The following is a 57,671-nucleotide window of genomic DNA, read 5'->3' as shown; positions in this document are numbered from 1 at the left end:
AGACTTTGTCTTTTTCTTAAATGTATTATTAATTATTGTCTTTTTCTCAGCACTACTTTCTATTTTCAGTTATTTAGGTGTTTTACCATTCATCGTTCGAATTGTCGGCGGTGCAATTTCCAAAATTACTGGTTTACCACGCGTTGAATCATTCCATGCGGTAAACTCTGTATTCTTTGGTTCAAGTGAAGCATTAATCGTTATTAAAAATGACCTACAGCATTTTAATAAAAACCGTATGTTCATCATTTGCTGTTCGGCAATGAGCTCCGTTTCAGCTTCTGTTACAGCATCATACGTAATGATGTTAGATGCGAAATACGTACTAGCAGCGTTGCCACTGAATTTATTCTCTAGCTTAATTGTTTGTTCTTTATTAACACCAGTTGATACAAAGAAAGAAGAAGAAACAGTTCAGAAATTCGATAGAAGTCTATTTGGAGACAGCTTTATCGGTGCAATGATTAACGGTGCATTAGATGGTTTAAAAGTAGCCGGTATCGTTGCTGCTTTAATGATCGCCTTTATCGGTGTGATGGAAGTTGTAAACTATGTAATTAGCGCAGCTTCAGGCGCAATGGGCCATGCGATTACACTGCAACAAATCTTCGGTTACATTCTTGCACCATTTGCATTCCTAATGGGTATTCCAGCTCACGATATTATCCCAGCTGGCGGAATCATGGGAACAAAAATTGTTTTAAATGAATTTGTGGCTATTCTTGATTTAAAAGAAGTTGCAAAAACATTATCTCCACGTACAGTTGGAATCGTTACCGTATTCTTAATTAGCTTCGCAAGTATTAGCCAAATCGGTGCGATTGTTGGTACAATTCGTGCCCTTTCCGAAAAACAAGGAAGTGTCGTATCTAAGTTTGGTTGGAAAATGCTATTTGCATCAACACTTGCTTCTATTTTATCCGCTACGATTGCTGGATTATTTATTTAACAATGAATTACCCTATCCTTCCTTTCATTTTGGAATGTTGGGGTGATTTTTTTATGAGCGAAGGTCACCAATCTGCAAATGAAATGTAATCATATGCAATATTGCATACATTTTTCAATACGATTTTTCTTTTTTATATTAAGAAATATATATATACTAGTATTGGCCAGAAGATGTATTCTGTCTGTTTACAGTGAAAGAAATATCCAACAACAAAAACCCAAAAGTAAAAAAAGCGTTTTTAAAGATACCTCCGAAATTAGCTATTTTTCGGAGGTATCTTTTTTCATAAGGCAATCTATAACTACAATTGTTTTTATTTACAAAATTTTATATAAGACAAATTCCATGCAATTGAACTGCATTTTTGTCGAATTCTCCCAAAAGAGATATTCCCCTCTATATTTCATAGTGATATGATAGACAAGGGTATGATTCAAATAGAAATATTTGAATCAATAATCTCTTATAACAAGACAAATAGAGAAATTATTACATATAAGAGACAAAACTAAAAACACAATAGAAGGATGATATTATGAAGAAATATGCATGTATCGCTTTGCTTTCTTCTGCTATTCTCGTAGGTTGTGACACTAGCACTACTAGTGAAAAACAGACAAAAGAAGCAACTTACAAGAGCCAAAAGGAGACGAAAGAAGTACAAGCCAAAGCAGTAGAAATACCTGTAACTCAAGGACTCATTTCATGGGATCCATTTGAATACAATGCAAAGAATACGACACTTTATACAAAGAACTTAAGAGATTCATTTAAGGAAGTGCGTTACAATATTTGGCGTACAGCTGATGGACCTACAAGTAAACAAACCTTTGTATCACAAGAAAAAGCGCGTGATTTTGCTCTCCCATTTCATTTACAATCATTTCATTTAAAACGTGGAGAATTTCAAATTGAAACAGTGGGATTAAAAAATGACAACACTGAAGTTCCTCTAGTGAAATCTACGATTACATTCCAGCAGTATGCACCTTTCCTTATGTACCATGCTATTGAAAAATATCCTGGACCAGGTGATGGCGATTTAGGTTTATATGTACCACCAGAACAATTTGAAAAACATATGCAATATTTAAAAGATAACGGTTATACAATGTTAACGTTTGAACGTTGGGGCGAGGTAAATCGTGTCAATAAACCTGTCTTTGTGACAATGGATGATGGCCGAAAAAATAATATGAACGCTCTTCATATTTTGCAAAAATTAAAAGATGATAAATTCCAACCAGCAGCAACCGAATTCCTCGTTTCAAGTACTATTGATACACCAAATCGTCTTACGACAGATGATATAAAACAAATGCTTGATTCGGGTATTTTTTCCATTCAATCTCATACTGCTACTCATACAATGATGGCTTATACAAGTAATTATGATGAAGAATTACGTGTATCTAAAGAAAAAATTGAAAATCTTACAGGCAAAAAAGTGATCGCCCTTGCCTATCCAGTAGGTTCTTATAATGACCCAGCTGTGGAAGAAACAAAGAAACATTATGAATTTGCGGTAACTACCGATCATGGAACTCATATTACAAAAGGCACACCAAATGAACAATACTTAATTAAGCGACATTTTGTTGGCCCTAATACAACAATGGCGCAGTTTACATCACTTGTGAAAGAAAAATATTAATCGTTTTTTAGGCTGCTTTCATGAAAAAGTAGCCTTTCTTTTATTTATTTTTCCAACTTTAAAATTAGCTTAAATTTTAGCCTTGAACATTTAGCTCCACTTTTATAAATGTTATAATTTGTAAAAAGATTAATGGAGGTACAAATGAAATTACATGCTCTTTTTGATTTCCTACATTTATTATTTTTCAGCATAAAAAGTCATTATGTTTTCGGCATCCCTAGTTATGTATTTTTAATTCCTTTCATTTTTGTTGTTGGCTACATGATCATAACGCTGAACAAGCCTGCAAAAAGAAAAAGACTTCGAAGTAGAGAAACATCTTAACTATTTGTTTCTTTGAACTACCATCACTTTACTATAACGATATAAAGTGAAACTTTAATCAGCCCGACCTCTTCATTTCTCTCTGAATCTTAAGGTGAGGGTCTTACTGCCCGTTCATGCGGGGAAAAAGTGAATACACAATAGAAGGTGATCGTTATGAAAAAATATGCAGCTATTGCTTTATGTACATCTGCCATTCTAGCAGGGTGTAATTCTAACAATACAAATAATGAACCTAAAAAAGAGAAAACGGTTCAAGAACAGCCAAAAAAGCAAGTAGAAAAAGTGCAACCACAAGGTACAATATCTTGGAGTTCTATTACACATGAATCCACAAATACAGCTATCCATATAACGGATTTAAAAGATTCTTTAACCGAGGTACAATATAAAATTTGGCGAACTGCTGATGGAAAAGAAAGCGCAAAATTATTTTCATCCAAAGATAAAAACAAACAGTTTGCAATTCCTTTTGATATTAAAGAATTTGACGGAAAACGTGGTGAATATCAAATTGAAGCATCTGGTTTAAAAGAGGGCGGAAAAAGTATTCTGCTCACAACATCCACCATCACGTTTCAGCAGCATGTTCCTGTCTTAATGTATCACGCGATTGAGGATTATTATGGTCAAGGAATAAAAGGCTTATTTGTCTCACCTGCGAACTTCGAAGCGCAAATGAAATATTTAAAAGAAAACGGCTATACATTATTAACGTTCGAACATTGGAATGATATTAATAAAGTAAATAAACCAATTCTTGTTACGTTTGATGATGGTATGAAAAATAATATGAATGCATTTCATATTCTACAAAAGTTAAAAGACGATACATTTAAGCCGACAGCAACCGAATATATGATTGTTGATAACATCGATGCAGAAGGCTCCTTATCCACCGCGGATATAAAAGAAATGGTTGATTCGGGTATTTTCTCTGTCCAATCTCATACAGCAACACATGCTGATTTACCGAAAATCACAAACTATGAGGGAGAGTTAAAGGGTTCAAAAGAAAAGCTTGAAAAGATCACTGGTAAACCTGTCATTGCAATTGCATACCCGTTTGGTCATGTAAATGATAAAGTTGTAGAAGAAACAAAGAAATATTATCAATTTGCGACAACGACAAAACCAGGACAGTTCATTACAAAAGGTGAGCCAGATGAACTGTTAAAAATGAAACGCGTTCGTATGCACAACACTACTACAGTTGAACAGTTTGCTACTTCTATTAAATAAACTTGGGTTTACTACCCATAAATAATCGAGTAAGAATAAAGATTATTATAACTAGAAAAATGAGTACGATACTTTTCATATCGCACTCATTTTTTTAATAACTCTTAACAATATGGGATAATTTCAATAAGGAAATCGTTTACTACTATTAAATTTTTATAAACTTACCATTGAATTTAGTAAAAGAAAAGCCATTAAATTTTTCGTTATAGGTTGCTTTATGATCTTTCAGAATTCCAATCGCTACTGCTTCCCCGAGCTTTAAGCCTTCTATCGTGTCAGAACGCCAATGAACACCAGCTGTACCACGGCCAAGCCCAATATTGGTAGCAAGCTTATTCAATTCCCCTCCGACTTTCAAAGGTTGTCCTGAATAAGAGAGCAAAGAAAGACCATCAGAACTCGCTACAACTGGTTTTGGAATGACAAACGATTCATTAAAAAAGGCTTTCAATACAGTGACACCAGCTCCCATAAGAGTTGCATGTCCCGCAGGGTATGCAGGATGAGTCGGACAGCCTTCAGGATACGCTAACGGGAGTAAATACGTTCCAAACTTGCTAAATACTTCGGAAATAACTTGCGAATTTAATAGTTCTGGATGAATCGGATAATGAGTATCACCTGTTAGCTGATTATGAACACGCCCTCCAAACTCTTCAGGGCGGATTCTGCGATGAACTAAAAACTTTTGACACCAGGCCGCTTCAAGTGCTGCCTTTGCCGTCTTACCCACTAAATCCAAAATATGAGGGGCACCGAAGGTAACAAAACCATTCTGAGTTTTTGAATGTAAGTAGGGGTTATTGGATGATAATGCTCCTTTTCCAAAGCTAAGTAATATCAAACACGCAGAAAGACAAGCTTGGTAGGAAAAATCTTGATGAACAAATTCAGCTAGGTCACGACCATTACGAATATAACGAGTGACTGTATCAAATATAATTTCCTTCGGAGATAAACCATTTTGGATATCCAGCCATTCTTGGTAAGCAGTCATATAATCTTTATCAGATACAGTAGTACGATATTTTTGAATCATTGTTGTAGCTCCATAGGGAACATCTTGCCATAAAAATTGAGAAATATAAGGTCCTATCAGACCACCAGGTATTCCACCACGAAACAAAGTCTCTGTAGTAACGCTACCATTAACTTTAGGTCCACGGAAATCCGACAAACTTGATAATTCAGAAGCCGCTGCTAAAGTAAGAGAATTACTATTATATTCAGCAAAAGGCACATCACGTGTCAATGCCTGCCAGTACAGTTCAGTCATTTCACTTGCTTCCCAGGCACTACTAAAAGCTGGAGGTACCGCGATACTTAACTGGTGAGAATCCGGTCCTTCTAGCCCATAAGCATAAGCTGCTTGTGGATTGGCAAGCTTCACTACACCACCAAGCGTTAAACATTCAAAAGCATCTGGCTTTCCCTTCTTAAGTGCCTCAATCCATTTTTTATAAGCATAAATATCAACTTCCCCTAAAGAATTATGTGGTAAAGCCTTGGAGAAGCTAGCAATTTTATTATCAAACAATTTTTCATCTCCGTTACAGAATTGAACTGGAAGAGGAAGACCTTTTTGATAATCTGCAGCTTGAAAACGAACTCGGAATGCCTTATCACAACGCTCATATGGGGACATAGGTCCTATCTCACAATTCTTTTCTATATATGGATAACAATCTTTTCTATTTCGATTCGGATTTCGTCCCATTTTATCAACCTTTCACACTACATATTCATAACCATTTTCTTTCAAATCTTATTTAATATATGTTTATGCTTGTTTACCTGATTATTCTACTCAATCAATTGCCCATTTTCTCACAACACATCGTCAAAATACGAAATTAAGATTAATATAATTGAGGCACCGTTTATATTTTTTAAATTTTCTTGTATTATGTATATAAGAAATCTTTTGAATAAAGGAGATTATACCTATGTCATTTGAACAATCATTAGAAAAGTATGCTGCTCTTGCAGTAAATGTCGGTGTTAATATTCAGCCTGGACAAACATTATCTATTAATGCGCCACTTGAGGCAGCTCCATTTGTCCGTCTTGTTACAGAAAAAGCATATAAATCAGGCGCAAAGCATGTATATGTAGATTGGAACGATGAGGTATTAACACGTTTAAAATTTGATTTAGCTCCTGAAGAAGCATTCTCAGAATTCCCTGCTTGGAAGGCACATGCACGTGAAGAATTGGCAAAAGAAGGCGCTGCATTTATGTCTATCTATGCAGAAAATCCAGATTTATTAAAAGGTGTAGATGCAAAACGAATTGCAAGTGCTCATAAGGTTGCTGGAGAAGCAATGAAGGTATACCGTGATTATGTACAAGCAGATAAAGTAAGCTGGTGCGTAATCTCTGTTCCTACGAGAGAATGGGCTGCAAAAGTATTCCCTGATGTAGCACCAGAAGAGCAACAAGAAAAGCTATGGGCTGCAATTTTCCAAGCAACTCGTGCAGATTTAGAAAATCCTGTTGAAGCATGGAAAGAACATGATGAAACATTACATACAAAAGTAGACTACTTAAACGAAAAACATTATAAAGCTCTTCACTATACAGGTCCTGGAACAGATTTAACAATTGAACTTCCAGAAAAACATGTATGGGCTGGCGCTGGTAGCTTAAATGAAAAGAATATACCATTTATGGCTAACATTCCGACAGAAGAAGTCTTTACTATGCCATTAAAAACAGGTGTAAACGGTCAAGTATCGAGCACAAAACCATTAGTATTTGCAGGTAACATCATCGATAACTTTACACTAACATTCGAAAATGGTCGCATTGTTGACTACAAGGCTGATGTTGGCGAAGAAGCACTAAAACATTTAGTAGAAACAGATGAAGGCTCTCACTTCTTAGGAGAAGTCGCATTAGTACCTCATGATTCACCGATTTCTAATACAAACATTTTATTCTATAATACGCTATTTGATGAAAATGCATCTTGCCATTTAGCAATTGGGAATGCTTATGCATTTAACTTAGATGGTGGTAAAACGATGACAAAAGAAGAGCTTGCAGAAAATGGAGCAAACTCTAGTATTACACACGAAGACTTTATGATTGGTTCAGCAGAGCTTGATATTGATGGTATTACAGCTGACGGAACACATGAACCAATTTTCCGTAAAGGTAACTGGGCATTCTAAGAATACAAATTATTTAATGAAAAGAGCCATTTTCCTAGAAAAAGGCTCTTTTCACTTTTTAGTATACTGCCTTAATATAATCAATGTATAAAGTTTTGTTATTATAATATTCAAAATAAAAGGAGGAGTTTTCATGACAACAGCAATTGCGATTTTAACATTCGTTGGTAAAGTGATTCCATTAGTAACAGATCTATTGAAAGCACTCATGTAAACTTATTCTTTTATATTAATTTATCCTCACATAATAAAAAGGTTGTTTTCATTTTAGAAAACAACCTTTTTTTACTTTATTATAGTCCTAAAGAAATGTATTTAATTTCTAAATATTCGTCAATTCCAAAATGACCACCTTCACGGCCAATACCACTTTCTTTATATCCGCCAAACGGAGCTTGTGCAACTGATGGAAGGCCATCATTTAAACCGATAATGCCATATTCTAATGCTTCACTAATTTGAAATGCTTGACTAATATCTTTTGTAAATACATATGCAGCTAAACCATACGGAGTATTATTAGCTCGTTCAATTACTTCTTCAACCGTTTCAAATTTTGCAACAGGCGCAACTGGTCCGAATGTTTCCTCATTCATACATAACATTGTATCGTTTGCTCCTCCAATTACAGTTGGTTCAATAAAGTGACCATTTAATTCTGCAATTGTTTGTCCTCCATAAAGGATTTCGCCGCCTTTTTGGATAGCATCTTCTATATGTTCCTTTACTTTTTCTACTGCATTCGCATCAATAAGCGGCCCTACAGTCGTACCTTCTCCAAATCCATCTCCTACCTTAAGCTGACCTACTGCTTTTTGAAACTTCTCTGCAAATTCTCCATATACCGCTTCTTGTACAAATACGCGATTTGTACATATGCATGTTTGACCAGCATTACGGAATTTCGAACCAATTACCGCTTCTACAGCTTTATCTAAATCCGCATCATTCATCACAATAAACGGAGCATGCCCCCCTAATTCAAGTGACACTTTTTTCATTGTTTTCGCTGCACCACACATTAATTCTTTTCCGATTTCAGTTGATCCCGTAAACGAAACCTTTCTCACACGTCCATCATTCATCCACGTATCAGCGATAGCCTTTGCACTACCTGTTACAATGTTTAAAACGCCTTTTGGAATATCAGCCTCATGTGCAAGTTCAGCTAATTTTAATGCTGTTAACGGCGTTTGACTTGCAGGCTTTACAACTGCTGTGCAACCTGCTGCAAGCGCTGGAGCTACTTTTCTTGTAATCATAGCAGCTGGAAAATTCCACGGTGTAATTGCTGCAATAACACCAACAGGCTGTTTTATTACTAAGATGCGTTTATCTGGATGAGAAGCTGGAATCATCTCACCATATACTCGCTTTCCTTCTTCTGCATACCATTCTACAAAACTATTCGCATAATTCACTTCACCAAGTGCTTCTGCAAATGGCTTCCCTTGCTCTTTCGTCATAATTGCTGCGATTTCTTCTTTATTTTCATCAATTAGTGCAAACCACTTTTTTAATTTTTGCGCACGGTCAGCTGCAGTTAATTTTGACCAAGATTTAAAGGCTTCATGTGCAGCATCTACCGCTTGCTTCGCCTCAATGACCCCGCCTTTTGGAACAGTTGCAAATACTTCCTGCGTCGCAGGATTATTAATTTCAATTTGTTCCTGTAGCCCGATCCATTCCCCATTTATATACATTGCTTTCTGTTCTAAATTTATATAAGTCGCTTTCTTATCCAACGTTTTCTTCCTCCTTTATATTCACTTCATTTTCTTCTATATTTCTATCATACTTTCAAAAAAGCATTCGAACAAAGAAATAGCCTTCACTCGTTTTCTCTCTTTATTTTCACTTGGAATGGGACAGTTTCTATGCATGGACGGATGCTCTCTCCCCCCTAAAAAGAAAGATTCTATATCATTTTTTCAATTTGTATTTATATAAATTCCTCTCCTATAAACCTCTTAATTTTCCTCGTCGCTGCAGACTGGCTTATTTTCAAAAACTCTGCTACTTTATAGCTTGATCCATATGTTTTATACGCTTTAAGGATAATATTCCGTTCTACTTCTTCCAACATTTTATAGAGGCTTTGACCGGACTGTTCAACTGTTGATCCATGCATAGATAATGGTAAGTCTTCAATCGTTACAATGTTATCTGCAGTAATGACAATTCTTTCAATCACATTTTCTATTTCTCTATTATTCCCTTCCCAAGGGTACCCTACAAACATTTGTAAAGTACTAGGGGCCAATTTTACATCACGCCCATACTTCTCGTTAAAGTGATGTAAGTAATGATAGACTAAAGGTAAAATATCTTCCGTTCTTTCACGAAGTGGAGGGATATGAATCGGTATTACATTTAAACGATAGTATAAATCTTTTCGGAAAGTACCTTGTTTCACCATTTCAGCCAAATCTCTATTCGTAGCTGCTACAATACGAACATCTACTTTTTTTAGTTCCCTACCTCCTACTAAGCGGAATGTTTTTTCTTGTAATACTTGTAACAGTTTCGCCTGAATTTCAAGTGGCATTTCACCAATCTCGTCTAAGAAAAGAGTTCCTTTATGAGCTAGCTCTAAAATCCCTTTTTTTCCTTCGCGGTTTGCACCTGTAAATGAACCACCTGAATAGCCAAACAGTTCCGATTCGATTAAATTTGTCGGCAATGCCGCACAATTAATTTCATAAAACATTTCATTTTTACGATGACTCACTTCATGCAAATGACGCACTAATCTACTTTTCCCTACACCAGTCTCGCCTAAAATAAGAACCGTACTATCTACCACAGAGACTTTTTTGATTGTTGTAACTATTTTTTGCATAGCTACACTTTTAAAAATAAGCCCCTCATATTCATACGTTTCTCTTAACTCTTTTTTATATGTCTTTAACTGATTATCCATCTCTTCGACCTTTTTTCGTAATTGGTAGAGTTCAGTGAGATCACGAGAATAACTAATTACCCTTCGCAAATTCCCTTGTTCATCAAACACAGGCCTTGTACGAACGTGTAAATACTCTCCTGATTTTGTTGTCTGAACAAGTTCAATTGGCTTTTTCTTCTCAATTACTTCTAATGTTGCAGATGGATAAAAGATCCCTTCTTTTTGTAGTTCTTTTACATGCTTACCTACTAACTCCTCAGCAGATAATTGATAGTGTCTTTCGCATGTACTATTTACACGGACAACAGTTCCTTCCTCATCCGTAACAAAAATCTCATCAAATGCATATTCAAATACATCTTTTAAATCCATAAATGCTCGTTCCTTTTCTGCAACCATTCCAGCCACTCCTCAAATTCAAGTACATTGCTTCACTTTATTATCTCTTACATTTCATTATAAAATGAAACCTGCATTTAAGGGAATTTTCTGTATATTCAACAAAGCAAACTAGAATGGTCACAAATATGTTATATATATATCCATTTTGATTTTCCGACATATAAGGCGCTACTATAAAGAACAAACGGTAATCTATGGTCGTTTCCTCTCTTTGTTTTAACTTTGCATGAGGCCGGAAGAGAGTCTGACCACTTCTATGCATGGACGGATGCTCTCTCCACCTAAAAAAAGAAAGGTTTTATGCCGTTTTTTCAATTTGCATTCTATTATTTACACACGAGCTATATCCGCTTGCTCATAACAAGCTTGCAGGGAATCTTCAATAATTGTAAGCCCCTCTTCTAGCTGCTCATCTGTAATGACAAGTGGCATTAATACACGAACTACATTCCCATACGTTCCAGCAGATAATAAGAGCAATCCACGTTTATTTGCTTCAGCGCATAAATTTGCTGTTAATGCTTTATCCGCTTCTTTCGTTGTACGATCTTTAACAAGTTCGAACGCACACATTGCTCCTAAGCCACGCACATCACCAATACAATTATATTTTTTCTTCATTGCTTCAAATCGATCCATCACAACTTTTCCTACATGTACAGCTCGATCGTTTAATTTTTCTTTCTCTATAATATCCAAAACAGCTAATGCCGCAGCGCAGCCTAATGGACTTCCAGCGTATGTTCCACCAAGTTCTCCTGGTGCTGATTCATTCATAACTTCTTTTCGGCCAATAACGCCACTAATCGGTACTCCTGCCCCTAATGATTTTGAAACAGTAATTAAATCTGGAACTACATCATAATGATCAATTGCAAAATATTTTCCTGTACGGCTAAATCCTGTTTGAATTTCATCAGCTACAAATAAAATACCATGTTCAGAGCAAAGACGACGTACTTCTTGTACGAACTTTTTACTTGGAATGATAAAACCACCTTCACCTTGGACTGGTTCCATCACAACAGCTGCTATACTTTCTGGTGCAACTTCTGATATTAAAAAATTCTTAAATTCTTCAATAATAAAGTTATCGTATTGTTCGTCTGTTAAACCTTCTGGACGACGGTATTCATATGGAAATGGTGCTTTATATACTTCCGGTGCAAATGGACCAAATCCGAATTTATATGGCTTTACTTTACTTGTCATCGTCATTGTCATCAATGTACGACCATGAAACCCTTTTGAAAACGCAATAATGCCAGGTCTTTTCGTATATTTACGAGCAATTTTCACAGCATTTTCAACTGCTTCAGCACCGCTATTTAAAAATAATACTTGTTTTTCAAATTTTCCAGGAGCTAATGCAGCAAGCTTCTCTGCTAATTCAATATATAGCTCATACATCATTACATTAAATCCAGTATGAATATATTGATCTACTTGTTTATGAAGCGCCTCTTTCACAGCAGGGTGACAATGTCCTACGTTAATCGTTCCAATTGCTCCTGCAAAATCGATAAATTGATTTCCATCTACATCTGTTACAAGCGCACCATCGGCTGACTGTACGAATGTTGAAATCCCATTACTCACGCCCCTTGGTACGATATTTTGACGGCGTTCTAATAAAGAAGCTGCCTTTGGTCCTGGAATTTGTTCATTTACTTTAGCGAATTTTGTATTCATCGTTTCTCCCATCCTTTTCTATGCTATGATTTTCTTTTTCTATACTGCAAGATGTATGCCAATTTACAAATGTAGTGTTGTTCTAACATTCCTAGTATTTCGACATAAAAAATAAGTCTATAAAGACTTATCATGAGTCTCTATAGACTTATTTTATTTATACATTAGACTTCCTTTGTTCCCAAATAAATTCACCAGAGCTAGAAATAAGATCCTCTACAGAACCTAGTACAACATCGGCAAGTGGTGCTAATGTTTGTCGATCCCCCGTCCCAGAAAGAACACCAATTGCATAACAACCGCCACTATTTTTCGCTAAATGTAAATCGGTCGGTGTATCGCCAACTACCGCTACTTCCGATGAATCCAAGCTAAACTTCTCGCAAAATGCTTCTACAATTTGTTTATCTGGTTTTTGTGCCGGAAATGTATCTGCAGTTACAATACAATCAAAGAAAGATTCCAATCGATACTGCTTTAAAAATAATTCTGTCGGTGCAAAATCATCAGCTGTCACCACTCCTAAAATGAAACCTTTATCTTTCAATGTTTGTAAAACCCTTGGTAAATCTGCTGTCATTCTCATATGTGAACGATGTTCGTACATAAGAGTAAATAGTTTTCCACTTATCCAGTGATGCATATCACTCTCTTTAACAGACGGTATATACTTACAACAAATTTTCGCTATATCGAGGCTTGTTCCTGCTGCTAATACACTACTTGGATGAACAAACGCCCCTTTAACACCAATTTCTCCTAAAATAGTTAACTGTAATGATTGAGGTAATTGATGTAGTTCTATAAGTTCAGCTACAAGTTCTTCTGCAACTTTAATCCAAATCGAATGAAAATCCATTAATGTTCCATCTTTATCAAAGAGTATTGCCTTTATCTTCTCCATAACACACCCTACCTTTCTGCCCTTCTCACATTCAGTGTAGCAAGTAAATGTGGATATAAGATGAACGCATTGTAAAAATACATTGAAAATCAAACCAACTCCCAATTTACAAAAAGAATTAATGACACGATTCCATCGACACATTCCTATATATATAAATAAAAAAGGATACCTTTATAAGGTATCCTCTTTATGTTCTGGAACAAATAGTTCAAGACAATGATATATATTTTCAAATTCCATTGGCGCATCTCCGCCATATTCACCATCTAAATTAATCATTAATTTATCCGGCGAATGAACCTTAATACGATTTGCCTGCGTATATAAAACTTTTGGATTATTAATATGCTCACCGCGCTGTGCTTGTGTTGCTGCTTTAATCAAATCAGCAATAGAACCCTTCTTCAGCACTAATAAGTCAAATAAACCATCGTTAATAGATGCATATGGTGCAACCTTTTCAAAACCACCAACTGAACGGGTATTCGTAATTAAAAACATCGTAATCTCTTCTTGCAATAGCTTTCCATCATACTCGATTTCAACGTATGTTGGATGTAATGACGGCAGCATTTCGATACCTTTTAAATAATAGGCAAGCTGTCCTAGTACTGTTTTCAGCTTACTTGGTACTTCGTATGTTAATTCTGTAATACGTCCGCCGCCAGCAATGTTAATAAAATATGTATCGTTCGCTCTACCAAGGTCTAATGGAACAGTCTTACCTTCACAAATAATATCTGCCGCCTCTTCAATAGAACGCGGTACACCGATTGCACGTGCAAAATCATTTGTCGTCCCAACTGGAATGATTCCGAATTTCGGACGATATTCATTCCCTACTAAACCATTCACCACTTCATTTAACGTCCCGTCACCACCAGCTGCAATGACAACATCAAATTTACGATTTGCCGCTTGCCTCGCTGCCACAGTCGCATCTCCAGGACCCGTTGTCGCATGACAAGATGTTTCATATCCAGCTTGTTCTAATTTTTGTAATACTTCTGGTAAGCTCTTTTTAAATAACTCACGGCCAGAAGTAGGGTTATAAATTATTCTTGCTCGCTTCATCATTCATTAGCACAGGAAATTTCTCATTCACCATTCACAGAAAAAGAATATACCGAATCTTTATTCAGCGTTCCTATGCCTACCTCCTCTCATCTCCATATCCTTCTTTTAGCCCATTTAAAAGGACAAATAAGGACCCAGGTTCATACCGCTTTACATCAGCAAAATATAAAGAACAACCTACTAATGAAAGCTTTGCTTTATTGAACTAAGTAATATATATCATTTCACCATTCATAGTACTTTCTGTTTCTTACATACAAAACAGGGGATAACAATTATCTATTATTTCACGAGATGAAAAAACTCTCTATGTCTAGATTTATCATTATTCCCACCTTTTTGCAACTATCATACCATAGTTGCTATACAAACATTTTCTCACTTTTGTCAGTTAATCAAACGTTTGTTTAAATAATTTCTTAATTTAAACAAACGTTTGATTAACTCAGAAAAAACACCCAAATATGGGTGCTTTCTCTGATTAATCTTTACTATTTGATAACCGCTTAACTTCATAAGCTAGGCTATCCAGTTCCACTTTTCTTTATTATCGCTTGTTGATTTCTTCTAACAAGATTTTATTAACAAGTGGTGGGTTTGCTTGTCCTTTTGTCGCCTTCATAATTTGACCCACTAAGAAGCCAATTGCACGGTCTTTACCGTTTTTAAAGTCTTCAATAGATTGTTCGTTATTATCAAGAATTTCTGTTACGACCTTACGAAGTGTACCTTCGTCAGAAATTTGAACAAGACCTTTTGCTTTAACGATTTCTTCTGGGTCTCCACCTTTTTCAATTAATTCGTTAAATACTTTTTTCGCAATTTTAGACGAAATTGTACCTTTTTCAATTAATTGAACCATTTTAGATAGACCAGCTGGCGTTAATGCTACGTCTTTTAATTCTTTTTGTTGTTTATTTAAGTATGCAAGTACTTCACCCATTAACCAGTTTGATGTTAATTTCGCGTCTGCACCGTCTACAATTGTTGCTTCAAAGAAATCAGACATCTCTTTTGTTAATGTTAATACGTGTGCATCATAAGCTGGTAAACCAAGTTCTTCAACATAGCGTACTTTACGAGCATCTGGAAGTTCTGGAATAGAAGCGCGAACGCGTTCTTTCCACTCATCATCGATGTAAAGTTCAACTAAGTCTGGCTCTGGGAAGTAACGGTAATCGTCAGATCCTTCTTTTACACGCATTAAGATTGTTTTCTTTGTTGCTTCATCATAACGACGTGTTTCTTGTTGAATGATGCCACCAGATAATAATTCTTTTTCTTGGCGTACTTGTTCATGCTCAAGACCTTTTTGTACATAAGTGAACGAGTTTAAGTTTTTCAGCTCTGCTTTTGTACCGAACTTCTCTTGTCCTACTGGACGAAGGGAAATGTTCGCATCACAGCGAAGAGACCCCTCTTCCATCTTACAGTCAGATACACCTGTATATTGAATGATAGATTTTAATTTTTCTAAGTATGCATATGCTTCTTCTGGCGTACGCATATCTGGCTCAGATACGATTTCGATTAATGGCATACCTTGACGATTATAATCCACTAATGAACCTTCACTTGTATGCGTTGATTTACCTGCATCTTCTTCTAGGTGAAGACGTGTAATACCGATGCGTTTCTTTTTGCCATCTACTTCAATTTCAATCCAACCATTTTCCCCAATTGGTTTATCATATTGAGAAATTTGGTATGCTTTCGGATTATCTGGATAGAAATAGTTTTTACGATCAAACTTTGTTTCTGTTGCGATTTCACAGTTTAATGCCATTGCAGCTTTCATTGCAAAGTTAACTGCTTCTTTATTTAGAGTTGGAAGCACCCCAGGATATCCTAAGTCAATTACACTTGTTTGTGTATTTGGATCCGCTCCGAATTCTGTTGGACTCGCAGAGAAAATTTTCGAATTCGTTTTTAACTCAACGTGAACCTCTAAACCGATAATTGTTTCTAAATTCATCTATGCTCGCCTCCTACAGACTTGCTTTTTTTGTATGATAATCTGTTGCTTGCTCAAACGCATGTGCAACGCGATAAATTGTTGCTTCATCGAAGTGTTTACCGATAATTTGTAAACCAAGTGGCATGTCGTTCGCACCGAATCCACATGGAACAGAAATCGCCGGAACACCTGCTAAGTTCACTGGAATTGTTAAAATGTCGTTTGCGTACATTGTCATTGGATCATCTACTTTTTCGCCTACTTTGAATGCTGGAGTTGGCGTTGTTGGTCCAATAATAACGTCATAGTTAGCAAATACATTTTCAAAGTCATTTTTAATTAATGTACGTACTTGTTGTGCTTTTTTGTAATATGCATCATAGTAACCAGAGCTAAGCGCAAATGTACCGAGCATGATACGACGTTTCACTTCATCACCGAAGCCTTCGCTACGCGTGTTTTTGTAAAGGTCCATTAAGTTACTCACATTGTCAGAACGAACGCCATAGCGTACGCCATCAAAGCGTGAAAGGTTAGCAGACGCCTCTGAAGAAGAAATTAAGTAATACGTTGCTAAAGCATATTTAGAGTGCGGAAGAGATACTTCTTCCCAAGTTGCCCCCATACCTTCTAATACTTTTAACGCAGCTAATACTGACTCACGAGCTTCTTCGCCAACACCTTCTCCTAAGTATTCTTTTGGTACAGCGATACGTAAACCTTTTACATCACCTGTTAAACCAGCTAAGTAGTTGCCAACTTCAACATTTGCAGAAGTTGTATCCATGCGGTCAACACCCGAAATCGCTTGTAATAGGTATGCATTGTCTTCTACTGTACGTGTAATTGGTCCGATTTGGTCAAGAGAAGATGCAAATGCAACTAAACCAAAGCGAGATACACGTCCGTAAGTTGGTTTTAAACCAACAACACCGCAATATGCAGCTGGTTGACGGATTGAACCACCCGTATCAGAACCTAAAGAGAATAATACTTCTCCTGCCGCTACTGCCGCTGCAGAACCACCACTAGATCCGCCCGGAACATAATCTAAATTCCATGGGTTTTTCGTAGCATAGAAACCAGAGTTTTCATTTGAAGACCCCATTGCAAACTCGTCCATGTTTAATTTACCGATTGTAATTGTGTCAGCAGCTTTCAGCTTTTGCACAACTGTCGCATCATAAATTGGATCAAAGTTTGCTAACATTTTGCTCGCACAAGTTGTACGAAGGCCGTTTGTTACAATGTTGTCTTTCACACCGATTGGCATACCGAATAGTAAACCGTTATCTTCAGCACCAATTTTTGCATCTAATTCCTTCGCTTTCGCGCGTGCATTTTCTTCATCTAATGTAAGAAAAGCTTTTACGTTATCTTCTACATCCGCAATACGTTTGTATGATTCTTCTACTAAATCCGTAACGGAAATTTCTTTGTTGTTTAACTTCTTATGTAACTCTGATACAGAATGATCAAATAATGACATCGAAATTCCCCTCCTCTATTCTAATACTGCTGGAACACGGATTTGATTATCTTTGTGATCCGGTGCATTTTTTAATACTTCTTCAACTGGTAAACCTTTTTCTGGTACATCTTCACGCATAATATTTTTCATATCTAATACATGAGTTGTTGGTTTAACACCTGTTGTATCTAATTCATTTAACTGCTCTGCAAATGTAACAATTGCATCGAGTTGCTTTTGAAATTTTTCTGCTTCTTGATCTGTAATTGCAAGACGTGCTAAATGCGCTACATGCTTTACATTCTCAACGGAAATTCTTGACACGGCTAGGCCACCTCCATAATATATCGTTCAATCTACAATACTATTGATGATACCAAATTTTCAGTACTTCAAGCAAGTCAACACACGGTACTTACAGCATTTTTACATAAAAAAAGAAAGGCTTCTGCCTTTCCTCTCAATTTATTCTTTATCTAGTGGTTCGTTTTTCGGTAAACGCTCGTTATCTTCTTCATTATCACGAATTGTTTTTTGCAGTACAAAACAGGACATTGTTAAAAATAATGTACCTATTAAATAGTATCCTTTTACGCTAAGTGTTTCATCTAATGTATAAATACCAATTAACATACCAGAAAGCGCACAAACAAATGAAGTCCATACTAAAAATGTGAACGCTTGGGTATTTCTTCTCCTCATGGTTCTCCCCCTTGTAGCTGTACCTCCATAATAGATAAGTATATTACTATTATGGATTTTTATGTAAAATATATTTATCTACTTATTACTCTATTACATACATTTTCTAATATAAAATTTATTTTTTATCTAATCTGAAAAAACAAATCATAATTGTTTGACATTTATTTCAAACATACATACAATAGAAATAAATATTACGAACCTCGAAATATACGGGAGTGGAAATAATTGTTGCAATATGAACATTTTTTAGATTTACTGCTAGATAATGCCAAGAAGCTTTTCTACCCAGAAGAATGGGTGAGCCTTGATTTATCACTTTCTAAAACAGAAGTATTCTGTCTGTTATGGATGGAGCGAAATACAGATATTACAATGACGAAAATCACGGAGCTTCTCGATATTCCAATGAGCACAACGACAGGTGTCGTTAACCGGCTTGTGAAAAAAGGATATATTGAGCGCTATCGGAACGAAAATGATCGACGCATTGTACTAATTCGCTTAACAGAAACTGGTGTACAACTCGTTCAAGAAGTAAAACAAAATGCGGCTCATTACTTTAACTTTGTGACAGAAGCATTATCAGAAGAAGAAAAAGCATTTTTACTACAAATCTTCCAAAAGATTATGAATCACATCGCTACGTCACAACAAAAACAAGTCGAAAAGCTTCCTACACCTAAGATGAAGAACATCCCAATTGAATAATGCCCTTTATGGGTTTTTATTCAAATATATATTTCGACACTCGTAATATTCGACAACCGAAACAAAGGGGATATAAATATGAGAATTATTTTGTATACAGGTAAAGGCGGCGTAGGAAAAACTAGCATTTCAGCAGCAACAGCACTTCAAAGTGCAAAACAAGGATTAAAAACATTAGTAATGAGCACTGATCCAGCTCATAGCTTAGGAGATTCCTTTGGCATAAAATTATCTTCTGAGCCACTAGAAATTCGTGAAAATTTATGGGCACAAGAAATCAATACAATTTATGAAATGGAAAAAGGCTGGGGGAAATTACAAAAGTATATTACATTGCTATTCACATCAAAAGCAGCCGATGATATTACAACAGAGGAATTAACGATGTTTCCTGGCATGGAGGACTTAATTAGTTTACTTCGTGTACTCGATTACTATAAACAGAAAACATATGATGTCATCATTATTGATTGCGCACCAACCGGAGAAACTCTCGCCATGCTAAGCTTTCCTGATATGCTCGGCTGGTGGATGGAAAAACTCTTTCCGATTAAAAGAAAAGTTTTAAAAGTTGTCCGACCTGTTGCACAACCACTTCTAGGAGTCCCACTTCCTACTGATGATATTATGGATGAATTAACAAATACACTTGAACACCTTGGAGAAATGCGGGATATTTTATCTAACCGTGAAGTGACAAGTATTCGCGTTGTTGTAAATCCAGAAAAAATGGTTATTAAAGAAGCGCAGCGTAGCTTCACCTATTTGAATTTATATGATTATAACGTGGATGCGATCATGATTAACCGCGTCATCCCTGATACCGTTACCGACCCCTACTTCCAAGCATGGAAAGACGCGCAGAAAAAATATAAAGCATTAATTCAAGATAGCTTCCAACCACTTCCTATTTATGAAGCTCCAATGTTTGAACAAGAAGTAGTTGGATTACCTATGCTAGAGCGTGTAGGAGCTGCTCTATTCAAAGATGATGTAGAACCAACCGCTGTAAAATTCAACGGGCGTACACAATATGTAAAAAAGGATGGAGATGAATATATTTTTGTTCTCTCTATTCCATTCTCAGATAAAAGTGAACTCTCTTTAAATCAAAAAGGTGATGAACTCATCATTCGCGCCGGCTCTGTCAAACGAAACATTACTTTACCAAAAACATTAACGCACTTATCTGTTCAGGGCGCAAAATTTGAAGGGGATGTGCTAATCATTCGATTTGGAGGCGTTGTTCATGCATGAGGATTTGCTAAGAACAGTCATTCAAACAAAATTAAAGCTTGGGATTTGTATCATCAATGAATTACCTACTCCTATCGGACAGCAAGCTAAAAAGATGATTCATATTTTGCAAGAAGAGCTTTCCGCTTGTATACAGGAAGAAAAACAGCCTGCAGAAGTAAACTTAAAAAGCATTACGATTGAATAACTATAAGAGCATAGGGGGCCCTTTCCTTACGGGCTTTCTATTTCTTTACCTGGAGATGATTTATTTGATTAAAACACCTAAAATTAAACATATATCTACCAATATTATTGTTTGGTTTATTCCCTTATTATTTTTCATTCATAACCTTGAAGAATCTATTAAAATACCTCAGTATCTTGCCAATCAATTCTCAATTCATTTCATAAGCAATAAGCAGTTTGTAATAGCGATTTGTATATTAACGACCATTGTTCTACTCTTCATTACCCTATACCAAATTCATATTATATCATCTGTTTACTGGATTATTTTCATACAAGGAGCTATTTTCTTTAACGCTGTTCAACATATTGTTTTATTTTTCGTTTATCGCTCTTACAATCCTGGGGCAATATCAGCATTTATAATTGTACTGTTTTCCCTCTATGCATTCTCACTAGTAAAATTATTAATCAATAAAAAGAAACTGGCTCTCACACTATTTTTTAGTTTACTCTCCTATCCTATTATGATCTGGATCACCTTATTTTCAGCTAGCTTCCTTACTTAATCAAATTAAAAAACCAGGAAAACTCCTGGCCTTTTCACTCTACCTAACAGACGTTGAATTTTTTATTACACAGAATTGGAAGGTACAAAATTAAGGTATCGTCTGTTAGGTATGATATATGTTGAACGAGCTAACAGCGAAGGGGTTCCTACTGGTTAGTTCGTTAAACCCGATATTATTTTACGATTTTTTCAAGTTTTTACACGCTGTAACAATTTGAAACAGAGCCTTGAAATCAAATAAAAAGTGCTCTTCTTCATATCTGTAATAAAAATAAGAAGAAGAGCACTTATATACTCATTCACATCTCCTCATCTTCCAAGCCTTTAAGAGCTTGCTTAGAATTAGCACGGTATTAAAAAACCCGTTGCTGAGGTATCACAGGGCCAGTCCCTCCACCTCTCTGGATAAGAGTGTATCGATTTAATTGTCACTTAATTACGTCTTACTATAAAACTCTGAAAAGCGAGGGTCAATACAAAAACCCTAAAATATACCAATTATCTTTTTATTAAAATTTTTAAATGAAATAAGAAAGTCTTTCTAAAAGGAAAATCTCCTCTGTTAATTGAATAACATTACATGAATACGAAATAAAAACGGAGGACGATCGATTATATGAAAACAGCCCTTTTACTCGTTGATATTCAAAATGATTATTTTCCAAATGGTAAAATGGAACTACGTGGCACCATGGAAGCTAGCGAGTATGCAAGTCAACTACTTCAGCATTTTCGAGAAATGAATCAACCTATTTTTCATATCCAACATGTATCTATTCAAGAAAATGCTACTTTTTTTCTCCCTAACACAGAAGGAGTCCACATTCATGAAAATGTTCGCCCCTTAAAAAATGAAACTGTTATTCTCAAACACTATCCAAACGGTTTTCGGGAAACGGACCTATTAGAGCAATTGCAAAACTTAGAAATTGAACATGTTATTATATGCGGGATGATGACTCATATGTGTATTGATGCTACAGTAAGAGCTGCTTTTGATTTCGGTTTTCGTTGTACTGTTGTACATGATGCATGCGCAACAAAAGATCTCATCTTTAAAAACGCTACGATTCCTGCCGTTTATATCCATAATACAATTTTAGCAAGTTTGAATGACGTATATGCAGATGTCATAAGTACAGAAGAATTCTTCAGTTTTAGAAACTCCATCTGAAACAAAAATCATGTCTCTCACAGACAGAGACATGATTTTTTATGCTGTTATTCAAAGGTTACCGTAACTTGAAATCTCCCGAACTTGTTTTTACTTTCACCTTATTTTCCCCTGTACCTTTTACTCCAATCAACTGATTCTTTGATTTCTCCTCATATAGCAGACCAGCAACATTTATATCCGCTTTACCTGAACTTCTATCAAACTCAACTCTTAAGGATTCAGGAAATGTATCAAATTGCATCTTAACATCACCGCTTGATGTATTACACTCTACTTCTCCCCGCAAACTACGATCATTATATTCAATATCACCCGATGATGTATTAGCTGCTAATTCTTTAGAATGTAAACCTTCTACTCTAATTTTCCCGCTACGTGTGTTCAATTTTGCTACTTCGATTTCACTTTTATCTGTCTTAATCTTTCCACTAGATGTTTTAGCTGTTAATTTTTCATTTACCTTAGAATGTGATAATGATACATCCCCAGAAGAAGTATTTATCTCCGCTACCTTTGTTTCAATTTCTTTTGCAACAAAATCTCCTGATGATGTGGTTACTTTGACAGTGTCATATATTTTCTTTGGAACTTTAACTTGTAAGTTTACATCTGCGGCAGTTCCAATTCCCCATCCAACATAATTCTGATTTTTACTAAATTTAATATTTAATCTATTGTTTTCTTTTTTTACATCAAATTTATATTCATCTACTAGCTCTTTGCTTATTTCTCCATCCAGTAACACTTCGATATCTTTTGAATCAACTGTAATAATTTCAACATCTGTGGCAGAAGTCTTTATTTCAATTTCATCAATTTTTTCAACAGCCACCGTTTCTTTTTTATGAATTTCAGTTTTATTAAAAGCTACACCGAAAACAGTCATTGCCCCAACACCAATGCCCCCAATAACTAACAACGATAATGCGATAAGAACAATCTTTTTCATAAAATAACACTTCCTTCGTCGTATTTCTTTCTATAAAATCGTTAAAAATTAAATTCCATACATCCCTGTTCATATAGCTTTTATTATTCAGTACCATATATTATACAGTACTGTTCAATAGCTACTTATTTTTCTCCCAATCTTTCATGTTTCATTTTATCATTTACCATAATTTGTTACAATGTTTTTTCTGAAAAATACAAAAACACTACTTTCAGTGAGCAAAACCGAAAGTAGTGTCCTCTTGTCTAACCATAGATTTTCTTTCAAATTGAATTATACAGGAAATTCAAAAAATTAATACAGAAAAATATGACGAATGAATCAATTTTTCTGGTGCTTTTGTTTCTTTTCACTCTTTTATATTGTATTTAAGCAAGGTAGCAGTTTTCCAATCAGAATCTTTCTTACATGAAAAAGGCCTTCCCTATTACAGGAAGGCCTTTTCATCTATTTCTTATAAAGTTTCAGAAGTAGTTTTTCCTTGCATGTGAAGTGCGATATAGTCAGGTCCACCAGCTTTAGAGTCTGTACCAGACATGTTAAAACCACCAAATGGTTGGTAACCTACGATTGCACCAGTACATCCACGGTTGAAGTATAAGTTACCAACGTGGAAGTCTTCACGTGCTTTTTCGATATGTTCACGGTTATTAGAAACAACAGCTCCTGTTAAACCGTATTCTGTGTTATTTGCAATTGCAAGCGCATGATCAAAGTCTTTCGCTTTACAGAATGCTACTACTGGTCCGAAGATTTCTTCTTTCATTAAACGAGCGTCTTCTGCAACGTCAGCAACGATTGTTGGTTGGATGAACCAGCCTTTAGAGTCGTCTCCTTCGCCACCTGCTACTACTTTACCTTCTTCTTTACCAATTGCAACATAGCTCATTACTTTATCAAATGCAGCTTGGTCATTAACTGGTCCCATGTTCATGTCTTTTTCAGCTGGGTTACCTACAGTTAATTCTTTCGTTAATTCAACAGCACGGTTTAATACATAATCGTATACATCTTCATGGATTACTGCACGAGAACAAGCAGAACATTTTTGTCCTGAGAATCCAAATGCAGATGCAACGATAGACTTAGCAGCTAATTCAAGATCTGCTTCTTTATCAACAACGATTGTATCTTTACCGCCCATTTCAGCGATAACACGTTTTAACCAAATTTGGCCTGGATTTACTTTTGCTGCGCGTTCGTAAATACGAATACCTACATCGCGTGATCCAGTGAAGCTAATGAAACGTGTACGAGGGTGGTCTACTAAGTAGTCACCAACTTCAGATCCGCTACCAGGGATGAAGTTTACAACGCCTGCCGGTAAGCCTGCTTCTTCTAATACTTCCATAAATTTCGCTGCCACTACAGGTGTTGTACTAGCTGGTTTTAGTAATACTGTGTTACCAGAAACTACTGCAGCTGTTGTCATACCTGCCATAATTGCGAATGGGAAGTTCCAAGGAGAAATGATAACACCTACTCCTAATGGAATGTAAGAGAAACGATTATATTCAATTGGACGGCTTTCTACTGGAATACCGTCTTTTAATTTTAACATTTGACGACCATAATATTCCATAAAGTCGATTGCTTCTGCTGTATCAGCATCTGCCTCATTCCATGGTTTACCTGCTTCTTTTACAAGAATAGCAGAGAACTCATGCTTTCTACGACGAACAATTGCTGCAGCACGGAATAAAATGTCTGCACGCATTTCTGGTTTTGACTTTCTCCAAGTTTGGAATGTTTCATCCGCCACTTGCATTGCTTTTTCAGCTAATTCACGGCTTGCTTTTGAAACACTGCCCACAACTTCTTCTTTATTTGCAGGGTTTACAGAAACGATTTTCTCGTCTGTAGTGATCTTTTCTCCCCCGATAATTAATGGATAGTCTTGTCCAAGATAAGATTCTACTTTCTTTAAACCTTCTTCAAACGCTAACTTGTTAGCCTCTACTGAAAAATCTGTAAATGGCTCATGCTTGTATGCTACTACCATTCTTTTTAGCCTCCCCTTAGAAAAACGTTTACATTTTACAACATTATTCTACACGATAATTTAGATTTATTCAAATATTCCTAGACTTATATTTTAAAAATTAATTAATTTTTAAAATATAATAAAAAAGAAAAGCTTCATACGTTATGTATGAAGCTAAATAATATGAACATATTCCAAAACATTTTTCCCAATTAATAAAATTGTCACCAATAAAAATAAAGTCCGCACATATCCAACACCTTTTTGTACTGCAAACTTTGATCCTAGATAAGCCCCTAAAATCATTGATAACCCCATAATAATACCGTATTCAAAATGAATGACATCTAAAAATAGAAATGTGATTAAAGATACAATGTTACTAACGAAATTCAAAAGTTTTCCAGATGCAGCAGCTTGAATAAAGTCCAAACCAATTAATAAAAATGCAAAAATTAAAAATGAACCTGTCCCGGGACCAAAAAATCCATCATAAAATCCTAAACTTAAAATAACAAAGAAAAACATTAATGCTTTTCCTTTCGTCATCTTTTTATAAGTGGACGCACTCCCCCAATCTTTTTTTACAATAATATAAATTGCAATAAATACCAACATAATAAGTACAAGCGGCCGTAAAATATCGGGTGGAATAAATTTCACAACTAAAGCTCCAGCTATCGCACCCACAATAGTTAATGGGATTAATTTTCCTACTATACGAAAATTAACCTTTCCTGAACGAATAAAATAAATAGCACTTGTAAAAGTCCCCATCGTTGCAGCCAGCTTATTTGTTGCAATTGCCGATGCAGGCGATAAGCCCACAAACATAAGTGCTGGAAGTGAAATGAGCCCTCCTCCTCCAACAACTGAATCAATAAATGCAGCCAAAAAACCAAAAGCAACGAGTAATACAATAATCTGTAAGCTTAACTCACCCATGTCTTTTCTCCTTACCCCTTTTTGTTCACAACATTAGAAATTATAACAAAATTACAGAAGAAAAAAAGCCGTTCCAGAAAGGAACAGCTTTTTTCTTAATCTAAAATTTTCACAAATGGTTCATCCTGCTTCGCCTCACGAATAATAATCGCTTCTGGTCGTTCAACAGATTTAATTGTCACCTGTACTTTCACATAATTCGGGAAGTATTGCATAACTTGTCCAGCAACAAATTGTGTAAATCCAATCACTTCTGCTTTTCCATTAAACTGAACAGGGATTTCAAGTTTCATTTCTTTTAATTGATCATCTTTATAAAATCCTGTACCAACAATAGCTGTGTAGTCACCTTTGAAAAACTCACTCAGTTTTGCTTTAAAGTTTTCTACAATTGCGTAATCTTCACGCACATCCGTTTTAGCTGATTCAGAAGGGAACAAGTAATATTTTTCATTAATTGCTTTCCAATCTCCTACTTTGTCACTGCCTTTATCTATTTGAGCATAAGATACAAATTTTCCTGGTACAAGTGTCGATTTTGATCCTTGGCGATAAATCGCAAATGTAATGGGAACATTTTTTAATTTTGGATCTTTCTTTTGCAATAATGTTAAAATTTCTTGTGCCATAGACTTACCTTGATCTAACATTTCTTTTTCTGAAATTTCTACCTCACGTGGATACCCATGTTCCTCAGTATAATAATGAACCGAATTCATTGCTAAACCAATAACAACTCCACCAAGTTCAACTTCTTTTTCACCTTTTCGTACATAATAATCGTGCTCTAAAATATTAGAAAGATACATTGGTGTTTTTTTGTTTCGAACCTCTAATGATTCTGAACCTTCTTGTAACGCCGGATTTAATCCAATATTAGGGAATTTCACTGCGTCTTTTTTCAGTTTCTCTTCTAACTCTTTTTGCTCCGCATCTGTACGCTTTCTCTTTACAAGCATTTGAACCGTTTCTTTATCTAAAGAGCTACCACCTTTGAATAGATAATCCTTCGTACTAAACGATTCTTTCGCAATACGCATTAGTCCTGTTTCAAATTCATCTATATCCAGACGGCTATTTAATCCTTGTACAACTAAGCCACGTGCAGAACCTGGATCAAATGGCACCGTTGTTTTGTAATAATCCTCAGAAATAGAATATTTCGGAACAATCGCTTGTTCTTTTGATTTACCCGATTTTTCAACAACTTTTTCTTCTTTTTTTATACCTGTACTACATCCACTTAGAAGTAGACCTAGGCTTAATACCGCTAATGCTATTTTTTTCATGGTAAGTTTGCACCTCTTACTTATTCAGCTCTTGTAAGAACCTCTCTTCATTCCAAACCTCAATATTATGTTTCTCTGCTTGTGCTAATTTTGACCCTGCCGCTTCACCAGCAACGACTAAATCAGTACTTTTACTTACACTACCTGTTACTTTTCCACCTAGCTCTTCAATCTTTTTCTTCGCTTCGCTACGCCCCATAACTTCTAGTTTCCCTGTTAGAACGATTGTTTTTCCAGCGAAGTAAGATGCAATATTTTGTAAATCAGCACGTTTTATGCCTTTGTAGGTCATGTTAACACCGTACTCTTTAAATTGTTGTAATAATTCTAACACGTCTTCATTATCAAAGTACGTTACAATTGATTGGGCCATTTTCTCGCCAATTTCATTAATCTCTTTTAACTCTTCTTCTGTTGCTTTCACAAGATGATCCATCGTTTCAAAATGCTCAGCTAACGTGCGAGCCGCTTTTGCACCGACATGACGAATACCAAGTCCAAATAATAGACGCTCCAACGAATTTTCCTTAGAAGTTTCAATTGCTTGTACTAATTTAGATGCTGATTTCTCACCAAAACGCTCTAATTGTAACAATTGCTCTTGCGTTAATGGATACAAATCTGCGAATGTCCGAATATAATCTGCTTCAAAGAGCTGTGTAATAACACGCTCTCCAAGCCCATCAATATTCATTGCATTTCTTGAAACAAAATGAATCAATCCTTCACGAATTTGCGCTGGACATGCTGGATTAATACAACGCAGAGCTACCTCTTCTTCTAAACGAACCAGTTCACTGTCACAAGCCGGACAATGCGTTGGCATATGATACTCTTCTTCTTCACCAGTACGTTTATCGAAAATAACATTAACTACTTCCGGAATAATGTCTCCAGCCTTTTTCACAATAACGTAGTCACCAATTCGAATATCTTTTTCACGAATTAGATCCTCGTTATGTAGAGATGCACGGCGGACAATTGTTCCTGCCACTCGAACTGGCTCTAGTTCTGCCGTCGGTGTCACAACCCCTGTGCGTCCCACGCTCAGTTCAATACCTGTTAATTTCGTTACAACTTCTTCTGCCGGAAACTTATAAGCAATTGCCCAGCGTGGACTCTTTGCTGTTGTTCCTAAACTATCTTGCAAGGCCACATCATCTACTTTAATTACGATTCCATCAATCTCATAATTAAGATTCGGGCGCTTTTCCTGCCATTCTTCTACATAAGCGATTACATCTTCAATTGTTTCACATGTGCGGCGATTTGGATTCGTTTTAAACCCAAGCTGGCCTAAGAAGTTTAATGATTCGCTATGTGATGCAATCGTCTTTTCTTTCACATCAGCAAGGCCGTACACAAACATTGACAAATTACGCTTCGCAGCAATTTTTGGATCAAGCTGGCGAAGTGATCCTGCTGCTGCATTACGTGGATTTGCAAAAACTGCCTCGCCATTTTGTTCTTTCTCTTCGTTTAATTTTACAAATGAACGCTTTGGCATATATGCTTCACCGCGCGCTTCTAATGTTACTTCTTCTTTCAAACGAAGAGGGATCGCTTTAATTGTTTTTAAATTTTGCGTAATATCTTCACCAGTTACGCCATCGCCACGTGTTGCGCCTTGAACGAAGCGTCCTTTTTCATAATGAAGGGAAACAGCAAGACCGTCAATTTTTAATTCACATATATATCTTACATTTGAATCATCAATTCCTTGACGTACTCTGCGATCAAAATCACGTAAATCTCCTTCATTAAAGGCATTTCCTAAACTTAACATCGGCGATTTGTGCGTTACTTTTTCAAATATATCAAGCACTGCTCCCCCAACTCGAACGGTGGGAGAGTCTTCTATTAAAAATTCTGGGTTCTCTGCTTCTAATTTTATAAGCTCCTGCATATCGCGGTCGTATTCCGCATCAGAAACAGAAGGATTGTCTAATACGTGATATTGATAGTTGAATGCATTCAACATATCACGAAGTTCTTCTATACGCTGCTTTGCCTCTTCTTTTGACATATCCTTACTCCTTTCTATTGTTTCGTTACAGGTGCAAATTTTGCTAATAAGCGTTTAATGCCAATTGGACTTGGGAATGCAATATCTAATTCTTTTGCATCTCCTTCACCTTTCACACTTACAACTGTACCAACACCCCATTTTTGATGGGACGCTTTATCACCTACAGCCCAGCCAATTTGCTCTCCTCCTGTCGTTTTCACAGTTGGACGCACAAATGCAGAGCGGGAACGTGTTGTCGTTGTTGCCCCAGCCGATCTTCCTTTTGCACTAAATGTCTCACGCTTTGGCGCTGTTTCATTTAATGGTTCTAGCAACTCCGTAGGAATTTCTGAAATAAATCGAGATGCTGCATTCATATTTGTTCTACCGAATAACGTACGCATTTGGGCATTTGATAAATATAACTCTTCTTCCGCACGAGTAATACCTACATAAGCAAGACGGCGTTCCTCTTGCATTTCATCTTCTTCCATAAGAGAGCGAGTATGCGGGAACACTCCTTCTTCTAGTCCAATAATAAAGACAACTGGGAATTCAAGTCCCTTTGCCGAGTGCATCGTCATTAAAATAACTTCTTCACCCGCAGTTGGATCCTCATCCACGCGATCAATATCTGCTACAAGTGCCAAATCTGTTAAGAAAGCAACAAGACTCTTATCTTCACTTTGCGATTCAAATGTCTGTGTAACAGATAAAAACTCATCTAAGTTTTCAAGTCGTCCTTCTGCTTCTAAAGAACGTTCATTCTTTAGCATATCGCGGTAACCCGTTTTCTCAATCACTTCTTCTACTAGTTCCGTAACAGATAAGTATTCTTGCATGTTTACCCAGTTGTGTAATTGACTTGCAAATTCTTTTACTGCTTTTGTGATTTTTGCACTTACTCCGACATGTTCAATTTCATCCATTACAGCCGTTAATGAAATCCCATTTTGCACGCCGTAGTTAATAATTTTATCGATAGACGTGGCACCGATTCCTCGCTTCGGCATGTTAATAATACGTGCGAAGCTAATCTCATCATCTGGATTTGCAATTAAACGTAAGTATGCCAAAATATCTTTAATCTCTTTACGATCATAGAACTTAATGCCGCCGACAATTTTATATGGAATATTAGACTTTAAGAAAATCTCCTCGACCATACGAGACTGGGCGTTCGTACGATACAGAACCGCAAAATCTGTATATTTTCGATTTCCCATTTGAATTTCATCGCGAATTTTTTTTGCAACAAAATATGCTTCATCCTTTTCCGTTGCAGCACGGTAATACGAAATCTTACTTCCAATTTGATTGTCTGTCCATAATTTTTTCGGTTTACGATTTGAATTATTTTCAATTACAGCATTAGCCGCATTTAAAATATTTTGTGATGAACGGTAGTTTTGCTCTAACAAGATAACCTGTGCATTTTCGTAGTCTTTTTCAAATGACAAAATGTTAGAAATGTCCGCCCCACGCCAACGATAAATGGACTGGTCAGAATCACCAACAACACAAAGGTTTTTAAAGCGAGCAGCTAATTTATTTACAAGAATGTATTGGGCTCTATTCGTATCTTGGTACTCATCCACATGAATATATTGGAACTTACGCTGATAGAATTCCAATACTTCTGGAACACGTTCAAATAAATGGATCGTCATCATAATTAAATCATCAAAATCTAATGAGTTATTTTTCAAAAGACGTTTTTGATATTCTGTATATACATCGCTTGTTAATTTTTCAAATGGATCCGCAATTGAAATTTGCTTTGCATATTTATCAGCAGATAACAATTCATTCTTTGCATTACTAATACCAGATAAAATAGAACGTGGATCGAATTTTTTCGGATCAATATTACGCTCTTTCATAATCTTTTTTACAACCGTAAGTTGATCACTTGCATCTAAAATCGTAAAGTTACGATTAATTCCGATACGATCAATGTCACGTCGTAAAATACGTACGCACATTGAGTGGAACGTAGAAATCCAAATATCTTCCGCTTCCGGGCCAACAAGCTTATCGATACGTTCACGCATTTCACGAGCCGCTTTATTTGTAAAAGTAATTGCTAATACATTCCAAGGTGCTACACCTTTTTCACCAAGTAAGTATGCGATGCGATGTGTTAGCACACGCGTCTTACCACTACCAGCACCTGCCATTAATAGAAGTGGTCCGTTTGTTGTTTGCACTGCCTTTTGTTGCTGAGGATTTAAACCATTTAATAATTTATCAGTTATACTCATATGTGCCTGCACCTACTCTCCTTTTACAGCTTTTACTGTTTGTAAAGCTGCCTTTATATCATCATAAATTACATTTCCTACAACGACTGTATCAGCGTACTGTGCCATTTCTTTTGCTTCTTTCGCACTTGAAATTCCACCGCCGTAATACAACTTTGCTTGTTGTAATTCTGCTTTTACATTTTTAACGAGTTCAATATCTCCGTAAGTACCGCTATATTCTAAGTAGAAAATCGGCAACTTCAGAAGCTTGTCTGCCATACGTGCATATGCAATCACATCATCTTCTGTTAAATCACATTTCGCTTCTGTAAGCTGAGCTACTTTTGCTTCTGGATTTAAAACACAATATCCTTCCATGAAAATTTCATCCCAGTTCATAATATCCCCGAATTCTTTCAATGCCTCATGATGAATTCCCGTTATCCATTCCACTTTTGAGCTGTTTAAAACACTTGGAATGTAATAAAAATCAAACCCTGGTGTAAGAGCTTCAAGATCAGAAACCTCTAACACACAAGGAACTGCATATCTACGAATGCTTACTAGCATGTGTAATACATTATCAATTGTTACCCCGTCACTTCCGCCTACAATCACTGCGTCTGTTCCAGATTCACAAATCATTTCTAAATGTTCATCGCTTAATTCCTTATTCGGATCAAGTTTAAATACATGTTTCCACTGTGAAATATCGTACATGAAAACACCCTTTCTTTTGTCTATTCACCTTTATGTGCTGGTTCAAAAAGGAGGATCTAGAGAGCCGAGCTATTCGAGGCGCTGCAGCCAGGAGGACACGGAGTGTAGCTATATACTACATGAGTACCGGACTGGCAAAGCAACGAAGAAATGCGAAGGTTATCTTGACCGGACTTTTTAAACTTCCTTTTATGCATTCTTACATTATAACAAAAAAAGACACCTATACACACGTCCAATCCAACATCTTTTTCACCGTCAAATGTTGGATTACATATCGCGAAACTTACGTGGAATAATAACAACTGAAATAGTGTTTGCTATTTCTAAGCTGATGAAGAAGGAGTGTTTTCTTTGATGAAGCAAAACATCGGCATAATGAATGCTCTAATCCGAATTACACTCGGTTTAGTTGTACTAAGTTGTAGCACAGCTAAACTCACACGTAAACCATGGTGCACTTGGTCAAAGGTTTTGCTGTGGCTTGGTGCAATGAAAATTGCAGAAGGAATCTTGCGTTTCTGTCCTATTACTGAAGCATGTAAATTTGGAAAATATATAAACATGGGTGCCTTAAAAATACCTAGCATGGATTTTAATAAAAAAGGACATGCTAAACAAGAAGAAGTAAGTCACACTTCCAGTCCTGACAAACCAGGATCAAAAGGAAGTTATGATGCTTCTGACAAAGAGATTGAGTCAGCGATTGAAGAAGCAATCCTGGCGAAACCGCTTTGAATCATTTGTCACGATGCAAGATGCTCTCAAAGAGACTTAGCTGCTGCAGTGAGCGGCTAAGTCTTCTTTATTTTATCACAAAACAGAACTAATGTTCTTTTTGTTTTATTTCCCCTAAGAGATTCCACTAAAAAAAGAGCGGATTTTTTCGCTCTTTACTTTCCTTGTGTTTGAATGAATTCTTTCTCTTGCTCTGGATTTGTTAATTTGTAGGCTTTACCAGTGTTACCGCCTTGTATTTCCCAAAAAAATTATGCTCCTCAACCGCTTGAGTGAAATCACCTTTCTCCCATCTATCTAAGATTTCAACGTATTGTGGCTTGTATTGCAGAAGATCGCTTTTTTCAACCAGTTCTCGCACCTTTTTTAATGTTCTTCGAATTCATTTCAATAAATCCTCGCCTTTCGGAGGCTAATACTTTTTGATGAGTCATTTTATGCATTGAATCAATTACAACACCCTCAAAATTTAATAAAGTGAAACTTTAATCAGTGGAGGTTTTCTTCATCCCCCACTGATTATTAGCCCGTACCAATCGAGCTTTTACGGGCAGCCCGCCCCCCATCTAATCTCTTTGCTTTTACTGGATTCTGAGGTGGAGGTCTTACTGCCCGTTAATGCGTGATAAATAACTGTAGCTATATATTAATTTGAGATGTATCGCACCGCACACCTAAAAAACTAATTTCCCACTCTTCTAAGAAAAGTTTTTTTATTATTTTCAGAAAATAGAGTTTTCCTCCCTTGCATTCGATGATATAAAAGTGATATCATTTTTATATCAGAAGGAGGCGATTATATGAGAGAAAAACAAGTGTTTTATGTAAATGGTTTTCTAGGTATTATTGGTCTTTTAGCTTTAGCCGGTATCGGTGTATTTTGCCTCGTACAAGAAATATTTGTAGTAGCTGTACTTTGTCTAATTTTAGCTGCTATTCTTGCCACCGGTATTGGGATTGTCCAACCAAATCAAGCAAAAGTGATTACGTTTTTTGGGAACTATTTAGGAACAATCCGTCAAAATGGATTATTTTTAACAATTCCATTCGCACTTCGTCAAACTGTTTCTCTTCGCGTTGAAAACTTTAATAGTAAAAAACTAAAGGTAAATGATGTAGATGGGAACCCGATTGAAATTGCAGCTGTTGTCGTTTATAAAGTTGTCGATTCAGCAAAAGCGATTTTTGGGGTTGAACATTATGATGAATTCGTAGAAATTCAAAGTGAAACAGCAATTCGCCACGTTGCAACGAAATATCCGTATGATAATTTTCAAGATGACAATTGCATCACACTACGTGGAAATGCCGAAGAAATCTCTGAGGAACTAAGACGTGAATTAGAAGCGCGCTTAGATATTGCTGGTGTAGAGGTACTAGAAACTCGTTTAACACATTTAGCTTATGCAACAGAGATTGCCCATGCAATGCTTCAACGTCAACAAGCGAAAGCTGTTTTAGCAGCACGAAAAGAGATTGTCGAAGGTGCTGTAAAAATGGCCAAAGATTCGATTCATATGTTAGATGAGGAAGGCGTACTCGATTTAGATGACGAGCGTAAAGCGAACATGGTTAACAACTTATTGGTTGCCATCGTTTCAGATAAAGGTGCACAGCCAGTGATTAACACAGGAAGTCTATATTAAAGGTTGTAGGTAATTATGGCCAAAAAGAAAAGCTTTCCATTACGTATTGATCCTGAATTACACGCAGTCATCGAAAAATGGGCAAATGATGAATTTCGTAGCGTTAACGCTCACATCGAGTATTTACTTCGAGAAATGGCAAAGCAAAAAGGAAAACTAAAAAAGGAGAAAGAGTCTTAAGTTTATATTCAGTGGTTCTCTTCCCTACACAAAAAAAGCAACTAAATTTAGTTGCTTTTTCTAATTATTAAAAATAAAATCACCAATAAACTTTATGATTTCCATATAACACTGATTATGGAATACAGGCTTTATAACAGATACAACAATAATACGAGAAACAGACTTAAAAAAATAAAAACTTTCCACTTATACGATTATTAAAAAACAACCTAAACATTTAGGATTCTTTCCCTTTTTCGAATGTAAAATTCATTATATTTTTTTATATTCCTATCCTAATAAACACTGACCTCATCTCAATTTTACTGATATTCTCAACAACAACAGTATACATTCAGGCCGTTTCTTTATCTCTTTTCTTTATTATAGCTGACTACAATCTCATAATATTCATCAAGGTCAATAGCATAAGCTTTTAATTCTTTTCATACTAGCCTTCCTTAGTTCACATAACGGGCGGTTTCAGTAGCTAGTTTGCCTAATTTAAAAGGAGAATAAGCTCTTTTATTCTCTTTAAGCATAGCATGTAAAAGAATATGAATTTATAAAAAGTAGGTGAAAACATGACATTAGATTCTCAACGTATTATAGGTTTCCCTGGTATGGGTATGGGTGGTTTCCCTGGTATGGGTATGGGTGGTTTCTCTGGTATGGGCATGGGTGGTTTCCCTGGTATGGGCATGGGCGGTTTCCCTGGTATGGGCATGGGCGGTTTCCCTGGTATGGGCATGGGCGGTTTCCCCGGTATGGGCATGGGCGGTTTCCCCGGTATGGGCATGGGTGGTTTCCCCGGTATGGGCATGGGCGGTTTCCCTGGTATGGGCATGGGTGGTTTCCCCGGTATGGGCATGGGCGGTTTCCCTGGTATGGGCATGGGTGGTTTCCCCGGTATGGGCATGGGCGGTTTCCCTGGTATGGGCATGGGTGGTTTCCCCGGTATGGGCATGGGCGGTTTCCCTGGTATGGGCATGGGTGGTTTCTCTGGCATGGGCATGGGCGGTTTCCCTGGCATGGGCATGGGCGGTTTCTCTGGCATGGGTATGCGCGATTTCCCTGAAATGGGTATACCAGTATACTATTGATTTCTAATACTTTATAGCAAAAACAGATGACAATAGGTAAAACCCTCGCTTCAACTCATTAGGATCCTCTTACCTATTGCATCTATTAACTTGTACCAGTTTTTTCATAATGTTTATCAACAAATCAAATATAAAAAGACACTGAATAGTAAGCGTCAAATATTCCCCACCTACAATTTATAAATAACCCATGAGATAATCAAGCACTTCCACTTATTGGTGCTGCGCTTACTTTAGTTATTTCTATTTTTCTATTGTTGATTGGCGAATTAAAATGCAAACAGATTGTAACTCCTTGAAACATTCAACATACAATATAATTTTTCCTATCTTTCTATCTAACTATATATGATGACAATCCAACCATACAAAAATGCACCCGCTAACTGCGGATGCGTAATATGAATAGAAATGAGATTCATATATTCTATTGTCTTAAAAATCAATTTAGAGGCTGTTTCACAAATCATCTCGGCTAAAGTCACACTCTTTTAACGGGACAACCTTCGTCTTTTTAATAAACTTATAACCTAACCAAAGAATAATAAACACCGGTACACTAATATACGATACAAGCATTCCATACCAGTTAATCGCCTCTCCAGAAACCACTTCACTTCCTTGTCCAATAATAACAATGATACATAATACTAACGTAAACAACGGACCAAAGGGATACCATTTCGCCTTAAATGTTAGTTCATTTAAGCTTCTCCCTTGTGCCACGTATGCTTTACGAAATCTATAATGACAGATTGCGATTCCAATCCATGTTAAAAACCCCGTCATATTAAGCAGCCATATATAAACAACGCCATCGCCAATGAATGATGATAAAAAGACAAGTAATCTAAAAATAATATTGGCATACAAAGCATAGGTAGGGACCCCTCTTCTATTTACCTTACGCAAAATTTTAGGCGCTTTTCCTTCTTGTGCAAGAGCCCAAAGCATGCGAGTAGAAGCATACATAGAAGAATTGCAAGCTGAAAGCACAGAGGTTAAAATGACAGCATTCATTAATGATGCCGCAAATGCAAGTCCAGCTTTTTGAAAAACTAAAGTAAATGGGCTAATAGAAATATGATCCACATCCGATTTAAGAAGACTCGGGTCTGTATATGGAATAATAATCCCTATTACGGCTATAGCCAACACATAAAAATTAACACCCTCCAAAAAACACTACGAATTGCCCGAGGAACATTCCGCTCTGGATCCTCACTTTCACCAGAAGCAATACCAACCATTTCTGTACCTTGGAAGGAGAAACCTGCAATCATAAAAACACCAACTATAGCCAAAAATCCTCCTTTGAAAGGAGCCTCACCTATCGTAAGATTATGAAACCCTACTGCCGGGCTAAAGAATATACCAAGTATCATGAAAATACCGATCACTAAAAATAGAATAATTGTAACGACCTTAATACTAGTAAACCAAAACTCTGATTCATTCTATGCAAAATCAAGTGATTCGTTTCAAAATATACAATGTCCCCTCTTTATAATTTCAAACATTCAATCTATTTAACCTGTAATAATAGAATTACAATGTTATAGAACGAAAGACAATCAAAAACAATTCTGATTGCCTTCCCATTTCCTTCAAATCAATTCTAGTAACTGCACCTTCTTCTGATACGCTCTCCATGTAATACACCATTTTTTCGGATTATCGAGAAAATCCTGTTCATCTAATTTGTGAATCGTACTATTTTGCGGAGCGTTTTGAATGACTTTGGGATTTTCATAGGCTTCCTTAGAAATTTGTTCAAGGGCTGCTATATACTCATCTAAGTCAGTCTTAGAATAGCTCTCAGTCGGTTCAAGCGTGAACGGCTGGGGTACGATATATGGATGGTGACTCGTCCAATAGTGTAAGCCGAAATCCGTCATTCTTCTTTGGACATCCTCTGTTGTAATACCTGTTTCATTTTTCAGCTCTTCCCAGCTATAGCGAACTTGCTCAAGGCGCTGTCCTTTTACATATGGAGCACTTGCACCACGAATCTTTTGTACTTTGTGATACATATAATTGTTATTTAATACAGCTGTTTTCGCCACTTCTTTTAATCCTTCTGGACCAAGGGCACGAATCCATGCATAAGACCTGAGAATTGTTTGTGCTACCCCATGAAAAGCGCGCACTTTTCCAATGGAATGTTTCAGATCATTATTTAAATAATATTTTCCTTCATCGCATTCCACAATTGGTCCAGGTAAATATTCTTTTAGCTCTTTGCTCACTCCAAGTGCACCTGTTGCTGGTCCGCCACACATATGCGGAGCAGCAAATGTTTTGTGAAGGTTAAAAAAACACATATCAAATCCTGCTTCTTTCGCCCGAGTAACCCCAAGAAGGCCATTTGCATTTGCTTGATCGTAGTAACAAATCCCACCAGCTTCATGAACAACCCTCGTAAACTCTTTAATCTTCGAATTAAAAATCCCTGTATCTTCAGGATTCGCTACAACAAATCCTGCTGTTCTTTCTGAAACAACAGCTTTTAACTTTTCAAGATCAGGAAATCCATCTTTATCGGGATGAAGCGTAATGATTTTAAAGCCTTTAACAGCTGCTGTAGCCGCTTGTGAAGGATGAGAAAAAATGGTTGTAATAATTTCGTTCCGTTTTTCTCCTTCTCCGCGAGATTCATGATATTTTCTTACAATGGAAGCCATAGCAAATAATGCTTGCGTACCACCACTTGGCTGAAATGAAAAATGATCCATACCAGATATTTCTCTCATACAAAGATCCAATTTATATATAATCTCTAGCATCCCTTGGACCGTACTTTCATCTTGAAGAGGATGCAGTTCCATTATTTTAGGATTTCGTACTAATAATTCATTAATTTTTGGGATATATTTCATCGTACAAGTCCCTTGCCCAATTTCAACGTTAAAATCGGATCCTAACGTCTCTTGTGAAAGTCTCACATAATGCCTTAACACACGCGCCTGACCGATTTCTGGAAGTCTCGCTCTTTCTTTTCTATACATAGAATGAGGAATCTTTGAAACTCCATCTCCAACTTCCTGCACAATCGTTTGATCCGCTGTCGGAACTTCTACTCCTCTTTCTCCTCGCTGATGAAGTTCAAAAATAATTGGTTCATTCCATTTTGCTTGATGAAAGTCACGAACTTTACTATCCCTTTTAATTTTCTTCATGAGTTCATTCTCCTTTCTGTTCATTTATTTTAATTCGTCACAATTTCTTGAAGGGCGGCAATTAACTGATCCAAATCTTCCTTCGTATGGACTTCTGTAACGCAATATAAAGCGCATTGACCAAATATAGGAAACTCTTTCGAAATATCCTTCCCTCCAAATATCTGCTTTTCTAATAATTTCTTATTTATGGTTTCGACTGATAAACCGGTCCCATTAAAATCGACAAGAAACTCTTTAAAAAATGGAGAACTTAATCTTGAACCTCTCACCCCAGGGATTTTGTTCAGTTGTTTTACTGCATATTGACTATTTTGCATAATAGTTTGACCTAATTCATACATGCCATTCGGTCCAAGTAACGATAAATAAACCCCAGCTGTAATTCCCCATAACGCAGTTTGTGTACCAACTGATTCTTTTCCTTTTTCACGAAGGGCAAAAGATGTCCGATCATAAGCCACATCGCCAAAGCCATACTCCCCTTCTTTTACTGTTGGCACAATTCCAAATAGACGTGAAGGATATTCATTAATAAACTTTTCTTCATCCCTTGTAGCAATGAATCCCGCTTGCCCTCCGCTATAGTTCATATGCATACCAAGCGGCTGCAAATCACCACAAACAATATCCGCTTGATAGTGACTTGGCGGCGCCAACACTCCAAGTGAAATTGGATCAACACCAACTACTACTAGTGCATCATTCTGCTTCGCAATTTCCGCAATTTCCATACCTTGTGATTCAATAAACCCTAAATAGGAAGGATTTTCAAAATAAATGGCTGCCACATTAGAAGAAATCTTATTCTTTAAATCTTCTAAATCTAGAAGACCATTCTCAGCATCATAAATAACAAAAACAAATTCAAGATCTGGGGAGCCATAATTTTGAATAATTTTCATTCTTTCAGGTGATATGGTTTGCGCTACTAATACCTCTGTTCTTTTTGTAATACGAGTAGCCATTCGAATCGCTGTAGCTGCTGCTTGCCCCCAATCAAACGTCGGTACATTTACAACATCCATATCAACAAGTTCAGCTACTAGACTTTGATATTCAAATAACGCTTGGAATCTACCATGATCCTCGTAAGGTTCACCGGCATATGCCGTCAGAAATTCCGATCTTTGATTCACTTCATCGCAAACTGCTGGTACAAAATGCTGCCAGCAACCTGCTCCTAGAAAATTTAGATATTCACTTGTACTCGTGTTCTTACACAATATCCCTTCAATGTGGCGACGCAACTCATATTCTGTAAGCGCCTTTGGTATGTTCATTTCCTCTTTCAACTTTAGTTCATCCGGTATACAAGCGTATAATTCCATCACTGATTCAGCGCCTATTTCTTTTAACATCTCTTCCTTTACTTCAGGTACCATATTTGGAATGTAAGGATGTACCTTTTTCGTCATCTTAATACCCCCTTATTAAAATTCTTTCAATTATGCTAAACCTCCACCATCAACAACAAGTTCCGTTCCTGTCACCCAAGATGACAAATCGCTAGCTAAAAATAAAACACCTTTTGCGATATCACGAGGCGTACCAATTCTTGATAGAGGTCGATCTGTTGCTGACTCTTTCAAAAATGTTCCCTCTTCCACATTTAATTGCTTCGCCTCGTCACGTAGTAACTGTGTATCTGTATCACCAGGACATATACAATTCACTCGAATATTTTGCGGACCATGATCAATTGCCATCGCCTTCGTTAAGTTCACAACACCGGCCTTTGCAGCACAATAAGCAGCTGCTTTATCGCCTCCTTTTAGCCCCCATCCGGAACCTGTATTGATAATACTCCCACCTTGCTTTTCAGCCATAATTGGAATGATATATTTAGATAATAGGTATACACCTTTTAATGAAACATTAATAACTGAATCCCACTCCCTTTCCTCTAATTCAACAACTGTTTTTCTTCTAATAATTCCCGCATTGTTAAACAACACATCTACACTTCCATATACCTGCCTAATATGTTCGCTAACATTCTTACAATCTAATTCACTTGTTACATCGCACTTCAAAAACTCTGCTCGCTGTCCCTCATCTCGTAAACTCTGTGCAGCTTGCACACCCTTTTCTTCATCAATATCTAAAAGAATAACGGCAGCCCCTACTTCAGCAAAAATTGTTGCAGTCGCATACCCAATTCCTGATGCCGCCCCAGTTACAACCGCCACTTTATCCTTTAATTGAAAATAATCTCTTTCCATAAAAAAGCCTCCTTTATTTGCATCTACTTTTTATTAAGCAAAAATCATGCCAATGTTATTGCATAGAAAATCCTTATCATAGCAAGCAATCTTAATACGATTGTTTGACATTTTTGACAAACGTTTGACACTTTTTCATTTTTTAGAATTATCATACAATGGTTATATAATAGAAAGGAGGTTCTAAATTGTCTACAATCACAGCAATCACAAAAATTATTCATACCTTTTCCGAACTCTTACAAATAGAAATCGCCTATTTCAACCATGAAGGGCTATTAGTTTCTTCAACGGAAGAATATAAAAAGAAAAAAGGAGAACGTGTCTACCTCCCCTTTTTCCAAAAACTATACGAGCATCCCATTACCTTTGTACATAAGCCAGGACATATGAATATGTGTCATGGTTGTCACTTTCAAAAGAGCTGTCCATCAACTGCAGAAATTATACAAAACATGATTCAAAATGAACGCCACTACGGTTATCTTTCATTCGTTAGTTTTTCAAAAAATAAACAACAGAAGTTAATCGACCAGCAAAAAGAATTTATCTATTGGATGGAAAAATTAAAAGGGATTATTACTGCTATCATTCATGAAACCAATTATTCCACTCCCACAATGGGCACGAAATTAAAACAAACTGAATATATCCTTGGGAACAGCCATACATTGCAAAACATAAGAGAAATCTTAAAAAATATGAAAAGTAGTACTTCCTCTATTGTTATTACTGGAGAAACAGGGACGGGAAAAAGCTTAATGGCAAAACTTATTCATGAACAGAGCATGTTCCAAAGAGGAGATTTCATTGAAATAAATTGTGCTAGTATTCCTGAATCTTTATTCGAAAGTGAACTCTTTGGCTATGAGGAAGGTGCATTTACGGGAGCAAGGAAAAAAGGAAAACCAGGTTACTTTGAAATGGCTGATCGAGGAACACTATTTTTAGATGAAATTGCCGATCTCCCTCTCCATTTACAACCAAAACTATTGAAAGTACTGCAAGATGGTGTTGTACAAAGAATTGGTGGAACACTTCCTAAAAAAGTGAATATCCGGATTATCGCTGCATCTAATCAATCATTAGAAAAATTGATGGAATCTAAACAATTCCGTTCCGATCTTTACTACAGACTAAATGTTATTCCTATCCATTTACCACCATTAAGAGAAAGAAAAGAAGACTTAAAAAAACTAGTTCCCTTCTTAATTGAAAAATTACAAACAAGAACAGGAAAATTCATTCAAACTTATACAGATGATTTTTTAGAAAAGTTAAAGCAATATCACTGGCCTGGGAACATTCGTGAACTAGAGAACATTTTAGAATACAGTATGAATATGGAAAAGAGTAGCCAAGTAACCCAATCATCCTTACCGGGATTCCTACAACATAATATAACTCAACCACAGTCACCTTCAAAAGAATGCAGTACATTAAAAGAGGCCGAAAAAGAGAGTATTATTAAAAAGCTTCATTATTATGGATATGATTATGAAGGAAAAAAACAGGCTGCTGCTGATTTAGGAATTAGTGTTCGAACATTATACAGGAAGATGGAGAAGCTTGGGATTTCAGGATCAACTAGATAATATACTACTTTAATTATTAGGACTTGCTTTCTGCATACAAAATAAAGCAAACCACTTTTTATGTTTTGATCGAAAGTAAATACTAAACAAAAAAAGAAGCTAACATAAAACATGTTAGCTTCTAGCAATCTACCTTTGCAATTGCGCGGTATCCTATATCATTTCGATAAAATAACCCATCACTCTTAATTTTCGCGATTTCTTTATATACTTTATCTTTCGCTTCTTGTAAGTCTTTTGCTTTACAAGCAACAAATAGTACACGACCACCGTTTGTTACGAAATCTCCACGCTTCATAGCTGTACCTGCATGAAAAACAATTGCATCTTCTAATGTATCTAATCCGCGAATAATAGCGCCTTTTTCATATACTTCCGGATATCCTTTTGAAGCAAGTACTACACCAATAACCGCTTCTTCGGACCATTTAAGCACTAATTTTTCTCCATCTAAAACGCTATTACATACATCAACTAAATCATTGTCTAAACGAGGCAGTACAACCTCTGTTTCCGGATCTCCAAAACGAGCATTAAACTCAATTACTTTTGGGCCTTCGTTTGTTAAAATAAGACCTGCATATAAAATACCTGTAAATGAACGACCTTCTTTGATCATCGCCTGAGCGGTTGGATGTAAAACCGTTTCAATCGCTACTTCAACCGCTGATTCTGGAATTTGTGGTACTGGAGAATATGCACCCATTCCTCCTGTATTCGGTCCTTTATCACCATCAAAAGCGCGTTTATGATCTTGTGCAATTACCATTGGATAAACAGTTGTTCCATTTACGAATGCCATTAAAGAGAATTCCTGTCCATCTAAAAACTCTTCAATAACAACCTTTTTACTTGCTTCACCAAATTTCACATCTTGCAGCATTTCTTTTACAGCTTGTAATGCCTCTTCTAACGTCATTGCCACTGTTACACCTTTACCAGCTGCTAAACCGTCCGCTTTAATAACAATTGGTGCACCAATTTTTTGAATATACGCTACTGCTTCCTCATAGTTCGTGAACGTTTCATATGCTGCTGTTGGAATATCGTACTTTTTCATCAATTCTTTTGTAAAAGCTTTACTGCCCTCAATCACAGCCGCTGCTTTATTCGGACCAAAAACACGAAGTCCTTCTGCCTCAAAACGATCGACAATCCCATTCATAAGCGGAATTTCGGGACCGACGAATGTTAAACCTATATTGTTCTCTTTCCCAAACAGAACAAGTGCATCAAAATCATTTTCATCAATAGCAACTGGCGTTGCCACGTCTCTCATACCTTCATTTCCTGGTGCTACATATACCTTTTCCACTTGCTCAGACTGTGCAAACTTCCAAGCTAAAGCATGCTCACGTCCACCGCGGCCAATTACTAAAACATTCATATGTCATCCTCCAATATTCAAATAAGTACAAACCAGGAGCAATGCCCCTAGTTTGTTTCTATTCGTTCATGTTCAAAAAGAAGGTTATCTTGGCCGGACTTTTTGAACTTCTTCTAACAATATAAGTTTAAAAAGGAGGATCAAGAGAACCGAGCAGTTCGAGGCGCAGCTGCCAGGAGGACACAGAGTGTAGCTTATACTACATGAGTACCGGACTGGCAATACAACCAAGAAATGCGGCAGCTATCTTAACCGGACTTTTTAAACTTCCCCTATTAATCCAGGTTTAAAAAGGAGGATCAAGAGAACCGAGCAGTTCGAGGCGCAGCTGCCAGGAGGACACGGAGTGTAGCTTATACTACATGAGTACCGGACTGGCAATGCAACGAAGAAATGCGAAGGTTATCTTGACCGGACTTTTTAAACTTCCCCTATTAATGTTTGAAATGACGTACGCCAGTGAACACCATAGTAATGCCAAACTCATCAGCTTTTTTAATAGAATCTTCATCACGAATCGATCCGCCTGGTTGAATGATTGCTGTAATCCCTGCTTTGGCAGCCTCTTCTACTGTATCTGGCATTGGGAAAAATGCATCAGATGCAAGCGCACTACCTTGTGCTTTATCAGCAGCTTGTGTAATAGCAATTTTCGCTGAGCCAACGCGGTTCATTTGTCCAGCTCCAACTCCAATTGTCATATTATCTTTTGTTAAAACAATTGCATTTGATTTTACGTGTTTGACAACTTTCCAAGCTAGTTTTAAATCGACCCATTCTTGCTCTGTTGGTTCACGTTTTGTTGGAACTGTAATTGCATCTTCATCTAGCGCTAGCGTATCTTCTTCTTGAACAAGAAGGCCACCTTGTACAGAAGTTAATTTTTTACTTGCATTTACTGCTTTTTCAATATTTACAGTTAAAAGACGTAAGTTTTTCTTACTTTGCAACACTTCTAATGCTTCCTCTGAGAAGGAAGGTGCAATAATAATTTCTAAGAAAATTTCATGTAATTTTTCTGCTGTAGCTTTATCAATTTCACGATTCGCTGCAATAATGCCGCCAAAGATTGATACTGGATCTGCTTCGTAAGCACGTGTATATGCTTCATGAATATCAGTACCAACACCAACTCCGCATGGATTCATATGTTTTACTGCTACCACTGCTGGTTCTGTAAATTCTTTCACGATGCTAAGCGCTGCATCTGCGTCATTGATATTGTTGTAAGATAGCTCTTTTCCATGTAACTGCTCTGCATATGCAACAGAAGAAGTTGCTGCAAATGGTGCTTTATAGAATGTTGCTTTTTGATGTGGGTTTTCTCCGTAACGTAAATCTTGGTTTTTCTCGAATGTTACCGTTAATGTTTCTGGACTTTCTTCTCCCATTTGTTCAGTTAAATAGTTTGAAATTAATGCATCATATGCCGCTGTATGGCGGAATACTTTTGCTGCTAATTTACGTTTTGTTTCGTCTATAACTTCACCGTTTTCTTTTAACTCAGCTAGTACAACATCATAATCTGTTGGATCAACGATTACTGATACAAATTTATGATTTTTCGCAGCTGAACGAATCATTGTTGGACCACCGATATCAATATTTTCAATTGCATCAGCAAATGTCACATCAGGTTTAGCAACTGTTTCTTTAAATGGGTATAAGTTTACAACAACAAAGTCGATTGGCTGAATGCCTAATTCATTCATCTGCGCCACATGCGTTTCATTATCACGTACTGCAAGTAAACCACCATGGATGTTTGGATGTAATGTTTTCACACGTCCATCCATAATTTCTGGGAAACCTGTTACTTCAGAAATCCCGATGACTTGTAAGCCGTTTTCTTCTAATAATCTTTTCGTTCCGCCTGTTGAAATAACTTCAATCCCTTGTTCAAGTAATCCTTTAACAAATTCTACAACGCCTGTTTTATTCGAAACACTTACTAATGCACGCTTTTTCATTTATCCTTCACCCCTAGTTGAATGTTATTTAACAGTTGGCTCTTCTATAAATTGAACGATTTCGTTCACCATATCTACGTACAATCTATGTTCAACTTGCTGAATTTTCTTTTGTAAACTCTCTCTCGTATCCGTTTCAGAAACTGTTACTGCTTCTTGTGCGATAATTGGCCCTGTATCCATCCCTGCATCTACATAATGAATTGTCACACCAGTTACTTTCACACCCGCTTCTAATGCTTGACCAACAGCATCTTTCCCTGGAAAACTCGGTAATAATGATGGATGAATGTTAATGATTTTCCCACCATAGGCTTCTAATAATGTTGACCCGATAAGACGCATATATCCTGCCAAAATAACACAATCAATCTCGTATTCTCGCAGTTTTTTTAATATCTCATTTTCAAATGCTTCTTTTGATTCATATTCTTTCGCTGAAAAAGCAAAGCATGGAACATGATGATAATGCGCTCGTCCGATAACACGTGCCTCAGGTTGATCACATACTAGCAAACTAATTTCAGCATGTAATCTTTTTTCTTCCACTGCATTAATTAGTGCTTGGAAGTTAGAGCCGCTTCCAGAGGCAAAGACTGCCAATCTACTCATAGTTCTGCGCCTCCATTAAAAGTAACACCTGATCCTTTTACAGTACGTCCAATAATATGTGCTTTTTCTCCTTGTTCTGCAAGAAGTTGAACAACAGCTTTTGCATCTTCTTCTTTTACTGCAACTACCATACCAATACCCATGTTAAAAATATTGAACATTTCTTTTTCTTCTAATTTTCCAACCTCTTGAAGCAAGCTAAAAATCGGTTGAATTTGCCAAGAACCTAGTTCAATTTCTGCACCGATTCCTTCCGGCAACATACGTGGAATATTTTCAATAAAGCCGCCACCTGTAATATGTGCCATGCCATACACTTCATACTTTTTCAATAGTTCTAAAATAGGTTTGACATAAATTTTCGTTGGTTTTAATAGTTCTTCACCAAGAGGTAGTTCTAAGCGACCCTGTATACGGTCTAAAGATAGCTGTCCGTCTTCCAATAACACTTTTCGTACTAAAGAATACCCGTTACTATGAATACCACTAGATGCTAAACCAATTAATACATGACCAGCTTCAATAGACTGACCTGTTACAATTTTCTTTTTATCAACAATTCCAACAGTAAAACCAGCTAAGTCATACTCTTCAGTGGAATACATACCTGGCATCTCAGCTGTCTCTCCACCAATTAATGCACAACCCGCTTGGCGACAACCTTCTGATATACCTTTGACGATGTTTTCAATTTTACTAGGTTCTGCTTTACCGCAAGCAATGTAATCAAGGAAGAAAAGCGGTTCTGCCCCTTGGACAACAATATCATTTACACACATCGCTACTGCATCAATACCAATTGTGTCATGTTTATCCATCATAAAAGCGAGCATTAATTTTGTACCCACGCCGTCTGTTCCAGATACTAATACAGGTTCTTCTAATGCAAATTTTGATAGATCAAACATACCTCCAAAACCGCCAAGACCGCCTAGTACTTCTTTTCTCATTGTTGTTTGTACGTGTTTTTTCATGCGAGATACCGCTTCATATCCAGCTTCAATATCTACTCCTGCTTGCTTATATGCATTCGCCATCGTTTTTTACACCTCGTCTTTTAATTTCTCCCACCCAAGCGGGCACTCTCTTTATAGAGTATGTTTTAGGAAAAAGCTAGCTTCTACTTAAAATGAAGTAGAAGCTTCTCGCCTTTTTATTTCATACTTTCTAAAAGCTCTTGCTCATAATCATAAAGAGCTGTTGGATAATCTCCATTAAAGTAAGCCATACATAAGCCGCCGTATTTCCCTTCATATGGACGTCCAATTGCATCTACTAAGCCATCTTCACTTAAAAATGTTAAAGAATCTGCACCGATGATTTGACGTATTTCTTCTACAGAGTTATTTGCTGCAATTAATTCTTTTCTCGTTTGAATATCAATTCCATAGAAACATGGATACTTAAGTGGCGGAGAAGCAATTCTCACATGTACTTCTGTCGCTCCTGCCTCACGAAGCATGCGCACAATACGTTTACTTGTTGTTCCTCGTACAATGGAATCGTCAATCATTACAACACGCTTTCCTTCAACCACGCCTCGTACTGCTGAAAGCTTCATTTTTACCCCTTGCTCACGCAATTCTTGAGAAGGTTGGATAAAGGTACGACCAACGTAACGATTTTTAATTAATCCTAATTCGTATGGAATTCCTGTTGCTTCTGCATAACCGATCGCTGCCGAAATACTAGAGTCTGGAACACCTGTTACAACATCTGCTTCAATTGGAGCTTCCATCGCTAAACGCTTCCCCATATTTTTACGTGCTGCATGAACGTTAATGCCAGCAATATTAGAATCTGGACGAGCAAAGTAAATGTATTCCATACTACAAATTGCATGATCTACTTCGTTTGTAAAACGATCTACTTGAATACCCTCGTCATTAATGATAAGTAGTTCTCCAGGTTCTACATCACGAATGTATGTTGCACCAACTACATCAAAAGCACATGTTTCAGATGCTACGACATACGCATCCCCCATTTTCCCAATTGAAAGTGGTCGGAATCCATTCGGATCTAGTGCAACAATCATTTCGTTTCCTGTTAGTAAAAGATACGCAAATGCGCCTTTTACTTTGTTCAAAGCATCTTTTACGCTCTCGATTAGTGAACCTTTTGTATTGCGTTTAATTAAATGAAGCAGTACTTCTGTATCTGAACTTGTTTGAAAAATACTTCCTTCTGCCTCTAATTCACGGCGAAGCATTTTTGCGTTAATTAAATTTCCGTTGTGAGCTAACGCCATACTATGATCAGAGAAACGGAATAGTAATGGTTGCACATTTGCTACTTCACTTCCGCCTGCTGTCGCATAGCGCACGTGTCCAATTGCTGATTTTCCATTTAAGCCTTCTAGCTCACCTCTTGAAAACACTTCTGATACTAAACCTAACCCCTTATGGCCAACAATTTTCTCCCCGTTATTGACAACAATGCCCGCGCCTTCTTGCCCACGGTGCTGCAAACTATGCAATCCGTAGTACGTAACTTGTGCTGCATTTTCATGCCCCCAAATTCCGAAAACGCCACATTCTTCATTTAACCCCTTTATTTCAGCAAGCATGGGATTGCCCCTTTCCAAGCCTTTCTCATTTCATCAACATTTGCTATAAGTAATACTTCATTTTCTTCATTATGAATTGTTACTTCATTTGTATTTGTGACTTCTCCAACTTGAATTGCTTCTACTGATTTCTCAAACGCTTCTTGTTGTTCACGTTTTACTGTTACGACAAAGCGTGATTGTGATTCCGAGAATAATGCCGCTGTTGCTTCCCCATCTAATTTCACAGTAGCACCTAAGTGTTTCGCACCAATTGCACTTTCAGCAATCGCAACTGCTAATCCTCCTTCTGCAACGTCATGTGCAGATTGAACAAGTCCCGCTTGAATAGCTTCTAGTAATTGTTTTTGGCGTTTTAATTCTACTTCTAAATCGATGCTTGGTGATTGACCAAAGATTTTACCGTATACCATCTTTTGCAATTCACTTCCACCAAACTCAGCTTTCGTTTCACCAATTACATAAATAAGATCGCCAGCTTGCTTAAACTCTTGTGTTGTTACATGTTTTAAGTCATGAACAAGACCTACCATACCAACAGTCGGTGTTGGATATACAGCTTCACCGCTACGTTCATTGTACATTGATACGTTTCCGCCGATAACTGGAGTTTGTAATGTGCGACAAGCTTCACTCATACCATCTACTGACTTCTCAATTTGCCAGAAAATCTCTGGTTTTTCTGGGTTACCAAAGTTCAAGCAATCTGTAATTGCAAGTGGTTCCCCACCAGAACATACGATATTACGTGCAGCTTCTGCTACTGCAATTTTACCGCCCATTTCAGGATCTAAGTAAATGTAGCGAGAGTTACAGTCTGTTGTCATTGCTAATGCTTTCTCTGTACCACGTACACGTACAACTGCCGCGTCTGATCCTGGTGTAACAACTGTGCTTGTGCGCACTTGATAATCGTACTGATCATATACCCACTCTTTACTTGCAATCGTTGGTTGTTGTAATAGAGCTAGTAATGTCTCTTTATAGTTATCTACTTTTGGTGTTTCCATCTTCATTTCTTGGAACTCTTTAAAGTACGCTGCTTCTTTTGAAGGCTTATGATAAATTGGTGCTTCTTCTGCTAATGCATCTGCTGGAACTTCCGCTACCATTTCACCTTTATGGAATAATCGAAGCATTTTATCTTCAGTTACTTTCCCCATCGTAACTGCCGCAAGTCCGTACTTTTCAAATAAATCTACAATTTCTTGTTCTCTACCTTTTTTCACCACAATCAACATACGCTCTTGTGATTCAGATAACATCATTTCATATGGTGTCATACCAGTTTCACGTTGTGGTACATCGTCTAAGTACATTTCAATACCCATTCCTGCTTTACTTGCCATTTCTGCAGAAGATGATGTTAAACCGGCAGCTCCCATATCTTGAATTCCGACAAGAGCATCAGATTGGATCAGCTCTAGGCATGCTTCAATAAGAAGTTTCTCCATAAATGGATCGCCTACTTGTACTGCTGGACGTTTTGCTTCTGAACTCTCAGATAGTTCTTCCGATGCGAAAGTTGCACCGTGAATACCGTCGCGTCCTGTTGAAGCACCTACGTACATAACCGTATTACCAGCACCGTGTGCTTGCCCTTTTTTAATATCTTCATGATTAATTAAACCAACGCACATTGCATTTACAAGCGGGTTGCCTTCATAACATGGATCAAACTGTACTTCTCCGCCCACAGTTGGAATACCGATGCAGTTACCGTATCCTGCAATCCCTGCAACTACTTCTTCAAATAAATATTTTACGCGTGGTGATTGTAGTTCACCGAAGCGAAGTGAGTTTAATAATGCTACTGGACGTGCTCCCATAGAGAATACATCGCGAATAATACCACCAACACCCGTTGCCGCGCCTTGATATGGCTCAATTGCTGAAGGGTGATTATGACTTTCCATTTTAAATACAACCGCTTGGTTATCACCGATATCTACAATCCCTGCACCTTCTCCAGGTCCTTGTAGTACACGCTCTCCTGTTGTTGGAAACTTACGAAGAACTGGTTTTGAGTTTTTATAACTACAGTGCTCTGACCACATAACAGAGAAAAGACCTGTTTCTGTGTAGTTCGGCAAACGACCTAAAATCTTTTCAACCATGGCAAACTCTTCGTCTGTTAGCCCCATTTCCGCATATATACGTTCTTCTTTAATTTGTGTTGGATTTGGTTCAAGCATTAACGACATATGTTTCCCTCCAATGTTTCAAAATAGATTGAAAGACTTTTAAACCTTCAGCGCCGCCAAGCAATTCACTCACAGCACGCTCTGGATGTGGCATCATGCCAAGTACATTTCCTTTTTCATTTACAATACCTGCAATATCTGAAACGCTTCCGTTTGGATTGTCTACATAACGGAATGCAATTTGGTTCTTTTCTTCTAATTCTTTAAGAGTTGCTTCATCGCAGTAGTAATTTCCTTCGCCATGTGCGATTGGAATATCGATTACTTCACCCTGTTTATATTGCGACGTAAACATTGTTTCATTATTTTCCACACGTAACTGAACTGTACGACACATAAACTTCAAGTTTTCATTTCGCATTAATGCACCTGGTAGTAATCCTGATTCAACTAAAATTTGGAATCCATTACATACACCTAAAATCGGCTTTCCTTGCTCAGCAGCTTTTTGCACTGCCTTCATTGCATTTGCAAAGCGAGAAATGGCACCGCAGCGAAGATAATCACCGTAAGAGAATCCACCTGGTAAAAGAATTGCATCATACTCATCTAAATTCTCTGCATCATGCCAAACGTAGTCTACCTCTTCACCAAGCTCATCCTTAATTGCATGAAACATATCAACATCACAGTTCGAACCTGGAAAAACGATTACGGCAAATTTCACTGTGCGACAACCTCCTCAACTTCGTAACGGAAATCTTCCATTACAACGTTCGCTAATAGTTTTTCACACATTTCTTTTACCTTGCTATCCAGATCAGTTACTGATTTATCGATTATTAGCTCCATATATTTACCAATGCGGACCTCTTGTACTTCTGTAAAGGAAAGACTGTGAAGAGCACCTTTTACTGCTGTTCCTTGTGGATCTAATACGCTCTCTCTTAATGTTACATATACCTTAACTTTATACATGTGAAGCTCCCCCTAAACGTTTTAAAATTTCTTCATATGCCTCTGTTAAATTGCCTAAATCACGGCGGAATACATCTTTATCAAATTTCTCATTGCTCTCTTCATCCCATAAACGGCAAGTATCTGGTGAAATTTCATCTGCTAATACGATTTCGCCTTCTTCTGTTACACCAAACTCTAATTTAAAATCTACTAATCTTACACGACAGCTTGCGAAGTGCTCAATCAATACTTGATTGATTTGTAGAGCTTTTTCTCTTAATGTACTTACTTGCTCTGGCGTTGCAACGTTTAATACGCGAATATGATCTTCTGTTACAAGCGGATCTCCTAAATCATCATCTTTGTAGTAAAATTCTACGATTGGTGCTGCAAGTACAGTTCCTTCTTCCATTCCTAATCGTTTTGAAAGACTTCCTGCAATTACGTTTCTTGTGACAACCTCTAATGGAATAATACTTACTTTTTTCACAAGTTGTTCTGTATCTGACAGCTTCTCAACAAAATGTGTTTTAATTCCCACTTCTTGTAACTTTCTGAATAAAAGAGTTGTAATCTCATTGTTCAGACGACCTTTTCCTGTAATTGTCGCTTTTTTCTCCCCATTGAAAGCAGTAGCACTATCTTTGTACTCTACCCAAACCATATCTGCTGCTTCTGTACGATAAATTCTTTTTGCCTTACCTTCATACAGCAATTCTAGCTTTTGCATTTCGCAAGCCCCCCGTAGTTTGAAAAATATGAATAATTTTTTTATAAAGAATGGCACAGAATGACTCTATTCTGTGCCATATAAAATTATCAGTTTAATCCAAGACGTTCAAAGATTGTATCAACGTGTTGTAAGTGATGCTCGTAGTTAAAGCATTCGTTGATTTCTTCTTGTGTTAATTTGCTTGTAATACGCTCATCTGCTTCTACAAGCTCCTTAAATTGTACTTGTGTCTCCCAAGCTTCCATCGCTTTAGGCTGTACGATATCGTAAGCTTCTTCACGTACCATACCTTTGTCGATTAGCGTAAGCATTACGCGTTGAGAGTAAATTAAACCGTATGTTCTTTGCATATTGCGCTTCATGTTCTCTGGGAATACCGTTAAGTTTTTCACGATATTACCAAAGCGATTTAACATGTAGTTTAATGCGATTGTTGCATCTGGTAAGATAATACGTTCTGCAGAAGAATGTGAAATATCACGTTCATGCCATAATGGAACATTCTCGTAAGATGTCATCATATAACCACGGATAACACGAGCTAAACCAGTCATATTTTCAGAACCGATTGGATTTCGTTTATGTGGCATTGCAGAAGAACCTTTTTGTCCTTTCGCAAATGACTCTTCCACTTCACGTGTTTCACTCTTTTGTAAACCACGAATTTCGACTGCCATTTTCTCAATAGATGTTGCGATTAATGCAAGTATTGACATGTAATGTGCATGACGATCACGTTGCAATGTTTGTGTTGAAATCGGAGCTGCTTCTAACCCTAAGTTTTCACAAACATATTTTTCTACGAATGGATTAATGTTCGCGTATGTACCAACTGCACCAGACAATTTACCAACGCGAACTGTATCAGCTGCTTGTTTGAAACGTTCTAAGTTACGTTTCATTTCTTCATACCAAAGACCAAGTTTTAAACCAAATGTTGTTGGTTCTGCATGAACACCGTGTGTTCTTCCCATCATAATTGTGTACTTATGCTCTTTTGCTTTGTTAGCTAAAATAGTAATGAAATTTTCTAAATCGTTTAGTAGAATTTCATTTGCTTGTTTTAAGATATAAGATAAAGCTGTATCTACTACGTCTGTAGATGTTAAACCGTAATGTACCCATTTGCGTTCTTCACCTAATGCTGGTGTTTCTGATACAGCACGAGTGAAAGCAACTACATCATGACGTGTTTCTTTTTCAATCTCATAAATACGCTCCATATCGAATGATGCATGTTCACGAATTTTTTTCACATCTTCTTTTGGGATATCACCAAGTTCGGCCCATGCTTCACATGCTAAAATCTCAACTTCTAACCACGCTTTAAATTTGTTCTCTTCCGTCCAAATCGCACCCATTTCAGGGCGTGTATAACGACTAATCATCTTTTTCCCTCCAAAAGTTGTTCTTGATGGTCCCAAATATGCAATTCTTGCGCTTTGTCTAAAGCATCTTCAACATTTTCATTTAAAATATTTACATGCCCCATTTTACGCTGCAGCTTTGCTTCTTCTTTTCCATACAAGTGTAAATAGCACCCGGTTAATCTATTCACTTGCTTTAGGACCCCTTCTATATGTTCGCCTAAAATGTTTACCATGACAACTGGTTTTAACAAATTTGTTTCTCCTAGAGGTAAATTACAGATTGCTCGAATATGTTGCCCAAATTGACTCGTTTCGCATGCATCAATTGTATAATGTCCTGAATTGTGAGGTCTTGGTGCTAATTCATTAATATAAATCTCACCATCTGCCGTAGCAAACATCTCTACCGCTAGTGTTCCCACAAGCTGCAGTTCATCCGCTAGTACCTGTGCATATTCAATTCCTTTTTGTGAAAGCTCTTCTGAAATACGAGCTGGTACGATGGATTCATGTAAGATGTTATTAACGTGAATATTTTCAGCTACTGGAAATACCTTCGTTTCACCACTTACGCTACGAGTTACAATAACTGATATTTCTTTTTCAAATGGCACCCATTTTTCAAGAATACATTCAGCTTGACTGGCAAGCTCCCTTGCTCTTACAACATCCGTCTCACTTCTTAAAACAACTTGCCCTTTTCCGTCATATCCTCCTGTTGTTGTTTTTAACACACAAGGAAAGGAAAGTTCCGTAATTGCTTCTAAAAGTTCATCTTGTTTCTTCACAAGTCTATATGGTGCTACTGGTAAACCAGCCTTTACGATTGCATTCTTTTCTGTAAAACGATTTTGCGTTTTGTTTAATAACTGACTGCCTTGTGGTAAATACGCATGTTTTTCAAGCCATTGTAAACATCTATAATCAATATTCTCAAATTCATATGTGACAACATCGCTTATTTCCGCTAAATGCTGAATCGCTTTCAAATCATCATAAGATGCAACAATTTCAATATCAGCAACTTGTGCACATGGTGAATGTTTTGCCGGATCTAGTACAGCAATTTTATAGCCCATTTCCTTCGCTGCTAGCGCCATCATTCTTCCAAGCTGGCCACCGCCAATAATGCCAATTGTTTTTCCCGGTAAAATGATTCTTGTCATACCAACTCACTACCTTCACGCACATTTTTCTCAATTGCTTCTCGTCTCAGTTCTAATGCATCATGTATGTCATCATGAAATGATCCAAGTATTTGTGCAGCAAGTAGTCCTGCGTTTGTTGAACCAGCCTTACCAATCGCAACAGTCGCAACTGGAACTCCTCCTGGCATTTGAACGATAGACAGTAAAGAATCTAAACCATTTAACGCTTTTGATTGAACAGGAACACCGATTACAGGAAGATTTGTCTTCGCTGCAACCATCCCTGGTAAATGAGCGGCTCCTCCAGCTCCAGCAATAATAACTTTTAACCCACGTTCACGAGCTGTTTCTGCATATTCAAACATATAATCTGGAGTCCGATGAGCGGATACAACTTTCTTCTCATACGGAATGTGTAATTCATCTAAAATGTCACAAGCATATTTCATTGTTTCCCAGTCTGACGTGCTTCCCATTATGATTCCAACTAGTGATTTCATATTAGAATCCCCCCGATTCAAATAAAAAAAGCCTGAAATAGAACAGTTTCTCTTTTACTATGAGAGAAAGCGCTCTACTCAGGCATACGTATCCCTTGTGAATAGAAAAATACCGAGTGACTTTCCCCCATAGTCTAACGAATAACGGTCGTTAGGTAGAGACTTGCAGGCCATATCCCCGCGATTATATGAGGTGCGATATAATATTGTTTCTATGGATATATTAACAACATTTCATAAGCCATGTCAACAAATAATCGAATGTTTTTTTATTAGTTATTGATATCGTTCGTGTTTTAGTTATATTCAAAAGAAGAAGTGAAAATATATGCAAGTGGGAAAGGGAATTAGGATAGGCGTATAAGATGCAATCATATGAAGATCTAGCCGTGTAGCGATAAAATACCTTAACCAGGATTTAATTGAATTTCATTTTCTAAATTTATCACAATAGCAGTTATTTATTTTCAAATTCATACCATGTATAACCTTAGCATAAGAAGAAGTAATCAAATTAAGGTTCAAGTAATATCATTTTTTGTATATTTAAGTGAAACTCATGATACTATTACTATAAGTTCACACTAATTTATAGGTGGATTAATTATGCAGAACCTTAATATATGGTCATATTTGTTTTTTTTCATCGCAGTAACTGGTGCAATTATTGAATCTTCCTTTATAACATCTCACTTTTTCTACTATCATTACTTCAAACCTATACTGCTTGTAGAAATAATTAGTCCCATTATCGGAACTATTCTAGGTTCGTTCGGAAAACCTGGAAAACCAAAACAAATCGCTATTATTTTAAACAGCCTCTTCTTTGTTCTTTTTTCTTTTTTAGCATTACTAAATTTATGGATTACTACATTTGGCAAATAAAAATGTATACAAAAAAACCTAAGTCGAAACGACTTAGGTTTTTGCTTGGCGACGTCCTACTCTCACAGGGACAAGGTCCCAACTACCATCGGCGCTAGAGAGCTTAACTTCCGTGTTCGGTATGGGAACGGGTGTGACCTCTCTGCCATCATCACCAAACTATTGAAGGCATATTCCTTCAAAACTAGATAACATTTGCTTCATATTATATGGTTAAGTCCTCGATCTATTAGTATTCGTCAGCTCC

49 protein-coding genes, 1 rRNA gene, 1 pseudogene and 2 riboswitches (1 of these 53 running past the window's edge) are annotated in these 57,671 nt (G+C 36.9%); of the genes and pseudogenes, 15 read left to right on the top strand and 36 right to left on the bottom strand.

All coding sequences use genetic code 11. From position 1 onward, the window contains the following. The 3 genes from C564_RS0119575 to C564_RS0119560 form a co-directional block, all read left to right on the top strand. Positions 1–949, top strand: partial view of a NupC/NupG family nucleoside CNT transporter gene (locus C564_RS0119575; RefSeq protein ID WP_018766499.1) — the 3' portion only. It extends 248 nt beyond the left edge of the window; only the last 949 of its 1,197 coding nucleotides appear in the window; the start codon falls outside the window, past its left edge; the stop codon is at positions 947–949. 538 nt (positions 950–1,487) lie between these two features. Then, positions 1,488–2,606 (top strand): polysaccharide deacetylase family protein, encoded by a 1,119-nt coding sequence (locus C564_RS0119570; RefSeq protein ID WP_018766498.1) that lies wholly within the window; start codon positions 1,488–1,490, stop codon positions 2,604–2,606. A 483-nt stretch (positions 2,607–3,089) separates the two neighbouring features. Beyond that, positions 3,090–4,175, top strand: coding sequence for a polysaccharide deacetylase family protein (locus C564_RS0119560; RefSeq protein ID WP_018766497.1), 1,086 nt, complete (start codon positions 3,090–3,092; stop codon positions 4,173–4,175). A gap of 148 nt (positions 4,176–4,323) precedes the next feature. Here C564_RS0119560 and C564_RS0119555 read toward each other — a convergent pair whose 3' ends face one another. Beyond that, positions 4,324–5,895 (bottom strand): vanadium-dependent haloperoxidase, encoded by a 1,572-nt coding sequence (locus C564_RS0119555; protein ID WP_018766496.1) that lies wholly within the window; start codon positions 5,893–5,895, stop codon positions 4,324–4,326. A gap of 229 nt (positions 5,896–6,124) precedes the next feature. On the opposite strand from C564_RS0119555, the gene C564_RS0119550 reads away from it, so the two are divergent. Next, on the top strand, positions 6,125–7,354 hold the full coding sequence (locus C564_RS0119550; RefSeq protein WP_018766495.1) for an aminopeptidase: 1,230 nt from the start codon (positions 6,125–6,127) through the stop codon (positions 7,352–7,354). 293 nt (positions 7,355–7,647) lie between these two features. Here the strand turns inward: C564_RS0119550 and C564_RS0119540 are convergent, their stop codons facing one another. From C564_RS0119540 to C564_RS0119500, 9 genes are all read right to left on the bottom strand, one after another. After that, on the bottom strand, positions 7,648–9,099 hold the full coding sequence (locus tag C564_RS0119540; RefSeq protein ID WP_003194659.1) for an NAD-dependent succinate-semialdehyde dehydrogenase: 1,452 nt from the start codon (positions 9,097–9,099) through the stop codon (positions 7,648–7,650). A 197-nt stretch (positions 9,100–9,296) separates the two neighbouring features. Next, on the bottom strand, positions 9,297–10,658 hold the full coding sequence (locus tag C564_RS0119535; protein WP_018766494.1) for a sigma-54 interaction domain-containing protein: 1,362 nt from the start codon (positions 10,656–10,658) through the stop codon (positions 9,297–9,299). A 333-nt stretch (positions 10,659–10,991) separates the two neighbouring features. Continuing rightward, positions 10,992–12,353 carry a 4-aminobutyrate--2-oxoglutarate transaminase gene (gabT, locus tag C564_RS0119530; protein WP_018766493.1) on the bottom strand — a complete coding sequence of 454 codons (1,362 nt, stop codon included), beginning with the start codon at positions 12,351–12,353 and terminating at the stop codon, positions 10,992–10,994. 157 nt (positions 12,354–12,510) lie between these two features. Continuing rightward, a complete protein-coding gene (locus C564_RS0119525; RefSeq protein WP_018766492.1) occupies positions 12,511–13,257 on the bottom strand; it encodes an HAD family hydrolase in 747 nt (248 codons plus the stop codon). 174 nt (positions 13,258–13,431) lie between these two features. Continuing rightward, positions 13,432–14,337 carry a diacylglycerol kinase gene (locus tag C564_RS0119520; RefSeq protein WP_003194652.1) on the bottom strand — a complete coding sequence of 302 codons (906 nt, stop codon included), beginning with the start codon at positions 14,335–14,337 and terminating at the stop codon, positions 13,432–13,434. 547 nt (positions 14,338–14,884) lie between these two features. Further along, complete coding sequence (gatB, locus tag C564_RS0119515) at positions 14,885–16,312, bottom strand: Asp-tRNA(Asn)/Glu-tRNA(Gln) amidotransferase subunit GatB (RefSeq protein ID WP_006093233.1); 1,428 nt, start codon at positions 16,310–16,312, stop codon at positions 14,885–14,887. 13 nt (positions 16,313–16,325) lie between these two features. Further along, positions 16,326–17,783: an Asp-tRNA(Asn)/Glu-tRNA(Gln) amidotransferase subunit GatA gene (gene gatA, locus C564_RS0119510; protein ID WP_018766491.1), complete on the bottom strand. Its 1,458-nt coding sequence runs from the start codon at positions 17,781–17,783 to the stop codon at positions 16,326–16,328. A 15-nt stretch (positions 17,784–17,798) separates the two neighbouring features. Then, positions 17,799–18,089: an Asp-tRNA(Asn)/Glu-tRNA(Gln) amidotransferase subunit GatC gene (gene gatC, locus C564_RS0119505; protein WP_003194647.1), complete on the bottom strand. Its 291-nt coding sequence runs from the start codon at positions 18,087–18,089 to the stop codon at positions 17,799–17,801. A 141-nt stretch (positions 18,090–18,230) separates the two neighbouring features. Beyond that, positions 18,231–18,467, bottom strand: a complete 237-nt coding sequence (locus C564_RS0119500; protein WP_018766490.1) for a YiaA/YiaB family inner membrane protein — start codon at positions 18,465–18,467, stop codon at positions 18,231–18,233. Between the two features lie 231 nt (positions 18,468–18,698). Here C564_RS0119500 and C564_RS0119495 point away from each other — a divergent pair, with 231 nt between their 5' ends. From C564_RS0119495 to C564_RS0119475, 5 genes are all read left to right on the top strand, one after another. Next, positions 18,699–19,181 (top strand): MarR family winged helix-turn-helix transcriptional regulator, encoded by a 483-nt coding sequence (locus C564_RS0119495; RefSeq protein ID WP_018766489.1) that lies wholly within the window; start codon positions 18,699–18,701, stop codon positions 19,179–19,181. A gap of 78 nt (positions 19,182–19,259) precedes the next feature. Further along, entirely contained in the window at positions 19,260–20,438 is a 1,179-nt protein-coding gene (locus tag C564_RS0119490) for an ArsA family ATPase (RefSeq protein WP_018766488.1), read from the top strand. Next, positions 20,431–20,625: a DUF3926 domain-containing protein gene (locus C564_RS0119485; RefSeq protein WP_018766487.1), complete on the top strand. Its 195-nt coding sequence runs from the start codon at positions 20,431–20,433 to the stop codon at positions 20,623–20,625. Before C564_RS0119490 ends, C564_RS0119485 begins: the two co-directional genes overlap by 8 nt. Positions 20,626–20,689: 64 nt before the next feature. Then, entirely contained in the window at positions 20,690–21,175 is a 486-nt protein-coding gene (locus C564_RS0119480) for an HXXEE domain-containing protein (RefSeq protein WP_018766486.1), read from the top strand. 308 nt (positions 21,176–21,483) lie between these two features. Next, a riboswitch (SAM riboswitch) is annotated at positions 21,484–21,589 on the bottom strand. 204 nt (positions 21,590–21,793) lie between these two features. Beyond that, positions 21,794–22,351, top strand: a complete 558-nt coding sequence (locus tag C564_RS0119475; protein WP_018766485.1) for a cysteine hydrolase family protein — start codon at positions 21,794–21,796, stop codon at positions 22,349–22,351. Between the two features lie 58 nt (positions 22,352–22,409). Here the strand turns inward: C564_RS0119475 and C564_RS0119470 are convergent, their stop codons facing one another. From C564_RS0119470 to C564_RS0119440, 7 genes are all read right to left on the bottom strand, one after another. Continuing rightward, positions 22,410–23,303, bottom strand: a complete 894-nt coding sequence (locus C564_RS0119470; protein WP_018766484.1) for a DUF4097 family beta strand repeat-containing protein — start codon at positions 23,301–23,303, stop codon at positions 22,410–22,412. A gap of 457 nt (positions 23,304–23,760) precedes the next feature. Then, positions 23,761–25,308: an L-glutamate gamma-semialdehyde dehydrogenase gene (pruA, locus tag C564_RS0119465; RefSeq protein WP_018766483.1), complete on the bottom strand. Its 1,548-nt coding sequence runs from the start codon at positions 25,306–25,308 to the stop codon at positions 23,761–23,763. A 156-nt stretch (positions 25,309–25,464) separates the two neighbouring features. Beyond that, a complete protein-coding gene (locus C564_RS0119460; RefSeq protein ID WP_018766482.1) occupies positions 25,465–26,235 on the bottom strand; it encodes a TSUP family transporter in 771 nt (256 codons plus the stop codon). Between the two features lie 95 nt (positions 26,236–26,330). Then, positions 26,331–27,524, bottom strand: coding sequence for a CamS family sex pheromone protein (locus C564_RS0119455; protein ID WP_006093217.1), 1,194 nt, complete (start codon positions 27,522–27,524; stop codon positions 26,331–26,333). 16 nt (positions 27,525–27,540) lie between these two features. Then, positions 27,541–29,550, bottom strand: coding sequence for an NAD-dependent DNA ligase LigA (gene ligA / locus C564_RS0119450; RefSeq protein WP_018766481.1), 2,010 nt, complete (start codon positions 29,548–29,550; stop codon positions 27,541–27,543). A gap of 14 nt (positions 29,551–29,564) precedes the next feature. Next, a complete protein-coding gene (pcrA, locus tag C564_RS0119445) occupies positions 29,565–31,796 on the bottom strand; it encodes a DNA helicase PcrA (protein WP_026008633.1) in 2,232 nt (743 codons plus the stop codon). Positions 31,797–31,808: 12 nt separating this feature from the next. After that, a complete protein-coding gene (locus C564_RS0119440; RefSeq protein ID WP_003194625.1) occupies positions 31,809–32,498 on the bottom strand; it encodes a heptaprenylglyceryl phosphate synthase in 690 nt (229 codons plus the stop codon). Positions 32,499–32,855: 357 nt separating this feature from the next. Between C564_RS0119440 and C564_RS0119435 the strand changes: the two genes are divergently transcribed. Continuing rightward, entirely contained in the window at positions 32,856–33,236 is a 381-nt protein-coding gene (locus tag C564_RS0119435) for a YgaP family membrane protein (protein ID WP_018766479.1), read from the top strand. A 202-nt stretch (positions 33,237–33,438) separates the two neighbouring features. On the opposite strand, the gene C564_RS37610 is transcribed toward C564_RS0119435, so the two are convergent. Beyond that, positions 33,439–33,597, bottom strand: coding sequence for a DUF6241 domain-containing protein (locus C564_RS37610; RefSeq protein ID WP_231398951.1), 159 nt, complete (start codon positions 33,595–33,597; stop codon positions 33,439–33,441). Then, positions 33,581–33,670, bottom strand: coding sequence for a hypothetical protein (locus tag C564_RS38070; RefSeq protein WP_255258761.1), 90 nt, complete (start codon positions 33,668–33,670; stop codon positions 33,581–33,583). Before C564_RS38070 ends, C564_RS37610 begins: the two co-directional genes overlap by 17 nt. A gap of 366 nt (positions 33,671–34,036) precedes the next feature. Here C564_RS38070 and C564_RS0119425 point away from each other — a divergent pair, with 366 nt between their 5' ends. The 3 genes from C564_RS0119425 (at position 34,037) to C564_RS0119415 (ending at position 36,147) form a co-directional block, all read left to right on the top strand. Further along, positions 34,037–34,882, top strand: a complete 846-nt coding sequence (locus tag C564_RS0119425; RefSeq protein ID WP_006093212.1) for an SPFH domain-containing protein — start codon at positions 34,037–34,039, stop codon at positions 34,880–34,882. 15 nt (positions 34,883–34,897) lie between these two features. Then, on the top strand, positions 34,898–35,062 hold the full coding sequence (locus C564_RS35080; protein WP_003194620.1) for a toxin-antitoxin system HicB family antitoxin: 165 nt from the start codon (positions 34,898–34,900) through the stop codon (positions 35,060–35,062). Between the two features lie 566 nt (positions 35,063–35,628). Then, the gene (locus C564_RS0119415) at positions 35,629–36,147 is read left to right on the top strand and encodes a hypothetical protein (protein WP_018766478.1); all 519 of its coding nucleotides are present in this window, start codon (positions 35,629–35,631) and stop codon (positions 36,145–36,147) included. A gap of 459 nt (positions 36,148–36,606) precedes the next feature. On the opposite strand, the pseudogene C564_RS33620 reads toward C564_RS0119415, so the two are convergent. The 4 genes and pseudogenes from C564_RS33620 to C564_RS0119395 all read right to left on the bottom strand — a co-directional run. Continuing rightward, positions 36,607–37,601 (bottom strand): annotated as a pseudogene (locus tag C564_RS33620) (amino acid permease); the annotation flags it as partial. A gap of 153 nt (positions 37,602–37,754) precedes the next feature. After that, the gene (gcvPB, locus tag C564_RS0119405) at positions 37,755–39,326 is read right to left on the bottom strand and encodes an aminomethyl-transferring glycine dehydrogenase subunit GcvPB (protein WP_018766475.1); all 1,572 of its coding nucleotides are present in this window, start codon (positions 39,324–39,326) and stop codon (positions 37,755–37,757) included. Positions 39,327–39,355: 29 nt separating this feature from the next. Continuing rightward, a complete protein-coding gene (gcvPA, locus tag C564_RS0119400; RefSeq protein WP_018766474.1) occupies positions 39,356–40,744 on the bottom strand; it encodes an aminomethyl-transferring glycine dehydrogenase subunit GcvPA in 1,389 nt (462 codons plus the stop codon). 30 nt (positions 40,745–40,774) lie between these two features. After that, positions 40,775–41,551 (bottom strand): SDR family NAD(P)-dependent oxidoreductase, encoded by a 777-nt coding sequence (locus tag C564_RS0119395; RefSeq protein WP_018766473.1) that lies wholly within the window; start codon positions 41,549–41,551, stop codon positions 40,775–40,777. A gap of 188 nt (positions 41,552–41,739) precedes the next feature. Between C564_RS0119395 and C564_RS0119390 the strand changes: the two genes are divergently transcribed. Continuing rightward, positions 41,740–43,146 carry a sigma-54 interaction domain-containing protein gene (locus tag C564_RS0119390; protein ID WP_018766472.1) on the top strand — a complete coding sequence of 469 codons (1,407 nt, stop codon included), beginning with the start codon at positions 41,740–41,742 and terminating at the stop codon, positions 43,144–43,146. 121 nt (positions 43,147–43,267) lie between these two features. Here the strand turns inward: C564_RS0119390 and purD are convergent, their stop codons facing one another. From purD to purE, 12 genes are all read right to left on the bottom strand, one after another. Further along, positions 43,268–44,533, bottom strand: coding sequence for a phosphoribosylamine--glycine ligase (gene purD, locus C564_RS0119385; protein WP_018766471.1), 1,266 nt, complete (start codon positions 44,531–44,533; stop codon positions 43,268–43,270). Between the two features lie 434 nt (positions 44,534–44,967). Further along, the gene (purH, locus tag C564_RS0119380; protein ID WP_018766470.1) at positions 44,968–46,503 is read right to left on the bottom strand and encodes a bifunctional phosphoribosylaminoimidazolecarboxamide formyltransferase/IMP cyclohydrolase; all 1,536 of its coding nucleotides are present in this window, start codon (positions 46,501–46,503) and stop codon (positions 44,968–44,970) included. 24 nt (positions 46,504–46,527) lie between these two features. After that, a complete protein-coding gene (gene purN, locus C564_RS0119375) occupies positions 46,528–47,115 on the bottom strand; it encodes a phosphoribosylglycinamide formyltransferase (protein WP_018766469.1) in 588 nt (195 codons plus the stop codon). Continuing rightward, positions 47,112–48,152, bottom strand: coding sequence for a phosphoribosylformylglycinamidine cyclo-ligase (gene purM, locus C564_RS0119370; RefSeq protein WP_003205715.1), 1,041 nt, complete (start codon positions 48,150–48,152; stop codon positions 47,112–47,114). Before purM ends, purN begins: the two co-directional genes overlap by 4 nt. A gap of 116 nt (positions 48,153–48,268) precedes the next feature. Then, a complete protein-coding gene (gene purF / locus C564_RS0119365; RefSeq protein WP_018766468.1) occupies positions 48,269–49,684 on the bottom strand; it encodes an amidophosphoribosyltransferase in 1,416 nt (471 codons plus the stop codon). Continuing rightward, the gene (gene purL / locus C564_RS0119360) at positions 49,669–51,888 is read right to left on the bottom strand and encodes a phosphoribosylformylglycinamidine synthase II (protein WP_018766467.1); all 2,220 of its coding nucleotides are present in this window, start codon (positions 51,886–51,888) and stop codon (positions 49,669–49,671) included. The genes purF and purL overlap by 16 nt, the downstream gene beginning before the upstream one ends. Next, a complete protein-coding gene (gene purQ / locus C564_RS0119355) occupies positions 51,872–52,555 on the bottom strand; it encodes a phosphoribosylformylglycinamidine synthase subunit PurQ (RefSeq protein ID WP_018766466.1) in 684 nt (227 codons plus the stop codon). The genes purL and purQ overlap by 17 nt, the downstream gene beginning before the upstream one ends. Continuing rightward, the gene (gene purS / locus C564_RS0119350) at positions 52,552–52,806 is read right to left on the bottom strand and encodes a phosphoribosylformylglycinamidine synthase subunit PurS (RefSeq protein ID WP_018766465.1); all 255 of its coding nucleotides are present in this window, start codon (positions 52,804–52,806) and stop codon (positions 52,552–52,554) included. Before purS ends, purQ begins: the two co-directional genes overlap by 4 nt. Beyond that, the gene (gene purC, locus C564_RS0119345) at positions 52,799–53,518 is read right to left on the bottom strand and encodes a phosphoribosylaminoimidazolesuccinocarboxamide synthase (RefSeq protein ID WP_003194587.1); all 720 of its coding nucleotides are present in this window, start codon (positions 53,516–53,518) and stop codon (positions 52,799–52,801) included. Before purC ends, purS begins: the two co-directional genes overlap by 8 nt. A gap of 89 nt (positions 53,519–53,607) precedes the next feature. Continuing rightward, positions 53,608–54,909, bottom strand: a complete 1,302-nt coding sequence (gene purB / locus C564_RS0119340; protein WP_018766464.1) for an adenylosuccinate lyase — start codon at positions 54,907–54,909, stop codon at positions 53,608–53,610. Then, positions 54,906–56,057 (bottom strand): 5-(carboxyamino)imidazole ribonucleotide synthase, encoded by a 1,152-nt coding sequence (gene purK, locus C564_RS0119335; RefSeq protein WP_018766463.1) that lies wholly within the window; start codon positions 56,055–56,057, stop codon positions 54,906–54,908. Before purK ends, purB begins: the two co-directional genes overlap by 4 nt. After that, complete coding sequence (gene purE / locus C564_RS0119330; RefSeq protein ID WP_006093209.1) at positions 56,054–56,539, bottom strand: 5-(carboxyamino)imidazole ribonucleotide mutase; 486 nt, start codon at positions 56,537–56,539, stop codon at positions 56,054–56,056. Before purE ends, purK begins: the two co-directional genes overlap by 4 nt. A gap of 110 nt (positions 56,540–56,649) precedes the next feature. Further along, a riboswitch (purine riboswitch) is annotated at positions 56,650–56,751 on the bottom strand. A 394-nt stretch (positions 56,752–57,145) separates the two neighbouring features. Between purE and C564_RS0119325 the strand changes: the two genes are divergently transcribed. Then, positions 57,146–57,424 carry a hypothetical protein gene (locus tag C564_RS0119325; RefSeq protein WP_018766462.1) on the top strand — a complete coding sequence of 93 codons (279 nt, stop codon included), beginning with the start codon at positions 57,146–57,148 and terminating at the stop codon, positions 57,422–57,424. Between the two features lie 43 nt (positions 57,425–57,467). On the opposite strand, the gene rrf is transcribed toward C564_RS0119325, so the two are convergent. Beyond that, positions 57,468–57,583 (bottom strand): 5S ribosomal RNA (rrf, locus tag C564_RS0119320). Between the last annotated feature and the right edge of the window lie 88 nt (positions 57,584–57,671).

The organism is Bacillus sp. 105MF (assembly GCF_000374885.1).
Taxonomy (GTDB): Bacteria; Bacillota; Bacilli; order Bacillales; family Bacillaceae_G; genus Bacillus_A; species Bacillus_A pseudomycoides.
Note: the sequence above shows the minus strand (reverse complement) of the source record. Positions and strands in the feature narration are given on the sequence as shown.

Coding starts and splice junctions, on each gene's coding strand:
- C564_RS0119570 (WP_018766498.1), top strand. CDS start 1,488: ATGAAGAAATATGCATGTATCGCTTTGCTTTCTTCTGCTATTCTCGTA.
- C564_RS0119560 (WP_018766497.1), top strand. CDS start 3,090: ATGAAAAAATATGCAGCTATTGCTTTATGTACATCTGCCATTCTAGCA.
- C564_RS0119555 (WP_018766496.1), bottom strand. CDS start 5,895: ATGGGACGAAATCCGAATCGAAATAGAAAAGATTGTTATCCATATATA.
- C564_RS0119550 (WP_018766495.1), top strand. CDS start 6,125: ATGTCATTTGAACAATCATTAGAAAAGTATGCTGCTCTTGCAGTAAAT.
- C564_RS0119535 (WP_018766494.1), bottom strand. CDS start 10,658: ATGGTTGCAGAAAAGGAACGAGCATTTATGGATTTAAAAGATGTATTT.
- gabT (WP_018766493.1), bottom strand. CDS start 12,353: ATGAATACAAAATTCGCTAAAGTAAATGAACAAATTCCAGGACCAAAG.
- C564_RS0119525 (WP_018766492.1), bottom strand. CDS start 13,257: ATGGAGAAGATAAAGGCAATACTCTTTGATAAAGATGGAACATTAATG.
- C564_RS0119520 (WP_003194652.1), bottom strand. CDS start 14,337: ATGATGAAGCGAGCAAGAATAATTTATAACCCTACTTCTGGCCGTGAG.
- gatB (WP_006093233.1), bottom strand. CDS start 16,312: ATGAATTTAGAAACAATTATCGGTTTAGAGGTTCACGTTGAGTTAAAA.
- gatA (WP_018766491.1), bottom strand. CDS start 17,783: ATGTCATTATTTGATCATTCTGTATCAGAGTTACATAAGAAGTTAAAC.
- C564_RS0119500 (WP_018766490.1), bottom strand. CDS start 18,467: ATGAGGAGAAGAAATACCCAAGCGTTCACATTTTTAGTATGGACTTCA.
- C564_RS0119490 (WP_018766488.1), top strand. CDS start 19,260: ATGAGAATTATTTTGTATACAGGTAAAGGCGGCGTAGGAAAAACTAGC.
- C564_RS0119485 (WP_018766487.1), top strand. CDS start 20,431: ATGCATGAGGATTTGCTAAGAACAGTCATTCAAACAAAATTAAAGCTT.
- C564_RS0119475 (WP_018766485.1), top strand. CDS start 21,794: ATGAAAACAGCCCTTTTACTCGTTGATATTCAAAATGATTATTTTCCA.
- C564_RS0119470 (WP_018766484.1), bottom strand. CDS start 23,303: ATGAAAAAGATTGTTCTTATCGCATTATCGTTGTTAGTTATTGGGGGC.
- pruA (WP_018766483.1), bottom strand. CDS start 25,308: ATGGTAGTAGCATACAAGCATGAGCCATTTACAGATTTTTCAGTAGAG.
- C564_RS0119460 (WP_018766482.1), bottom strand. CDS start 26,235: ATGGGTGAGTTAAGCTTACAGATTATTGTATTACTCGTTGCTTTTGGT.
- C564_RS0119455 (WP_006093217.1), bottom strand. CDS start 27,524: ATGAAAAAAATAGCATTAGCGGTATTAAGCCTAGGTCTACTTCTAAGT.
- ligA (WP_018766481.1), bottom strand. CDS start 29,550: ATGTCAAAAGAAGAGGCAAAGCAGCGTATAGAAGAACTTCGTGATATG.
- pcrA (WP_026008633.1), bottom strand. CDS start 31,796: ATGAGTATAACTGATAAATTATTAAATGGTTTAAATCCTCAGCAACAA.
- C564_RS0119440 (WP_003194625.1), bottom strand. CDS start 32,498: ATGTACGATATTTCACAGTGGAAACATGTATTTAAACTTGATCCGAAT.
- C564_RS0119435 (WP_018766479.1), top strand. CDS start 32,856: ATGAAGCAAAACATCGGCATAATGAATGCTCTAATCCGAATTACACTC.
- C564_RS38070 (WP_255258761.1), bottom strand. CDS start 33,670: ATGACTCATCAAAAAGTATTAGCCTCCGAAAGGCGAGGATTTATTGAA.
- C564_RS0119425 (WP_006093212.1), top strand. CDS start 34,037: ATGAGAGAAAAACAAGTGTTTTATGTAAATGGTTTTCTAGGTATTATT.
- C564_RS35080 (WP_003194620.1), top strand. CDS start 34,898: ATGGCCAAAAAGAAAAGCTTTCCATTACGTATTGATCCTGAATTACAC.
- C564_RS0119415 (WP_018766478.1), top strand. CDS start 35,629: ATGACATTAGATTCTCAACGTATTATAGGTTTCCCTGGTATGGGTATG.
- gcvPB (WP_018766475.1), bottom strand. CDS start 39,326: ATGAAGAAAATTAAAAGGGATAGTAAAGTTCGTGACTTTCATCAAGCA.
- gcvPA (WP_018766474.1), bottom strand. CDS start 40,744: ATGACGAAAAAGGTACATCCTTACATTCCAAATATGGTACCTGAAGTA.
- C564_RS0119395 (WP_018766473.1), bottom strand. CDS start 41,551: ATGGAAAGAGATTATTTTCAATTAAAGGATAAAGTGGCGGTTGTAACT.
- purD (WP_018766471.1), bottom strand. CDS start 44,533: ATGAATGTTTTAGTAATTGGCCGCGGTGGACGTGAGCATGCTTTAGCT.
- purH (WP_018766470.1), bottom strand. CDS start 46,503: ATGAAAAAGCGTGCATTAGTAAGTGTTTCGAATAAAACAGGCGTTGTA.
- purN (WP_018766469.1), bottom strand. CDS start 47,115: ATGAGTAGATTGGCAGTCTTTGCCTCTGGAAGCGGCTCTAACTTCCAA.
- purM (WP_003205715.1), bottom strand. CDS start 48,152: ATGGCGAATGCATATAAGCAAGCAGGAGTAGATATTGAAGCTGGATAT.
- purF (WP_018766468.1), bottom strand. CDS start 49,684: ATGCTTGCTGAAATAAAGGGGTTAAATGAAGAATGTGGCGTTTTCGGA.
- purL (WP_018766467.1), bottom strand. CDS start 51,888: ATGTCGTTAATGCTTGAACCAAATCCAACACAAATTAAAGAAGAACGT.
- purS (WP_018766465.1), bottom strand. CDS start 52,806: ATGTATAAAGTTAAGGTATATGTAACATTAAGAGAGAGCGTATTAGAT.
- purC (WP_003194587.1), bottom strand. CDS start 53,518: ATGCAAAAGCTAGAATTGCTGTATGAAGGTAAGGCAAAAAGAATTTAT.
- purB (WP_018766464.1), bottom strand. CDS start 54,909: ATGATTAGTCGTTATACACGCCCTGAAATGGGTGCGATTTGGACGGAA.
- purK (WP_018766463.1), bottom strand. CDS start 56,057: ATGACAAGAATCATTTTACCGGGAAAAACAATTGGCATTATTGGCGGT.
- purE (WP_006093209.1), bottom strand. CDS start 56,539: ATGAAATCACTAGTTGGAATCATAATGGGAAGCACGTCAGACTGGGAA.
- C564_RS0119325 (WP_018766462.1), top strand. CDS start 57,146: ATGCAGAACCTTAATATATGGTCATATTTGTTTTTTTTCATCGCAGTA.